41 protein-coding genes and 1 tRNA gene (2 of these 42 running past the window's edge) are annotated in these 57,671 nt (G+C 57.6%); 17 read left to right on the top strand and 25 right to left on the bottom strand.

Going from position 1 to position 57,671, the window contains the following annotated elements; all coding sequences use genetic code 11:
• From M8N44_RS06595 to M8N44_RS06585, 3 genes are all read left to right on the top strand, one after another.
• Nucleotides 1–485, top strand: the 3' portion of a protein-coding gene (locus tag M8N44_RS06595) for an NAD-dependent epimerase/dehydratase family protein (protein WP_102728028.1). It extends 442 nt beyond the left edge of the window; 485 of the gene's 927 nt are visible here — the last part of the coding sequence; its start codon lies beyond the left edge, outside the window; its stop codon occupies nucleotides 483–485.
• 367 nt (nucleotides 486–852) lie between these two features.
• Nucleotides 853–1,248, top strand: a complete 396-nt coding sequence (locus M8N44_RS06590; RefSeq protein ID WP_146020080.1) for a hypothetical protein — start codon at nucleotides 853–855, stop codon at nucleotides 1,246–1,248.
• Nucleotides 1,249–1,478: 230 nt separating this feature from the next.
• Entirely contained in the window at nucleotides 1,479–2,855 is a 1,377-nt protein-coding gene (locus tag M8N44_RS06585; RefSeq protein ID WP_102728237.1) for a replication-associated recombination protein A, read from the top strand.
• A 256-nt stretch (nucleotides 2,856–3,111) separates the two neighbouring features.
• On the opposite strand, the gene M8N44_RS06580 is transcribed toward M8N44_RS06585, so the two are convergent.
• The 5 genes from M8N44_RS06580 to M8N44_RS06560 form a co-directional block, all read right to left on the bottom strand.
• Nucleotides 3,112–3,372: a hypothetical protein gene (locus tag M8N44_RS06580; RefSeq protein WP_102728029.1), complete on the bottom strand. Its 261-nt coding sequence runs from the start codon at nucleotides 3,370–3,372 to the stop codon at nucleotides 3,112–3,114.
• A gap of 103 nt (nucleotides 3,373–3,475) precedes the next feature.
• Entirely contained in the window at nucleotides 3,476–4,690 is a 1,215-nt protein-coding gene (locus M8N44_RS06575) for a tetratricopeptide repeat protein (protein ID WP_102728030.1), read from the bottom strand.
• Between the two features lie 26 nt (nucleotides 4,691–4,716).
• Nucleotides 4,717–6,945 (bottom strand): discoidin domain-containing protein, encoded by a 2,229-nt coding sequence (locus M8N44_RS06570; RefSeq protein ID WP_102728031.1) that lies wholly within the window; start codon nucleotides 6,943–6,945, stop codon nucleotides 4,717–4,719.
• Nucleotides 6,946–7,054: 109 nt separating this feature from the next.
• Nucleotides 7,055–7,648 carry a manganese efflux pump MntP gene (locus tag M8N44_RS06565; protein WP_180971534.1) on the bottom strand — a complete coding sequence of 198 codons (594 nt, stop codon included), beginning with the start codon at nucleotides 7,646–7,648 and terminating at the stop codon, nucleotides 7,055–7,057.
• A gap of 798 nt (nucleotides 7,649–8,446) precedes the next feature.
• Nucleotides 8,447–9,166: a GDSL-type esterase/lipase family protein gene (locus M8N44_RS06560; protein ID WP_102728033.1), complete on the bottom strand. Its 720-nt coding sequence runs from the start codon at nucleotides 9,164–9,166 to the stop codon at nucleotides 8,447–8,449.
• A 143-nt stretch (nucleotides 9,167–9,309) separates the two neighbouring features.
• Here M8N44_RS06560 and rpoN point away from each other — a divergent pair, with 143 nt between their 5' ends.
• The gene (rpoN, locus tag M8N44_RS06555; protein ID WP_102728034.1) at nucleotides 9,310–10,707 is read left to right on the top strand and encodes an RNA polymerase factor sigma-54; all 1,398 of its coding nucleotides are present in this window, start codon (nucleotides 9,310–9,312) and stop codon (nucleotides 10,705–10,707) included.
• A 149-nt stretch (nucleotides 10,708–10,856) separates the two neighbouring features.
• A complete protein-coding gene (locus M8N44_RS06550) occupies nucleotides 10,857–12,011 on the top strand; it encodes an MFS transporter (protein WP_102726718.1) in 1,155 nt (384 codons plus the stop codon).
• 23 nt (nucleotides 12,012–12,034) lie between these two features.
• Here the strand turns inward: M8N44_RS06550 and M8N44_RS06545 are convergent, their stop codons facing one another.
• Both M8N44_RS06545 and eboE read right to left on the bottom strand, forming a co-directional pair.
• The gene (locus tag M8N44_RS06545; protein WP_102726717.1) at nucleotides 12,035–12,985 is read right to left on the bottom strand and encodes a M28 family peptidase; all 951 of its coding nucleotides are present in this window, start codon (nucleotides 12,983–12,985) and stop codon (nucleotides 12,035–12,037) included.
• Nucleotides 12,986–12,988: 3 nt separating this feature from the next.
• A complete protein-coding gene (gene eboE / locus M8N44_RS06540; RefSeq protein ID WP_102728035.1) occupies nucleotides 12,989–14,131 on the bottom strand; it encodes a metabolite traffic protein EboE in 1,143 nt (380 codons plus the stop codon).
• 217 nt (nucleotides 14,132–14,348) lie between these two features.
• On the opposite strand from eboE, the gene M8N44_RS06535 reads away from it, so the two are divergent.
• Together M8N44_RS06535 and M8N44_RS06530 are read left to right on the top strand one after the other, a co-directional pair.
• Nucleotides 14,349–16,721: a glycoside hydrolase family 95 protein gene (locus M8N44_RS06535; RefSeq protein WP_102728036.1), complete on the top strand. Its 2,373-nt coding sequence runs from the start codon at nucleotides 14,349–14,351 to the stop codon at nucleotides 16,719–16,721.
• A gap of 232 nt (nucleotides 16,722–16,953) precedes the next feature.
• The gene (locus tag M8N44_RS06530) at nucleotides 16,954–17,706 is read left to right on the top strand and encodes a GNAT family N-acetyltransferase (RefSeq protein ID WP_102728037.1); all 753 of its coding nucleotides are present in this window, start codon (nucleotides 16,954–16,956) and stop codon (nucleotides 17,704–17,706) included.
• Between the two features lie 342 nt (nucleotides 17,707–18,048).
• Here the strand turns inward: M8N44_RS06530 and M8N44_RS06525 are convergent, their stop codons facing one another.
• From M8N44_RS06525 to M8N44_RS06515, 3 genes are all read right to left on the bottom strand, one after another.
• A complete protein-coding gene (locus M8N44_RS06525; protein ID WP_022397076.1) occupies nucleotides 18,049–19,494 on the bottom strand; it encodes a Gfo/Idh/MocA family protein in 1,446 nt (481 codons plus the stop codon).
• 489 nt (nucleotides 19,495–19,983) lie between these two features.
• Nucleotides 19,984–20,592 carry a hypothetical protein gene (locus M8N44_RS06520; RefSeq protein ID WP_022397077.1) on the bottom strand — a complete coding sequence of 203 codons (609 nt, stop codon included), beginning with the start codon at nucleotides 20,590–20,592 and terminating at the stop codon, nucleotides 19,984–19,986.
• Between the two features lie 112 nt (nucleotides 20,593–20,704).
• The gene (locus tag M8N44_RS06515) at nucleotides 20,705–21,994 is read right to left on the bottom strand and encodes a DEAD/DEAH box helicase (RefSeq protein WP_102721414.1); all 1,290 of its coding nucleotides are present in this window, start codon (nucleotides 21,992–21,994) and stop codon (nucleotides 20,705–20,707) included.
• A gap of 723 nt (nucleotides 21,995–22,717) precedes the next feature.
• Between M8N44_RS06515 and M8N44_RS06510 the strand changes: the two genes are divergently transcribed.
• The gene (locus M8N44_RS06510; protein WP_102728038.1) at nucleotides 22,718–23,851 is read left to right on the top strand and encodes a Fic family protein; all 1,134 of its coding nucleotides are present in this window, start codon (nucleotides 22,718–22,720) and stop codon (nucleotides 23,849–23,851) included.
• Nucleotides 23,852–24,122: 271 nt separating this feature from the next.
• On the opposite strand, the gene pgsA is transcribed toward M8N44_RS06510, so the two are convergent.
• From pgsA to pheA, 4 genes are all read right to left on the bottom strand, one after another.
• Nucleotides 24,123–24,731 (bottom strand): CDP-diacylglycerol--glycerol-3-phosphate 3-phosphatidyltransferase, encoded by a 609-nt coding sequence (pgsA, locus tag M8N44_RS06505; protein WP_102728039.1) that lies wholly within the window; start codon nucleotides 24,729–24,731, stop codon nucleotides 24,123–24,125.
• A 253-nt stretch (nucleotides 24,732–24,984) separates the two neighbouring features.
• Nucleotides 24,985–27,369, bottom strand: coding sequence for an NAD-dependent DNA ligase LigA (ligA, locus tag M8N44_RS06500; RefSeq protein ID WP_102728040.1), 2,385 nt, complete (start codon nucleotides 27,367–27,369; stop codon nucleotides 24,985–24,987).
• 24 nt (nucleotides 27,370–27,393) lie between these two features.
• Nucleotides 27,394–29,010, bottom strand: coding sequence for an alpha-L-fucosidase (locus tag M8N44_RS06495; protein WP_102728041.1), 1,617 nt, complete (start codon nucleotides 29,008–29,010; stop codon nucleotides 27,394–27,396).
• A gap of 45 nt (nucleotides 29,011–29,055) precedes the next feature.
• Nucleotides 29,056–30,213 carry a prephenate dehydratase gene (gene pheA / locus M8N44_RS06490; protein WP_102721419.1) on the bottom strand — a complete coding sequence of 386 codons (1,158 nt, stop codon included), beginning with the start codon at nucleotides 30,211–30,213 and terminating at the stop codon, nucleotides 29,056–29,058.
• Nucleotides 30,214–30,354: 141 nt separating this feature from the next.
• Between pheA and M8N44_RS06485 the strand changes: the two genes are divergently transcribed.
• Both M8N44_RS06485 and M8N44_RS06480 read left to right on the top strand, forming a co-directional pair.
• Nucleotides 30,355–31,134, top strand: coding sequence for a hypothetical protein (locus M8N44_RS06485; RefSeq protein ID WP_102728042.1), 780 nt, complete (start codon nucleotides 30,355–30,357; stop codon nucleotides 31,132–31,134).
• A gap of 397 nt (nucleotides 31,135–31,531) precedes the next feature.
• The gene (locus M8N44_RS06480) at nucleotides 31,532–32,065 is read left to right on the top strand and encodes a TlpA family protein disulfide reductase (RefSeq protein WP_180971782.1); all 534 of its coding nucleotides are present in this window, start codon (nucleotides 31,532–31,534) and stop codon (nucleotides 32,063–32,065) included.
• 62 nt (nucleotides 32,066–32,127) lie between these two features.
• Here M8N44_RS06480 and M8N44_RS06475 read toward each other — a convergent pair whose 3' ends face one another.
• The 7 genes from M8N44_RS06475 to dnaA all read right to left on the bottom strand — a co-directional run bounded on the left by M8N44_RS06475 (nucleotide 32,128) and on the right by dnaA (nucleotide 40,937).
• On the bottom strand, nucleotides 32,128–33,099 hold the full coding sequence (locus tag M8N44_RS06475) for an RluA family pseudouridine synthase (RefSeq protein ID WP_022397085.1): 972 nt from the start codon (nucleotides 33,097–33,099) through the stop codon (nucleotides 32,128–32,130).
• Between the two features lie 16 nt (nucleotides 33,100–33,115).
• Complete coding sequence (locus M8N44_RS06470) at nucleotides 33,116–33,892, bottom strand: Nif3-like dinuclear metal center hexameric protein (RefSeq protein ID WP_102728043.1); 777 nt, start codon at nucleotides 33,890–33,892, stop codon at nucleotides 33,116–33,118.
• Between the two features lie 13 nt (nucleotides 33,893–33,905).
• Nucleotides 33,906–35,960, bottom strand: coding sequence for a DUF4340 domain-containing protein (locus tag M8N44_RS06465; protein ID WP_102721423.1), 2,055 nt, complete (start codon nucleotides 35,958–35,960; stop codon nucleotides 33,906–33,908).
• Nucleotides 35,961–35,987: 27 nt separating this feature from the next.
• The gene (locus tag M8N44_RS06460; RefSeq protein WP_249853053.1) at nucleotides 35,988–37,553 is read right to left on the bottom strand and encodes a DUF7088 domain-containing protein; all 1,566 of its coding nucleotides are present in this window, start codon (nucleotides 37,551–37,553) and stop codon (nucleotides 35,988–35,990) included.
• A gap of 42 nt (nucleotides 37,554–37,595) precedes the next feature.
• On the bottom strand, nucleotides 37,596–38,378 hold the full coding sequence (locus M8N44_RS06455; protein WP_022397089.1) for an ABC transporter permease subunit: 783 nt from the start codon (nucleotides 38,376–38,378) through the stop codon (nucleotides 37,596–37,598).
• Nucleotides 38,379–38,432: 54 nt separating this feature from the next.
• Nucleotides 38,433–39,368, bottom strand: coding sequence for an ABC transporter ATP-binding protein (locus M8N44_RS06450; protein ID WP_022397090.1), 936 nt, complete (start codon nucleotides 39,366–39,368; stop codon nucleotides 38,433–38,435).
• A gap of 162 nt (nucleotides 39,369–39,530) precedes the next feature.
• The gene (gene dnaA, locus M8N44_RS06445) at nucleotides 39,531–40,937 is read right to left on the bottom strand and encodes a chromosomal replication initiator protein DnaA (protein WP_102721424.1); all 1,407 of its coding nucleotides are present in this window, start codon (nucleotides 40,935–40,937) and stop codon (nucleotides 39,531–39,533) included.
• A gap of 593 nt (nucleotides 40,938–41,530) precedes the next feature.
• On the opposite strand from dnaA, the gene M8N44_RS06440 reads away from it, so the two are divergent.
• Together M8N44_RS06440 and M8N44_RS06435 are read left to right on the top strand one after the other, a co-directional pair.
• Complete coding sequence (locus M8N44_RS06440) at nucleotides 41,531–42,022, top strand: NUDIX hydrolase (RefSeq protein ID WP_243760002.1); 492 nt, start codon at nucleotides 41,531–41,533, stop codon at nucleotides 42,020–42,022.
• Nucleotides 42,023–42,237: 215 nt separating this feature from the next.
• A tRNA-Met gene (locus M8N44_RS06435) sits at nucleotides 42,238–42,312 on the top strand.
• 821 nt (nucleotides 42,313–43,133) lie between these two features.
• Here M8N44_RS06435 and M8N44_RS06430 read toward each other — a convergent pair.
• On the bottom strand, nucleotides 43,134–44,318 hold the full coding sequence (locus M8N44_RS06430; RefSeq protein ID WP_146021075.1) for a hypothetical protein: 1,185 nt from the start codon (nucleotides 44,316–44,318) through the stop codon (nucleotides 43,134–43,136).
• 252 nt (nucleotides 44,319–44,570) lie between these two features.
• Between M8N44_RS06430 and M8N44_RS06425 the strand changes: the two genes are divergently transcribed.
• Entirely contained in the window at nucleotides 44,571–44,921 is a 351-nt protein-coding gene (locus tag M8N44_RS06425; RefSeq protein ID WP_102728047.1) for a hypothetical protein, read from the top strand.
• A gap of 19 nt (nucleotides 44,922–44,940) precedes the next feature.
• On the top strand, nucleotides 44,941–45,417 hold the full coding sequence (locus M8N44_RS06420; protein WP_102728048.1) for a helix-turn-helix domain-containing protein: 477 nt from the start codon (nucleotides 44,941–44,943) through the stop codon (nucleotides 45,415–45,417).
• Between the two features lie 106 nt (nucleotides 45,418–45,523).
• Here the strand turns inward: M8N44_RS06420 and M8N44_RS06415 are convergent, their stop codons facing one another.
• From M8N44_RS06415 to secA, 3 genes are all read right to left on the bottom strand, one after another.
• Nucleotides 45,524–45,817 (bottom strand): hypothetical protein, encoded by a 294-nt coding sequence (locus tag M8N44_RS06415; protein ID WP_215442697.1) that lies wholly within the window; start codon nucleotides 45,815–45,817, stop codon nucleotides 45,524–45,526.
• 345 nt (nucleotides 45,818–46,162) lie between these two features.
• Nucleotides 46,163–47,263: a GNAT family N-acetyltransferase gene (locus tag M8N44_RS06410; protein WP_102721467.1), complete on the bottom strand. Its 1,101-nt coding sequence runs from the start codon at nucleotides 47,261–47,263 to the stop codon at nucleotides 46,163–46,165.
• A 75-nt stretch (nucleotides 47,264–47,338) separates the two neighbouring features.
• Nucleotides 47,339–50,692, bottom strand: coding sequence for a preprotein translocase subunit SecA (gene secA, locus M8N44_RS06405; RefSeq protein ID WP_022397096.1), 3,354 nt, complete (start codon nucleotides 50,690–50,692; stop codon nucleotides 47,339–47,341).
• 219 nt (nucleotides 50,693–50,911) lie between these two features.
• Here secA and M8N44_RS06400 point away from each other — a divergent pair, with 219 nt between their 5' ends.
• From M8N44_RS06400 to uvrA, 3 genes are all read left to right on the top strand, one after another.
• Nucleotides 50,912–51,283, top strand: coding sequence for a hypothetical protein (locus M8N44_RS06400; protein ID WP_146019206.1), 372 nt, complete (start codon nucleotides 50,912–50,914; stop codon nucleotides 51,281–51,283).
• A 94-nt stretch (nucleotides 51,284–51,377) separates the two neighbouring features.
• Nucleotides 51,378–52,376, top strand: coding sequence for a hypothetical protein (locus M8N44_RS06395; RefSeq protein ID WP_146021078.1), 999 nt, complete (start codon nucleotides 51,378–51,380; stop codon nucleotides 52,374–52,376).
• 210 nt (nucleotides 52,377–52,586) lie between these two features.
• Nucleotides 52,587–57,671: the 5' portion of an excinuclease ABC subunit UvrA gene (gene uvrA, locus M8N44_RS06390; protein ID WP_102728050.1), read on the top strand. Its footprint extends 441 nt past the window's final position; 5,085 of the gene's 5,526 nt are visible here — the first part of the coding sequence; its start codon is at nucleotides 52,587–52,589; its stop codon lies off the right edge, out of view.

Genomic DNA, 57,671 nt, shown 5'->3' with positions numbered 1-57,671 from the left:
AATACTACCTCAACATGTTCCGGGCGGAAGGCAAGGTCAACACGGCCGCCGTGCGCTTCTTCAACGTCTTCGGCCCCCGGCAGGACCCCAAGGGGGCCTATGCCGCCGCGGTGCCCATTTTCATTGAAAAAGCCGTCAAGGGAGAAGACATCACCGTGTACGGCGACGGCACCCAGACGCGCGACTTCATTTACGTGAAGGACATCGTGGGGGCCCTCACCTTCGTGGCGGAGCATCCGGAAGTCACCGGCGTGTTCAATGCCGGGTACGGCGGCCAGATCACCATTGAAGAACTGGCGCAGAACATCATCAAGGCCGCGGGTTCCTCCTCCAAGGTGCTCCATGCTCCGGAACGCGCCGGCGACGTGAAGCATTCCCGCGCCTGTGCGGACAAGCTCCGCAACGCCGGGTGGCAGCCCAAGCACACCCTGCCGGAAGGCCTGGCGACAACGCTGGAATACTTCAAGGGAATTCTGGGCAAGTAACTCTCCGGAATTTCCGGTTCATCATCATTCAGGGACTGTCTCCGCTCCTGCGGCGGAGACAGTCTTTTTTCATGCCGGAATGGCTCATGTATGACAAATTTCGCCGATGCTATCATCTGAATCATTCAAAAAGACATTTTGCCATAATGGGAATGGCAGAAGCATAGCATTCCGATAGGAATGAAAATTCATTCATCATCAAGCAGGTTTCCCGGAATGAGGCAATACTTTGCAGCTACAATAAGATGATTGGCGGAAGTTGATATTTCGTATTTGTTAGAGAAAAAGATTTCTTACAGGAAGGGCGGTCGCCGGGATTGAATATCATTGACAGGAGGAAGGGTTAATAATAGAGACCAAAAACGATATGCATCCCTTCAGAAGTACTTCTGCCAATCATCTAGCTGCGTTTAATGATCCCTATCTTGAACTGGTCATGGCCCGCCGGAAGGAGGAAGCCCGCTGGGGATGGATACCTTTTGCCGCATTCGTCTCCTTTTTATTCGTGTACCGTATCTTCGGCTTGTTCATGCCGAGCAATGATGCGGACGGCTCGGAACCCTGGCTTTTCGTGCTGGCGCTGGCAGGCTGGGGGCTTCTGGCGCTCATCCACATGATTGTGCTTCCCATCTGGATGCTGATCGCCTCCCTCCGTTACTGGGAGGTGAACCGCAGGATGCTGGCGGTGACGGGGCTTCTGTTCAGTATTCTTGCCCCTGTCTGCATGGTTCTGATGCTGTCCTGCTGGTCCGTGTCCGGTTAAAGCGGGGCTTGACCGTTCCACTGGACGCCGCGGGGAAGGGGCATTCTGCGGCGTGAGTCCGGTTGCCGCGGGCTCCCCTGGCTGATGGCCGTTTGGCGGGGCGGGTAATTTCTTCTCCTCTCTTTTTCCTCCTCTTTCTGCGGGGAGGGGACGGCGTTCCCTCCGTGAAACTTGCCGGATTCCGGGGATTGGCCTTTTCTCCGGTCTTCCCAGCGGGTAAAATACCTCCAATGGATCTGTTCAGTTTACAGGAAGCGGACGCGAGAGAAGGCTTCGAGCCTGGAGCGGATATGTCCGCCATGCCCCTGGCCGCGCGCATGCGTCCGCGCACTCTGGATGAAGTGGCGGGACAGAGGCACCTGCTGGCGCCGGGAAAGCTGCTCAGGCGCGCGATTGAAACGGACAGGTTCACCTCCCTGATTTTTTACGGTCCTCCCGGCTGCGGGAAGACCACCCTGGCCGCCGTCATCGCCCGGACGACGAACGCCCATTTCATGATGCTCAACGGGGTGGAATCCAACGTGGCGGACATCCGGGAGAAAATCGCCCAGGCGCAGATGAGGATGAGCATGCACGGGCGGAAAACCGTCCTCTTCGTGGATGAGCTGCACCGATTCAACAAGGCGCAGCAGGACGTCCTGCTCCCCCATCTGGAAAAGGGAACGGTCAGGTTCATCGGCGCGACGACGGAGAACCCCTACTTTGCGATCAACTCCCCCCTGCTGTCCCGCTCCCAGGTTTTCCCGCTGGAACCCGTGCCGGAGGAAGAGCTGGCCGCCCTGCTGAAGCGTGCCCTGGCGGACGCGGAGCGCGGGCTGGGAGCCTCCCGCGTGGACATGGAGGAGGAAGCCCTGAACCACCTGGCCGCCAAGGCGGACGGAGACGCCCGGAAGGCCATCACGGCTCTGGAAGTGGCCGTTCTGTCCACCCCTGCCGGGGAAGACGGCGTTATCCATGTGAACCTCTCCGTAGCGGAGGAATCCATCCAGCGCAAGGCCATCAAGTACGACCGCCTGGGAGATTCCCATTACGACACGATTTCCGCCTTCATCAAGTCCATGCGCGGCTCTGATCCTGACGCCGCCCTGTACTGGCTGGGGATGATGCTGGAAGCCGGGGAGGACATCCGCTTCATCGGGAGAAGGCTGGTCATCGCCGCGTCGGAAGACGTGGGGCTGGCAGACTCCAACGCCCTGCGCGTGGCGCTGGACGCGGCGCGCGCGGCGGAAATGATCGGCATGCCGGAGGCGCGCATCCCGCTGGCGCACGCCACCGTTTACCTGGCTACGGCCCCCAAGAGCAATTCCGCCTACATGGGCATCAATGCCGCCATGGATGACGTGCGCAACGGAAAAACGCTGGCCGTGCCGGAGCACCTCCGGACGCCCACGCGCAAGAAGCTGGCCGCCGCCGGCGGTGCGGACGCCGCCAGGCTGGAATACCTGTATTCCCATGATTACCCGGAACATTACGTCCCCCAGGCCTACCTGCCGGAAGGCCGCGTTTACTACACCCCCACCGGAAACGGGCTGGAACTGCGCATCAAGGAGCGCATGGAATACCGCCGCAAGCTGGCGGAAAAGATCCTCCACAAGACAAAAGACTAGAAAAACTACCCTTAAATATCTGTCTCGTAACAGTGTTTAGAATATATTTTATACCGCCGTATTTTCAATATATGGATGAAATTAAGTGTAAAATATAGTGATTTTGACGAAGAATTAAAAAAGAAGGTTAGTTTTACCTTCATACATGTAAGTGTCTGTTAGATGCAATAGATTCAAATTTTCTTTGAGTATCTAACAAAAGGTGCCTGCAAAAAAAGACTTTTTGGTTCTCTCCTGCGGATAACATTATTTTTTACTAGTCGTCACCAAAAATTTCATCGAAAGTAGCAACATTGCCATCTTCATCTGTTGCCCAACTAATATCTTTTTGGTTTTCTATTAGTTCGACGGCATATTCTACGTCATCAATCTCCTCTTCAATTATATACTCCATTATTTCTTCAAGGCTTACTTCACTCTTCACGAACCTCTTAGCCTCGCCAAGCACCTCTTCTGCTTGAGCTTTTGAAAAACCTCTTTTAGATATCAAGTTATCAATCCATAGGTTATTATCCATAACAACTATAGATTACTAGATAAATTATTAAAAAGCAAGCCATCATTTGGATGGCTTGCTGTGTTAAAATATTAGAAAATACTGCAAACGGTCCTTAAAGAGATCACTCCTTGGTCACGATGATGTCGCAGTCCGCGTCAAACCAGCCCTGGCCCTGGCAGTCGAAGACCAGGTCCGGCTTTTCGGAACCGGAGAGGCGCAGAGTGAATTCCCGGCCGTTTTTGTCCTGCTGGTCCTTGGGCAGTTCGCTGACCACACGGCTGCCCCTCATGAAGCGGGGATTGCGGATGTTGCAGCCGCCGCTGTTCATCTTGAAGGTGATCTTGTAGTTGCCGGGGCCGTTGAGCATGCTGCCGATGTTGACGCGGGTGGGCGTAAATTCCGGGCGCAGGTCATAGCCCGTGAAGCGCGGCTCCTTGAGGGTGACGGGTTCCGTCAGGAAGCGGTAGTAGTTCTGCGCGCCTGTTCCCATCAGAGTCTTGGGGGAGATTTTGGCGATGTCCGCCAGGGTTTTCAGCGCCTGGTCCTTTTTCCCCTCGCTGCGGTAGAGCCAGAATCTGGCCGCCATGACCTGCTGTTTTTGCAGGGGCGTCAGGCCGGGGATTTTGAGCTGCTTGTCCACATAGGCATGGGCGGCCTTGTAGTCCTTCTGGCCGCCGTTTTTGCCGGAGTCTTCCACCATCCGCTGCACCTTTTCAATATAGGGCAGGTGCTTGAAGGTGTATTTGAAGTGCATGCCCCTGGTGTCTTCCGGGTCCGCCTTCTTGATTTTTTCCAGAATGTCCTTCCTGGCGGAGGCCGCGTACGGGGGAAGCTGCTGGAGGCCTTCCCCGTAGAGAAGGGCCGCGTTCGCGCCGGAAGAGGCGTCCGCCTTTTCCCACAGGGCATTGGCCTTTTCCTGCTGCTTCACGGCTTCCAGCGCCTGCTTCATGACAGCGGGCAGCGTTTCCTTGGAAACGCCTTCGGACAGGAAGACCATGCCGCCGGCGGGGGAAACCACCTGGATGGCCGGGATGTTCCAGATTTCACCGGGAGGCTTGGGCAGCTTCTTTTCCTCTTCCGTCATTTCCTCCCGTTCATCCTGGATGCACCAGAGGACGGGTTCCGGGGAGTCCTTGGCCAGGTGCTCCACGGCGCGGGTGACTTCGCGCGATTTGGGGGACCAGTCCGTGCCGGCCCACACGACGATCATGTATTTGTTGACGGTTTTGGCCTCGTCCTTCACGGCGCTGTAGGCCGGGAGGGCCGCCTGGACGGGCGCGGACAGGAGGAGGGCTGCGGCCAGCAGGCCGGGAACGATGTTGAGATGATGAAACATGGCGTTAATGGAAAAGGGTGCAGGGGTTATTTTTCGTAAACGAGGATGTGGCGCAGGTGCATGAATTCCGGCTGGGCGTTCTTGGCTTCCACCTTGATCCACTTGGCCTTGGTGCCTTCCGGAGCGGTGATGACCCATTCCTTGGGCATGTTTTCCGTGGCGGCCAGGGGGAACCAGGTGGCTCCGTCCGTGGAGGTGGAGACTTCCATCTTCTTCATCCGGTCTTCATTGCCGTTGCGCTTGGTGACCACCAGCCCGGCCAGGTTCACGCCATTTTTCAGTTCCACAATGACGTTGGGGTTCGCTTCCTTGTCCGTATGCTGGGAGCCGCCGCAGGGGCGCAGCAGGTTGATGTGGTCCCACGGGCTGTCCCACTGGCAGGTGGTGGAGCACCTGACCATGCCGTCCGCGGGCACCAGCTTCCAACCCTGGGGGATGGCGGCATTGACCGTGTTGGCAGACGTATCGGCGTCAGAGAAGGAGGCGGCCGCCTTGCTCAGGGTCTGGAAGGCCGGAATGGAGCGGGCCATTTCCGTGGCATAGATGGCTTTGCCGTAGGCTTCCTTCAGCTTCTTGGGATCGGGAGCTTTTCCGGAGGCTCCGGCTTCCCCCGTCTGCTGGGCTACCTTGGCGAAGGCGTTGGAGAAGACGTCCGCCTGGCCGTTTTCCACAAAGGTTTTCACGGCCCATTCCAGCGCCTGGCCGAAGTTGGTGCCGTCCCCCGTTTTCAGGTGCGTGGAGAGGACCGTTTCCAGATAGGCCGCCTTTTCCTGCGGATTGGTCAGGAAGGCGGACTGGGAGTCCAGCACGGGCTGGAATTTGACCGCCCAGGAGGTGGGAGTGGTGGCGATGGTTTCATGCAGGTCCCGGAACCAGGCGATCCGGTCTTCGGACGGGATGTCCATCAGGAACTTGTTCTGCACGTCCTTCAGGATGTCGAACGCGGCAAAGCCGTTCCCCTTGTAGTGGGAGAGGGCGTCCTTGGCGTACACGTACCAGTCGATGGGCTGCATGCCTTCCTTTTCCATCAGCAGGCGCTGAAGCTCCGTGCGGAAGAACGGGTGCAGCGGGGTTTGCTTGAGCGCTTCCCCCCAGGCCTGGATGGCCTTGTCCTTGTTGCCGGCGGCTTCGTCCAGGCGGGCCTGCGCGGCCCACAGGTAGGCCTGGTCCGCCTTGGCGTTGTCCGCAAAGACGTTTTCCATCAGCAGGTAGGAGGTGGGGGCCTGGCTGCCGAAGATGTGGTTGTGCATGCCTCCGTCCGGTCCGCCGAAGCCGCCTTTCCATTCCCCGCGCTTCACGCGCACCGCATAGGCGCAGTGGCCGGGCTGCCCCACCGGGTAGGCCGGGATGCCGTGGGCCTGGGCCGCCATGGTGCCGAAGTAGGAGAGGCCGCCGCAGACGCCGCCGATGACTTGAGTGTTTTCCGCGGAGGTGTTGACGTCGCGCCACGGCACGTAGAAGAGGGGCCCCTGGATGGTGTCTCCGAAGAAGTTGTTGCCCGTGTAGGGGGCGGCCCAGCAGGCGTCCGTATAGCGCCGCCAGGGGAGGTTGACGTGCTCATTGCTCCATTCGTAGGATTTGTCGTCCCACGTATGGCCCACGACGAAGCGCATTTCCCACGGGCGCAGCTTGATGAAGCCGGGATGCAGCTTGTTTTCCTGATGCAGTTTCTTGAATATCTGGTAACGGCGCACCGGGTTGCTGTTGGCGGAGTTGGTTTTCAGCTTTCCCGCCATGGGGCCTGTGGAAAAGACGGAGGCAAGTCCGGTGGCGAGGGATTGGTAGTCCCGGAAGTCCGCGTTTTTACCGTCCGCCTTCCAGATGTCGGAAAGGATTTGAAGCCCTTCCGGGGAGTTTTCCGGAATCAGGCCCGCGCCCAGGTAGAGTTCCACCCACGCCGGGTCCTGTAAAAAGGCCTTGATGAAGGCCGCGTCCTGCGGGCTTTTGGAGAAAACGGCCTTCACGTTGTCCGGTCCCGTGACGCGCAGGAGTTCGTGAATGTTCAGCAGGTGGCGGTATTGCTTGTCCTGAAGCAGTTTTTGCCCGGATTTGGTTTGTTCCCCAGCCTTCAGGAGGGAGGAGCGGAGTTCCGTTTGCAGCCCGGCAAAGTCGCCCGCGGCTATTTTCTGCGCCAGGGGGGCAGGAAGCTGGCCGGCGGCGGACGGCGCTTCCGTTTCAGGTTCCGTCAGATCCTGCGCCATGCAGACGGGTGCGGCGAGCAGGGCGGTGCAGAGAAGAAGGTGTGAAATATTCATGTGGAAAAGCTTGTTTAAGGATAGCGGAAAAAAGGGGCCGGAGCCAGTTTGTTTTCCGACTTACTACGGCGCCGGAACAGTATTTTTATCATGCGCTGCGGAGCATTTTTCAGCACAAATGGTCGCAGAGCATTTTGACGCCCAGGCCGATGAGGATGAGCCCGGCCCCCGCTTCCAGGTGGAACGTGGGGAAGCGGTGCAGCCGCCGGGTCAGGAAGAAGCCTGCCGCCGTGCACAGGAAGGTGGTGAAGCCGATGGCGGCGGCGGGAAGAAGAACGGCGTGGAGGGTGGGGGTGGTGCCGCACTGGGCGGAGGAGAGATAGATGCTGACGCCCGCCACCAGCGCGTCTATGCTGGTGGCAATTCCCACGGCCAGAAGAGTGGGCAGCGTCAGGCTGGTGACGTGGGGCATCTGCTCTTCTTCGTTGCGGTGGTTCCAGCCCTCGCGGATGACGTTGACCCCCAGGAAGGTGAAGACGACAAAGCCCAGCCAGTGGTCCCAGGCCGCAATGTACTGGTGCACGGTTCCCGTGAGCAGGAAGCCAAGCACGGGCATCAGGAATTGTCCCGCCCCGGTGGAGAGGGAAAGCTTGATTCCGTTGCTCAAACGTTTTTGCTTAATGAGCAAGCCGTAGGAGAACGCCACGACGAAGGCGTCTACGGAGAGGGCAAAAGCCAGGAATAACAAGTCGGCAAGCGGCATGCTCATTGCGGAGAGGCACTCTAGGACATCCCCGGGAAAAAGCAATTTTTTTGTTCCACGCGGTTTTTTCCGGGTTCCGGGTGCATGGGAGAGAGAAGAATCGGCACATTCCCCATGAGGGACTGCCCAAATGCATGGAAGTCTGTTGTAGAGAGACTTTCCCGTTTTTCGTCAGGAGATTCGCCTATGCAATATTACTCTTTTCAAATGCAAAAACTGCTGAATAACAGCCTTTGCGTGATCGGGGGATCAGTTAATTTGGCGTTGGCGGTTTCTTTTACGCCCAGGTGCAGTAATTCAACGGAATAGCGATTGTCATGAAGAAGATAATGAGAATGGGAAAATTCGTGGTGTTCTCTGTTTTTAGAATTTCCCCTTGATAGATAAAAATTTTGTTTATTCATTAATTTACTCAAAGTCAATATTTTAGATTACTTGCATATTTTCTTGCTTAAGAAAATGAATGAGACGGTAAAAAGTAATGCGGCAATAGATGAAAATATAATAGAAAATGTGCTATGGAACCATTCATCAAAACACAGTTCTCTAAGTCCGGAACATACACATAATACGTTGAAGATAGCTACACTAACGAGAATAAATTTCATTTTCAAAGGGTATTAAGCGAAGTAATTTAATCCTGAGTAGTGAAATTCTCAAGCATAAAGGCCTGAAAATGTTTCTGCAGGAGCCGTAAATTTCCCCCAATGATATTCCCGGCGCTACGGCTCCATAAACTGAATGCTGGAAGAGGGACATTTCTTCCGTCCGTCATGCGGTGAAGAAGAAAGGAGAGGATTACTTGCAGTATTTTTTCATGTAGGGCAGCACGGCGTTTGCCCAGATGGCATAACCCTTTTCCGTAAAGTGCAGGTTGTCCCTGCTGATGCCGGGCAGGAGCTTGCCTGCGGGGTCCAGAAAGCGCTTGTTGATATTGGCGTAGGTGGTGCGGGGCAGTTTGCACTGGGCCAGGACGGCATTGATTTTGTCATTGTGCTGGCGCAGCTTGTCCTGCGGCCCCGTGCCGCGGGGGAAAATGCCCAGCAGGAGCACATGGGTGTCCGGGAACCTGACCAGCAGGTGCTCCACGGCGCCCAGAATGCCCATGGCCGTTTTTTCCGGAGCTTCCCCAGCCTTGAAATGGCCGGTGTTATTGGTGCCGATCATGACGATGCAGAGTTTGGGTTCCGTCTGGGCCGGTATGCCGGAATCCGTGATTCGGTAAATCAGGTTGGTGGTCTGGTCTCCGGAAATGCCGAAGTTGCAGGGATGGTAGGGTTTGAATTCCTTTTCCCATACTTGCTTTCCTTCTCTTTTCCAATAGTCCGTGATGGAGTCTCCCAGGAAAAGGACGCCGCAGGGATTGTTTTTCACCTGCTCTACCTGTTGTTCATACTGCTGCCTCCACCATTGGGGTTGTTCCCGCGGCAACGGGAGCAGGGGGGACGGCAGGTCGGCCGCCGTCGCCATGGAGAGGGAGGCCAGGAGGGAGAACGCAATTGCACGCAAGGTTTTCATTTACTTTCATAGTATACGCATGTTTTTTTTAAAACGTTACATAAAAGTTGTTGTTTTTTTCCGCTTCTGCTGTGCGCTGGCAGCTCTTGCGCCGGGGCGTTCCCCCTTGCCAGATTCCGGGGGGTGGTGTAGCTTGTGACGGTATGAGTGAGGTATCCCTGCAGCATGGAATGGCGCGCCAGATGGCCGCCTCCCAGTCCATGCAGGCCGGGATGCAGATTCTCCAGGCCTCCGCTCTGGAATTGAAGCAGCTTCTCCGCCACGCGCTGGAGACCAATCCCATGCTTGAGGAATTGCCGGACGCTTCTCCGGAAGCCCTGGAGGACGGTCCGGACGGAGACGCCTGGAATGAGCGGGAGGACGGCTGGAACGAGTTTACGCCGGAAGGCCGCCCATCCGCGGAGGCCGCCGCACGCCGCGATTTCATGTATGAGTCCGTGGTGGCTCCGGAATCCCTGAAAACCCATTTGACGGACCAGGCGCAGCATTCCGCGCTGACCGGGCGCGCCCGGGACGCCCTGTTCCTGCTGATTGACGCCCTGGACGACCGCGGCTTCCTGACGGAGTCCCCGCAGGAGCTGGAAGAACGGGAGTGCTTCAGCATGAGGGATATGGAGGAAGCCCTGGACGTGCTGAGGGGGATGGACCCTCCCGGCGTGGGAGCGGCGGATTTGAGGGATTCCCTGTTGATTCAGCTTGAACAGCGCGGCTTGAAGCGTTCGCTCGCCTTCCGCCTGGTCAAGCGCTGCTGGCGGGAGCTGGCGGCGCACAAGTATGAGGAGGCCGCGCGCCTGCTGGACGTGGAGCCGGAAGCCGTGGCGGAGGCTCTGGAAGTGATCCGCAGCCTGACGCCGGACCCCGGCTGCGCCTATGCTCCCGGCGGCAATCCCCATCTGCTGCCTGACGTCATCGTGGAGGAAGGGCCTTCCGGGGGTCTGGATGTAGTCCTCACTTCCGAGTACCTGCCGCGCCTGTCCATGAATGAACGGTACATGGAGCTGATGGCGGAGAGCTCCGGCAGCCGGGAGCTCCGGCAGTATCTCCGCAAGGCATTCCGGGAAGGGCAGGAACTGCTGCGCGCCCTGGACATGAGGCAGGAGACCGTGCTGCGCCTGGCCCGCGCCATCGTGCGGCGGCAGGAGGATTTTTTCAGGTTCGGGCCGTCCCGGCTGAAGGCCATGGGCATGGAGGAGGTGGCGGAGGAAATGGGGGTGCACGTGTCCACGGTTTCCCGTGCGTGCCGGGACAAGTACCTGCTGTGCAAGTGGGGGATGAAGGAGCTAAGGGCCTTTTTCAGCGCGGGCGTTCCGGCGGAGGGGGGCGCTTCCCTGGGCGGAGCGGGCGCGGAGGCCGTGGCGTCCGGCGCCGTTCAGGAGCTGATGCGGCGGTTGATTGCGGAGGAAGATTCTTCCAAGCCCCTCAGTGACGCCAGGCTGGCCGCCGCGCTTCAGGAGCAGGGGGTGAACATCGCCCGCCGCACGGTGGCGAAGTACCGGGAGCAGATGAAGATTCTGCCCGCCTCCCTGCGCCGGGGGATATGACAGTCCACTATATTTTTTAATGGTTTATTGATAGTTTATTATCAATAATTTATGTATTGTTCTGCGGGAATGCTTTCCCTGTTTTTATTTCCGGAGGAAGAGGCGGTTGACTGCTGCGGCTTTGGTGCTATAGTCCCCGCTTTATCGTGATGCGTACATTTACCTGGCCTATTGCCCTGCTGCTGGCGGGGCTTCTTTTTCAGACGGTGGCGTTTGCCGTTCTGAATACGGTGGTTCCGCTGTGGATGGAACAGTCTGACGCCGCCACCTGGGAGGCCGGGCTGGTGGGGGCTTTTTTCTTTCTGGGGAACCTGGCGGGCACGCTGATGGCCGGCGGGGTGATCCGCAAGGCCGGCTTCAAGGGGAGCTACCAGTACGCGTGCGTTTTATGCGCGGCGTCCACCCTGCTGCTGCTTGTGTTTCCAGGCGCGCTGGCCTGGAGCGGCCTCCGGCTGCTGACGGGGATAAGCTGCGCCCTGGTCTGGGTGGTGGTGGAGAGCGCCCTGCTGAGGGCCGGAACACTGAAAACCCGCGGCATTCTTCTGGCCTCCTACCTGGTGGTTTATTATCTGGGAACGGTGCTGGGCCAGCTCCTCCTGGGCTGGTTTCCCAGCGACATGTCCCTGGTGGTGACGGAGGTATGCGTTCTGTCCGCAGTGGGCATGATTCCCCTGCTGTTTGCCCGCCTGGAGTCTGATTCCGCGGGCGCCCTGTCTTCCACCCATGTGGAGGTTCGGACGCTGCTCAAACGCCGCAGCGTGTTTCTGGGCGTGGTGGGGTGCGTGATTTCCGGCGTAGTGCTGGGTACCATTTACTGCCTGATGCCCCTGTTCCTGAAACACCAGGGCATGAACCACTCCTCCGTGGGGTACTGGATGGCCCTGCTGATTGCCGCGGCTATTCTGGGCCAGTGGCCCATGGGACGGCTGGCGGACAAATACGGGCGCGCCTTCGTCATGAAATGCCAGTCCCTGCTGGTGGTGGCCGCATGCGCGGGGCTGGTGCTGAAAGGCGGCCTGATGGCCCCCTCCCTGATCGCGCTGGGGCTGGCGGGTTTCTCCCTGTACCCCGTCGCCATGGCCTGGGGGTGTGAAGAGGCCTCACGGGATGAGCTGGTGACCATGAACCAGCTTCTGCTGCTGAGCTACTCCATTGGCACGCTGGCCGGGCCTTCCCTGACCTCCTTCCTGATGCAGCGGTATTCCGACAACTGGATGCCGATGGTCATTGCGCTGGTGGCGCTCTCCTTCATGCCCGTGCTGATGCTGGGCGGCGGCCACGGAAGAAGAAAGCTGTCCCGGTAAAAGAAGAGGGGGAGAAAGAGGCGTCAGGGTTTTTTCTGGTCCGCCGCGGCGTTTTTCTCCGGTTTGGGCACGTCATTGTCCGCCACCTGGTGAATCATGTCCGTCAGGGCGTGCACATAGTCCTCCGTATGGGAATCCGTAATGGCGTACTTGCACAGGCATGAGACCGTGGGGATGCCCAGCGCCGCGTAATGGCGGTCATTGCCCGCAATGGCGGAGGGCTCCCGGTGGAAGGTGGGGGGAGCCTGCTCCCAGGATTTGGTGAAGGGAGTGGCGCACTGGCCCGCGAATTCCTTGCCGCGGAGCGTGGTCATGAACAGCACGGCTTCCTGCGGGGATTCCGGTTCCGGCTGTTTCTGCTCCGCAGCGGCGGCCAGTTCCTGCGGTTCCAGGTTGATCATGCCCAGGATGTTGGCCGCGCCGATGCTGCCGCTCAGGGTTTTGGCGTGGACGGAGGCTCCTGAGGAGGCGGATGCGGGTTCCGCTCCGTTCGCATACGCGACGAAGTAAATGTTGTGGTTGGTGGGAATGTCCTTGAGGCCCCTGGCCGTTTCCAGCAGCAGGGCCGCTCCGCTTCCGTTGTTGAGCCGTTCGCTGGAATCGTAATTGGCTCCCACTACGATGCTCTGGTTGTTGGAATACAGTCCGGGCTTGTAAACCAGGACGTTGTAGATGGCGGTCCCCTTTTTCGCATCCCCTCCGGAAACGGGCTGCAAGGTGACGGCATAACCCATGTCCGAGAAGCTTCCGGCGATGTATTTGGCGGCGGCTTCCATGGATTTGGGCTGCCGGGCGTTTCTGGGCCCGATGTCTTTTTGCAGGACTTCCGTATGCTTTTCCATGCGCGCGCCCAGGCTCCGCGGGGTATCCGGGCCGCCGGAGGAGGAAGCGGGAAGGAGGGTGCAGGAGGAGAGGCCGGAGGCCAGCAGCAGGAATCCGGCGGTCAGGGCGGCGTGTTTGTGAATGCGGGTCATCTCTTACAGGGTTTCAACGTAATGCAGTTCACGGGCAATCTGGGCGGCCAGGGGAATTTTCAGATGGTCCGGCAGGACGCTCCACGTATAGGTTTCCACCTCCAGGTGGGGGTTCAGGCCCGGATGGCTGCGGAGGAAGGCGTGCGTTTTCAGGATGAAATCCTCCGTGCCCCGCAGGGGCGGTTCCGGGGAGGCGTACAGGGGAATGTGGTAATGAATGCGCCATTGGGAATCCCGCGTTTCCTCCGCGTAATCCCGCCCGTAGGCCAGGGCGTTCGGCAGGTCCGGGAAAAGCATGGTTCTGCCCCGGTGGAGGATGCTGGTCTGGTGGAAATAAACGCCGTCGTCAAACTGGCGGAGGCGTTCCAGGTCTTCCTCCCCGCGTATGCGGCATTCCAGGGCGTTGGAGAACTGCACCTTGCAGAGGGAGATGTTGTTTTCCTCCCAGGCGGAGAGGGTGTCTGCCGGTTCCTCCCGCAGGATGGCGAAGTGGCAGGTGTCATACGTCAGCCCCAGGTGGCGTTCAATGAGTTCGGGGCGGCGGGAGTGGTTGCGCAGGCCGTTGAAAAAGCGGATGGCGCCCTCCGTATCGTGGAAATGGCCGAATGGCTCCGGCTCCAGCCCAAGCTGCATCAGGCGTCCGGTCTGCCTGCTCAGCACGTCCAGGAATCCGCTCATGGCGTCCAGACGGGAGAACATGCGCTCCTCCTCCGCATGGAACCAGCTGTGGGAGGCGGGGAGCGTGCTGACGGTCAGCCTGTCTGCGTTTTCATCCCCGATGCGGGCCAGGATGCGGAACAGGTTGCAGGTGTATTCAAAACGTTCCGGCGTGGTCCAGTCCGGCTGGAAAACGTGTTCCTTCACCCGCTGGCCGTGAAAGTTCCCGTAGGGAAAGCCGTTGAGGGTTTCCACGCGCGCGTTGTGTTCGTCCAGCCATGCTTTCAGGGCTTCCACGGCGTGCGGCGTTTCCAGCAGTTCCGCTGCCGCCCTGGCGGACAGGCGCAGGCCGATGCCCAGGGGGCGGTCCTTCAGGGGGGAATTCAGTGCGGCCAGTTCCTGCCGGATGCGGGGAACGTGGGTCTGGAGGGCTTCCCGGGTTTCCGCCCAGGATTCGGCGGGATGGATGTTGGTGCAGTAGGAAAGCATGGCGGGGCAGTATGTGCTGTTTTGGGGAACGGCGTTCCACTCCGGGGGAAAATGGTGGAAAATGCGTGCGCATGGGACGTTCCTCAAGCCTACATACGGTTCCGCAGTGAGGAAAAATTTCATGGAATTGCGGCTTTTGGCGTCATCCGGAAGCGTCCTTTCCGGCGGAAAGAATGGCTTTGAAAAGGCTCCGGATATATGGTAGTATCTTTCCGTTATGCGTCCGTTCTTCTTTCTCCTTCTTGGTGTTCTGTTCCACGGGGACGTCCTGCGCGCGGCGGAGGAATCAACGGCATGGAAATCCTCCCTGGTCCGGTTCAGCCGTCCGGCGGAATGGAAGGAGACGCGGCCCCAGAAGGGAACCGGGGACAACTCCTGGGCGAAGGACGCCACGCCGATCGGCAACGGAAGAATAGGAGCGCTCATTTACGGAGGCGTGGAAAAGGACCGCCTGGAGCTGACGGAAATCAGCATGTGGTCCGGAGGTTTTTGCAGTGCGGAAGCCAAGGACAAGGGGCCGGATTCCGTCAAATTCGGATCCTACCAGCCGTTCGGCACGCTGGAAATCACGTATCCGGCAGCAGAGAACGTGCAGGATTATAAAAGGACGCTGGATGTGGCGGAGGCGCTGGCTTCCGTGTCCTACAACTCCGGGGGAGTCCGTTACCGGAGGGAGTATTTCGCCAGCGTTCCGCACCAGGTGGTTTCCATGACGGTGCAGGGGGACAGGCCCCGTTCCGTGGAAGCCTCCTTCCGCCTGGCGACCTTGCATCCTCAGGACAGGATTACGGCCACGGCCGGAGGGGGCAGGGGAATGATTCTGATGCAGGGTTCCCTGAAGAACGGATTGACCTATGAGGCGCGCATTGCCGTTCTTCCCAGGGGTGGAAGTGTCACGGCTAACGGCGGCTCCATCACCGTCCGGCGGGCGGATTCCTGCCGCGTGCTGGTTTCCCTGGCTACGGATTACGTGCTGGACGCTTCCCGGAACTGGAAGGGGGAGCCGCCCCGCAAGAGGAATGACGCCGTTCTGGCCCGTGCGCTCAAGGCGGCTCCGGAGCAGTTGAAAGCCGCCCACCGGGGCGCCTACGGCAAGCTTTACCACCGCGTTTCCCTGGACCTGGGAGAGACGGAGGACGCCACGGCGGAACTCCCCGTCAACGAGAGGCTGAAGAGGTACAGGCAGGCGGTGGACGCCGGAAGGGACGCCCGTGATCCCGATCTGGAGGAACTGGTGTTCAACTTCGGCCGCTACGTCATCCTTTCCTCCTCCCAGCCGGGGAATCTGCCCGCCAACCTCCAGGGCCTGTGGAATTACAGCCTGATTCCGCCGTGGGATTCCGACTACCACAATAATATCAACATCCAGATGTGCTACTGGGGAGTGCTCCCCTCCAACCTGGCGGAATGTTATGACCCGCTGGTGGATTACATCCGGGAAATGGCGCCCGCCGCGCGTAAAATCACCCGGGAGGAGAAAGAGTTCAGGACGGCTGGCGGCAAGCCCGCTCCGGGCTGGACGTCCAGGACGGCCCAGAACATTTACGGGGGCCAGGGATTTAAATGGAACAAGCCCGCTTCCGCGTGGTATGCCCTGCATCTGTGGGAACGCTACCTGTTCACGATGGACAGGGAGTATCTGAAAACGACGGCTTACCCGATGATGAAGGAAATCTGCCGTTTCTGGGAAAGCCAGCTCAAGCCCCTGCACGCGGGAGGAAGCAACTTCCGGACGGAGGACAGGAAGGTGACGCCGGAAATAATCTCCCGGGAGTTGAAGGACGTGAAGGAAGGAACGCTGGTGGCTCCGATGGGCTGGTCCCCGGAACACGGCCCCAGGGAGGACGGCTGCGCGCATGACCAGCAGATCGTGTGGGAATTGTTCCATGATACCGTACAGGCCGCGGAAACCCTGGGCGTGGACATTGCCTGGAGGAAAGAACTGGCCGCCAAGAGGGATCTTCTGGCCGGTCCCAGGGTGGGGGAGGACGGCCTGCTGCTGGAATGGATGATCGCCCGCAAGCCGGGCGGCTCCTGGGACCCGCGCCACCGGCACACCTCCCACTTGTTTGCCGTTTATCCCGGCAGCCGGATCAGCCCGGAAAAGACGCCGGAATGGGCGGAAGCCGCCCGCAAATCCCTGCTGGCGCGCGGAACCACGGGGGATTCCCGCCGTTCCTGGACCTGGGCGTGGCGCGCCAGCCTCTGGGCGCGTTTTCTGGACGGGGAAAAGGCTTATGAGATGATTCGGGGCATGATGCGCCACAGCATGATGGACAGCCTGTTCACCACGCATCCGCCCATGCAGGTGGACGGAACCATGGGCATCGTGGCCGGCTTTGCGGAGATGCTGCTCCAGTCCCGCACCGGCCGCCTGCATCTCCTGCCGGCGCTGCCGGAAGCCTGGAAAAACGGGAGCGTGCGTGGGCTGAAAGCCCGCGGCAACATTACCGTGGACATGGACTGGAAGGACGGCAGGGTAACGCAGTTCCGCCTTTCCTCCCCGGTGGCCCAATCCGTCAAGGTGGCCGCCAATGGCACGGAAAAGACGTATGAACTGACGCCGGAGACGCCCGTCAAAGGCAGTTGAGGAATCTTCAGAACGGTTCAGGACCGATGTCTCTCACGCCGTTACAGCTGTTTTTCAGCAGGTACAGCCTTGTTTCTGTTGTAAGGTGCCCCATTTGCCAAGGGAGTAATGCGCCCGCTGATGCCTGGATGAACAAAAGGGCTTGTGCCTGTAACGGGAAGTCGGGGCATGGAATGAGTTTTTGACATTTCCACAGGCGGATATTAAAATTAGTAGAATGGAAGATGCGCCTTTGAATACGGATTTTATCAATTTAACGGCGGACAATCTGGCCAGTGAACATTTATGCTGCATTATCCGCAGCCGGGCCCCCCATCCGGGCGTTGAAGCAAAGCGGCAATGGCTTTCCGGCCGGATCAGGGAAGGCCACGTCTTTAGAAAGTTAAATGCCAAGGGAGTGGTTTTCATTGAGTATGCCCCTCTGGAGACGGCCTGGGTTCCCATCCTTGGGGACAACTACTATTATATATATTGCTTGTGGGTTTCCGGCAGCTACAAGGGGAAAGGGTATGGAAAATTGCTGATGGAATATTGTCTGGCTGATGCCAGGGAAAAGGGCAAATCCGGCGTTTGCATGCTCGGAGCTGAAAAACAGAAAGCGTGGCTTGCCGATCAATCCTTTGCGAAGAAGTTCGGCTTTGAGGCGGTGGATGCTGCCAGTCATGGCTATGAACTGCTTGCTCTTTCCTTTGACGGAACAACGCCGAGGTTTGCGCCGAATGCCAAAAAGGGGAGAATTGAGAGCCGGGAGCTGACAATTTATTATGATATGCAATGCCCCTTTGTGTATCAAAACATTGAGATCATAAAACGGTACTGTGGAGAGAACGATGTTCCGGTATCTCTCATCAGGGTGGATACGCTGCAAAAGGCAAAGGAATTGCCCTGCGTCTTCAATAACTGGGGCGTGTTTTACAAGGGGAATTTTGAAACGGTGAATTTGTTGTTGGACGTCGCCAATCTAAAGAGAATCCTCAAGAAATGAGTTGAGCCGGTGCTTTCATAAATTATTCAGGCTGTGCGGTTGCACCTTCCGGGTGCAAGGCATTCTTCCTTTCCTGCCTTTTTCACTAACAGCAGGCAGGGAACCAATGCTTATTGCGGGTTTTCATGCTCCGTCTTTATGAACGTGAGCGCCCGTTCCATCAAGGAACAGGGGGGCTGCCAATGGAACAGCCTGCCTCCTTTTACCCCTGCAACCGCTGTTCACGCCAATAAAAAACAGGCACGCCTTGCAGCGGCCTGTTTTCTGAACGGGGAATCCGCTCCGGCCTGGAAGCCCGCTGTAAAGGCGGAAAAGCTCCAGGCCGGATGGGGAATGAGTTTTTTACTGAACGATGCCCAGCGGGGCGGTCGTCTTCCAGTCTCCGCGGGTGAAGTCCGGGAACACCTGGGGCATGCCGCCCTGGGCCACGGAGTATTCGGAAAGCTCGGAGACGGAGGACCAGAAGGCGCCTTCGTATACGTTCTGGTCCATCGGTTCGCCCTTGCGGAGGCATTCGATGATGCGGTAAAGCATCACGAAGTCCATGCCGCCGTGGCCGCCCATCTTCAGGGCCAGCGGGCCGACTTTCTTCCAGAGCGGGTGATCGTACTTTTCAAAAATGGGGGCCAGTTTTTCGTTGCCTTCAATCCATTCGTGATAGTTGCCGTTGCCCAGCTTTTCACCGGCCACGCGGGTCGGGAAGCCGGCCAGCGTGCCCAGGGTGCCCTGAATGAGGTTCAGGCGGGAGTAGGGGCGCGGGCTGGTTTCATCCCATTCCACCAGGATGGTGCGGCCCATGGTGGTCTTGATGATGGAGGTGTTCATGTCGCCGCAGGCGAAGTCCAGCTTGTTCCACTTGTGGTCCGCCGGGAAATTCTTCTTGGCATAGGCGGCGCGGCCCAGGGCCGGGCTGGAGAAGGAAACGAGCCTGCCGAAGCAGTCGTCCTTGCGGGCCAGGTTCATGTACTGGGCGATGGGGCCGAGGCCGTGCGTGGGGTAGACGTTGCCATTGCGCTTGGCGTAGTGGTAGGTTCTCCAGGAGCCGGTGCCGCGGTCCACCTGCTTCATCTGGCCGCGCAGTTCGTGGATGTAGGCGGCTTCCCCGTACAGCAGGTCGCCGATGACGCCCTGGCGCACCATGTTCAGGTACATGAGTTCTTCACGTCCGTAGTTGACGTTTTCCATCATCATGCAGTGCTTCCGGGTTTCCTCGGAGGTATTGACGATTTCCCAGAGTTCCTTGATGGAGACGGCCATGGGGACTTCCACAAAGGCGTGGGCGCCCATTTTCATCACGTCGCAGGTGACGCGGCAGTGCCATTCCCAGCTGGGGCAGACGATGACGGCGTCCGGCTTGACTTCCTTCATCATGCGCTTGTAGTCTTCCGGGCCGTTCGTGAAAATGGGAGGGCGCTTGCCCGTCTTCTTTTCCACCAGCGCCGCGTTGCGTTCCGCCCAGTCCTTGTACAGGTCGCAGATGCCGACGACTTCCGCGCCTTCAATGACGGCCATCTGGCCCACGTGCATGGAGCCGCGTTCACCTACGCCGACGAAGGCCACGCGCACCTTGTCCAGCTTGGGGGCCCTGAAGCCGCCCATGTAGATGGCGCCGGGCTTGCGCGGGGGCCACGTGGTCATGGGACCGATGTTGTTCGGGTCCGGAACGATGATCTTTTTGGGAGCCAGGGGAGCTACTTCCTGGGCGTTGGCGAAGGAACCGGCAGCCAGGGCGCCAGTAGCCAGACCCAGGGTCTGAAGGAAACGACGGCGTGATGATGAATTATCCATGGATGGTAATTATATGGAAGGATTTGAGTCCTTAGTTTGCCATACATACCCGGACTTGAGAATCTTTCTTTCACGGATGGTGCAAAAAATGCATTCTCCTGCGGGAGAGAGGTGCTCCGCGCCGGAGGCGTCAAAAGAGGGGAAGGCAGGCTCCTTCCGGGAGGCGGGCATGAAAAAGGCCCCATTCCTGCCGCAGTGCGGGAAGGACGGGGCCTGTCAGGTGCATCACCCGGTTGTGCCGATGTTGCATGCCGTTGCTTGGGAGTGAAGGGGGGTGAGCGTATCGCTGCACCGCGGTCCGAAGGATCGGCCCTGCATCGGAGGACATCCGGAGAGTGTTGCGTGGTGTCGCCGGCGCTGGCTGTTGTTTCCTTTCCTGGCGACGGGGAAGATCATTCCGTTTCCTGCGGCTTCTGTTCAGGGAACCTTGACGGGGTCCGCATGCCGTGGAATCGGGATCATCTTCCCGGTCGTTTTGAAGTGGTCCGGTTACTGAGCCGTGCCGGCGGCGGGAAGTTTTGACGCGGCAAGCCTGGCATAAGCTTCATTCAGCGCCTTGCCCAGCCTGGGGCGGAAAACGGTGGTGGTCGGCAGCTGCGTGCCTTCCATGTCACAGGAGCGGAGGATGTCGGGAATGGACGGGGCCAATGCACGTTTCATGATATTCATGCAGTCTTCCAGGTCCACTCCGTATTTTTCCTCCATCAGGTTTTCAATACGGTCCGCCATCTGCTCCATCCTCTCAATCTGTTTTTTAGTCAGAATCGGCTGAATGGTCGCGTTCGGGTCGGGGACGTAGCTGGTCAGCATTTCAATGGCCCGTTTCAGGTCGTCCGGCAATTCCGTTGCATTGCCGCTGTTGAGAACCTGAGCCAGAACCTGGTAGCTGCTGGTAGCGTTTTCGTCATAATCATGAATGCCTGAGGCCAGCGCCACGCCTGCGATGCTCTGCACGTAGCGGGCTACTTCCGGGGAATAGTTGCCTTCCACAAACGTGGAGGGAACGTCATCCGCGTAAGCCTGCATGGCGGCCTGGCAGGCGAGGGAACCGACGGTACCCACGCACAGTGTCTTGATGATGGACGAGATGATTTTCATGATTGAAACTCCGGTTGAAGCTTCCCGACTGGAACGGTCCGGTGAACCGTTTGTAGCAAGTGAGACTGTGCAGCCCCTGATTTCGTTCAAAAGTTTTTTTGAATGATTAAAATCATGCGCCCGCACGGCTTCCCTGCCTTCCGGCGGAATTCCGCCTTCCGTAACTTTTCCGCGGCCCCCTGCGGGAGGCGGAACGGTTTTCCTGCATGGAGTTTTTCCTTTCCCTGTGCGTGCCGGGAACCGTCTGCAATTCAGACGGTATGGTGGCGCTGGAGGAATGGACGGGAAGGAGGCGCCCCAGCAGCTTGTGCACGTCCCTGGCTTTTTTGATTTCATCCGGGGAACAGAGGGCGATGGCTTGCCCGGCGGCTCCGGCGCGTGCCGTGCGGCCGATGCGGTGCACATAGACTTCCGGTTCTTCCGGCAGATCGTAGTTGATGACGAGCTGCACGTCTTTCACGTCAATGCCGCGGGCGGCGATGTCCGTGGCGACGAGAATGGGCGTTTCCCCGGAACGGAATTCCCGGAGCATGCGTTCACGCGTGCCCTGGCTCTTGTCGCCGTGGATGGCGGAGGCCGGGTGGTCCTTTCCGGTCAGGAAGGAGGCCAGGCGGTTCGCGCCGTGCTTGGTCCGGGTGAAGATGAGCGTGCGGCCCGGCTGTTCCTGCTGTTCCAGCAGATCCAGGGTAAGGGGCCTTTTTTCCGCCTGGGAGCCAACCATGCAGAGGGACTGTTCCACCCTGTCCGCCGTGGCGGCCGGGGGGGTGACCATCACCGTTTCCGGTTCCTGAAGCAGGGACTGGGCCAGTTGCAGAATGTTGTCCGGCATGGTGGCGGAGAACATCTGGGTATGGCGTTTCTTCGGGATTTTGGCGACGATCTTTTTCAGGGCCGGAGCGAAGCCCATGTCCAGCATGTGGTCCGCTTCGTCCAGAATCAGGGTTTCCACACCGCCCAGGTTGACGGTCTGGCGTTCCAGATGGTCAATCAGCCTGCCGGGCGTGGCTACCAGAATATCCAGGCCGCCGGCCAGCTTCTTGAACTGGGGGGCGTACCCCACGCCGCCGAAGATGACGGCGGTGGACAGGTTCAGCCCTTTGGCATAGGCGCAGATGTTGTCATGAATCTGCGCGGCCAGTTCCCGGGTGGGGCTCAGGATGAGCGCCCTTACCTGGCGGGCAAGCGGCTTTCTGGGATGTTCTGAAAATTGTTGAATGAGGGGCAGGGCGAACGCGGCCGTTTTGCCGGTTCCGGTCTGCGCCAGTCCCATCAGGTCCTTGTTCTGCAGCAGCAGGGGGATGCAGGCTGCCTGGATGGGGGTGGGGGTCTTGTACTCCAGTTTCTCCAGCTGGCGGAGAATGGGAGCCGACAAGCCAAGCTCCCTGAATGTGGTTGATACCATGTTTATTGATGTGTCTGTGAATGCGCCTCGGCTGCAATGAACTGACGGAATCACGACAATAGCGGAACAAAAAGAAGCCCGCAGGAGCGATACTGAAAGGATCAATACGGAGACGCCCGTATTCCGCCAACCGCAAATGACTATCAAAAATCAACAACCAAGCACCATTTGGCGGGAACAGCACGATATAAGCACGGCGCAGAATATCCGTCAAGAGAAATAAAAACGTCTATTGCGTCAGGATTCCGTTTTCCGGTGTTTTCCTGAGAAGTCTGGCGGGACGCCTCCTGAGGAGAGTCAGATTCGCGTTGCGGAACCTCGGCAGTGTGCGGCCCCTGTGCCCATTTTCCTTTGAAAGTGTGTTGCATAGTTATGGAAACTATAGCAGAGGAGAACTGGCGAAATAGCCTGGGCAATGGAGCCTATGCAAGATGTTTGCTCTCCTGGTTTCGACCCTCTCTGCACCTTCTCGGAAGGCTGGGAAACTGACGGAGCCTCCAAGCAAATTCTCACAAGAGCCTGGCAAAAGGAATGGACTGCCCTCCGGTAAGAACCGTGCGTAAAACGGAATTACTATTCGTTGATGAAAACAAAATACCATCAAAATACTTTGTTGACTGTGAAATACCTTTTTGATGTAAATAAACAGTTTTGATGATAATATAAAGTCAACGAAATCATTTGTTGACTTTGAATCCTACTTTCATTATCAACAAAGTTGTGATGAAGACACCTTATCTTCCGGAATATCTGCCTGTTCTAAAAAGAATTGATGCAAACGCATTTGCCGATATCCTGGGAAAAGCCAACGGAGCTGTAGCTCGTTATGATGGAATAGTAAGGACGTTGGTCAATCCTGACATTCTCCTGTCACCCTTCATGACTCAAGAAGCAGTTCTGTCTTCCAAAATCGAAGGCACGCAGGCAACCATTGACGAAGTGTACGAACAAGACGCTGGCATATCATTCAGCGAAAGCAAAAGGGAGGACATTGACGAAATTAAAAATTATCGGTCAGCCTTGAAATTTGCATCCCGCAGTCTCGGAGAAAGGCCGTTGAGCCTTGGCTTGGTCAAGGAAATCCATAGAATTCTGCTGGAAGGCGTGCGCGGCAACACAAAGTCCCCCGGCCTTTTCCGAGAGGTACAAAACTGGATAGGTTCCCACGGCTGCCCGATCGAACAGGCCTCCTACATTCCTCCCGATCCGGTGCACGTGGAAGCCTTGATGGAAAACTGGTTGGACTACATGGTGAATGATTGGAGCATTGAGGAGAAAGCTCAGCTGGACCCTCTTGTTCGGGCAGCCGTGATGCACGTTCAGTTTGAGATGATTCATCCATTTCTGGACGGCAACGGCCGAATCGGACGGCTCATGATTCCTCTTTTTCTTTATGCCAAGAACATTTTGCACCGTCCCATGTTTTACATGTCCGCCTATCTGGAAGCTCACCGGGACGAATATTACAGATGCTTGAATGCCGTCCATGAAGAAAATAAATGGAACGAATGGCTTTCCTTTTTCCTGCGGGCGATGGTGGAGCAGGCCACGGCAAACATCAACCGCGCCGTAGAGATCAACAAACTTCATAACGAACTAGAAGATGCTTTCAGGAACATCACCCATTCCGAATACTCTCATCTGCTTCTGGATTGCATTTTCGAGACCCCCATCTTTACGAGGCCTCAAATTATTAAAAAAATGAAGGAGAAGGAAAACACCTGCCAAGACATGACTGTTCGCAATCTCCTGAATCAGATCATCGAAGCCGGGTTGGTGCGGAAGGTGAGAGAAGGAAGCGGCAGAAAGCCTGCCGTATTTGAGCTGGGAAAACTTCTGCAAATCGCCTCTGGCTAGCTCGTGAGATAAAACAAGCAAGTTACGGCACTAACCCTTATCATGAAATAATCTGCCTGAATGGAGTTCAGAAAATAATGAAAAGGCTGCCTTTCATGGGCTGCCTTTTTTATCGCTGTTTTCCATTTTTCTGTCGGCATATGGGATGGTGATGAAAGGGCGCCGGGGTACCCGGGGGAGAAGATTCCCCTGTTCGGTTTCAAGCTGTGGATGTACATTCCTCTTTCCGGCATGCGGAGGGAAGAACAGCCGGGAACCTGGCGGGGAACCCTTAGTGCTGGAAGAATTTGCGCGCGCCCACGCAGTAAACGGCCCCGGAATACACGGTCAGGATGATGGAGCCCCACAGAGTGAACTGGTACAGGAAATTGGAAGCTCCGGATCCGTGCCACAGGCAGAGCGCCGCAAGCTGGTCCAGGAAGGAGGGCAGGTATTCCGGCGTGTGCGTCCAGGTCAGGGCCAGCAGGGAGGCGATGCAGAAAGCCAGCTGGAAGGCGGTTTTCCATTTGCCGGACGTGCCCGCGGGAATGATGACGCCGTGGTCCTGGGCAATCTGGCGCAGGCCCGTGACCAGGAATTCCCGGCTGATGATGAGAATGGTGACCCAGACGGGGCATAGCCCCACGCCCGTCAGGTAAATGAAGGCGGCGGAAACGGCAATCTTGTCCGCCAGGGGGTCAATGAGCTTGCCGAAGGTGGTGACCTGGTTCAGGCGGCGGGCCAGGTAGCCGTCCAGCCAGTCCGTGCAGGCCGCCAGGATGAAGGTGACCAGTGCGGCCAGGTATCCCCAGGAATACTGGTCCGCGATGCTGACTGCTGCCGTGAAGACGACTACCAGGGCAATCCGTGTCAGGGTAATAGCGTTAGGCAGGTTCAGCATACGCGGTTTATTAGGGAGCAGATGACGGTCCGTAGCAAGCTTTTTTGCAGGATTCAGGAATTAAATTCCCGGAATGCGGCACACGGAAAAAATCAGACGGACCATGGAAGGGAGAAGGGGTGGACGGAGGGGGCACATTGGGCGTTTTTGCCTTGAGCTCCGGCGGGATGGAACAGGCGGAAGCCTGCGGCATGATGCAGGGAACGGGTTTCTGTAGCGTCGATGGGAAACAGAGTAGGGTAGGGATGGCGGCCTATTCCCCGACCAGCTTGTTGAAGTCTTCCTCGGAGATGACGGGAACGCCCAGCTTGAGGGCCTTGTCCCGTTTGGAGCCGCCGCCGCTGCCTGCCAGGAGGTAGGAGGTGGATTTGGAAATGGCTCCGGTGGCTTTCCCCCCGTGGGCGGCAATGAGCTGTTCAAAGTAGTCCCGCGGTTGGCTGAGCGTTCCGGTGATGACGAAGGTCTTGCCGGACAGGGCCCCCGCCGGGATTTCCAGAAGGTTGGCCCGGTAGGACTGGGACTGGGGATTGATGCCCAGGCCGCGCAGAACGTCCATCGTATGGTTCCCCGCTGCGGAGGTGAAAAAGCTCTGGAGGGATTTGGCCGCCGCCACGCCGATTTCGGAGCCATAGCTGAACTTGGCCGTGTTCTTGCGCAGGTAGCCCGTTTCCAGATAGGGGGCGGTCAGGCGGTCGATTTCATCCGTCAGTTCCTGATGGCGCTCCTGCACCGCCTCTGCGGAAAGCGCGCCTTCCTTCACCGCCTTTCTGTTTTCACGGGTGTTGGGGTTGGTTTTGGCGGCTTGTTCCATCAGCTCGTCCAGGCGCACGATGTCCCGGAGGTAGGAGGAGTCCGCCACATGCTCCAGGTCCGGGTGCGTGTCCGCCAGCGCCTTGGCGACTACTTCCCCTACCAGGGGAATGCCGAAGGCGATGAGCCAGCGTTCCAGCGGAAGCTCGCGCGCGTTTTGCAGGGCGTCCAGCGCTTTCTGGGCGTTCTTTTCCCCATAGCGGCGCGGTTCCTCCGGCGTGCCCAGGTTCAGGTTGGCGAGCTGTTCCAGCTTCAGGGAGAAGAGGTCCAGCGCGGAGGCAGCCAGGCCGGAGCTTCTCAAAGCTTCCGCCACGGAAGAGCCGATGCTTTCCACGTCCAGCGCGGAGCGGGAGCAGAAGTGGGTGATGCCCGACACGGCCTGCGCAGGACAGGTGAAGTTGGTGCAGCGCCAGGCCACTTTTCCCTCCTCCTTCATGATGGGGTTGCCGCACGCGGGGCACAGGCCCCCCGTGGCTTCCAGAATGCTGTAGGGCCTGGCATCCGCCGGACGTTTGGAAAGGTTCACTTTCAGAACGGCGGGGATGATTTCCCCCGCCTTTTCCACCAGCACGGTATCTCCGATGCGGACGTCCTTCCGGTCGATTTCATCCTGGTTGTGAAGGGTGGCTCGCGCCACCGTGGAGCCGGACAGCAGCACGGGCTTGAGTTCCGCCACGGGCGTCAGCACCCCGGTGCGGCCCACCTGCACGATGATGTTCAGCAGGGCGGTTTCCTTCTGTTCCGGGGGGAATTTGTACGCCGCCGCCCAGCGGGGGGCGCGCGCCGTGGCTCCCAGGGCCTCCCGGGTGGCCATGGAGCTGATTTTAATGACGGCGCCGTCCGTGCCGTAGGGGAGCGTGTGGCGGAGCCTGTCAATGTCCCGCACGGCCTGACGGGTGGATTCCAGGCTGTCCGTATAATACACCGGATCATTGCAGGGAATGCCGCAGTGGCGGAGCATGTCCCAGAAATCCTTTACATTCGTGAGTTCCGGCCCTTCATACGCGCCAAGCCCGTGGGCCAGGAAGGCCAGGGGACGGGCGGCCACCTGCCGGGGGTCCAGCTGCTTGAGGGTTCCGGCGGTGGCGTTGCGCGGGTTGGCGAAGGCGGGGAGACCTTCCGCGTCCCGTTCCTCATTTAGTTTGGCAAAGGCTTCATTGGGCATGAAGACCTCTCCGCGCACCTCCAGCACGGGAGGGGCCCCAGCGGGAAGGGTGAGGGGGACGCTGCGGATGGTGCGGACGTTGGCCGTCACGTCATCCCCCACGTCTCCGTCCCCGCGCGTGGCCGCATAAGCGAGCCGCCCGTCGCGGTACATGATGGAGAGGGCTACCCCGTCAATCTTGGGTTCCACGGAGACGGGCACCGTTTCCGTTTTCAGCGCCTTGACCAGCTTGTTGTAGAATTCCACCAGTTCCTCGTCCGGAACAGGGGCGTCGCGCTGCTCGAAAATGTCGTCAATGGACAGCATGGGCACTGCGTGCCTGATCTGGTTGAAGCCCTGGAGCGGCGCCCCCCCCACACGGCGCGTGGGTGAATCCGGCTCCGCCAGTTCGGGATGGGCCTTTTCCAGTTTTTCAAGCTTCAGGAACAGGGCGTCATATTCCGCATCGGAGATCTCCGGTTCCGCCTGTTCGTAATACAGCCGGTTGTGGCGGCGCAGTTCGGAACGCAGGTAGTCCACGCGGTTGCGCACGTCTTCCTTCGTCTTGCCGGGCTGGACGGGGGCGGCGCTTTCCTGCGGTTCTCCGGCTTGGGATCCCGCTTCATCCTTTGCCTGCTGTGACGGCTGCTTGCCGGCCGCCAGGGAAAAAAGGTCTTCCTCCATAAGGAAAATGAGTGGAAAAGAGGGCTATTTGCTCAGTTTGATGACGGAACAGGGCGTTTTGGAGTGTTCGTGCGCCTTGAACAGAACCGTTCCGTTGACGACGGGCAGGGCGGTGTTGTCTCCCAGCAGCACCGCTTTGGAGTAGCCTGCGGGGAGGGAGACGGAGGTTCCTTCCTCGTCCTCGTATCCGGTGGAATCCAGCGGCTGCATGCGGGCGTATTCCGCGCCTTCCGTCAGTTCCTTCATGGTCCCTTCGCTGGGAGGCTGGGCCGGTCCCTTGTCCGGCGGCGGAACCAGGAAGACGAAGATGTCCCCCTGCCGGTTGATGGAGGCGGGCTGGTCCAGTTCCGTGAAGGCCCGCGTGCCGTACACGGCCTCCCCGTTGATCTTGAGCCACTGGCCCACGCCGCGCATGGTGGCGGCCACTTTTTCCGGAACGGTTCCGTCCGCCATCGGGTTCACGTTCAGCAGGAGGTTGCCTCCCTTGGTGACGCATTCCACCAGTTTTTCAATGACGGTTTCCGGAGACTTGATGTTGGTGTCATACCGGTTGTAGCCCCATTTGTCGCTCACCGTCATGCAGGATTCCCAGTCCACGCCGGGATAGCCGCGCCGGGGGATGAAGCGTTCCGGGGTGATGTAGTCCCCGCAGCGCAGGTCCAGCGTGCCGGCCTGGTCCCGGTTCAGGCCGGAATAGGCGTACAGGCGGTTGTTCATGATGACGCCGGGATTGATGGAGCGCACCATGTCCATCAGTTCCGGCGCTTTCCAGCCCCTGGCCCCTTCCATGGCTCCCTGGGAATAATCCCACCACATGATGTCAATGGGAGCGTAACGGGTCATCAGCTCCCGGACCTGGGCGTGCAGGTACTTCTGGTAGGCGGCGTGGTCCCGCGGGATGTTTTTCCTTTTAAGCATTTCCGCCTGTCCCGCGGGATAGCAGAGGTCCGGGCAGATGGTGTTGTCATAGGACGGGTGGTGCCAGTCGATGACGGAGTGGTAAAGGCCTACCTTCAAGCCGCGCTTGCGGCAGGAGTCCACGTATTCGCGGATAATGTCCCGGTTCACGGCGCTTTTGGAGTCGTAATCCGTCTGGGCGCTGTCAAACAGGCCGAAGCCTTCATGATGCTTGCTGGTGAGCACCACGTATTGGCACCCTGCGTCCCGGGCAAGCCGGGCCCATTCTTCCGTCAGCCCTTCCTTGGGCTTGAACAGGGGCAGGGCTTCCGCAGCGTAGGAATCCGTGTCCACTTCCACGTTTTTCTGAATCCATTCGGAACCGCCGGGCTTGCCTTTCCATTCCCCGGCCAGCCCGGAATACAGGCCGTAGTGGATGAACATGCCGAATTTGGCGTCCCTCCACCATTCCATGCGACGGTTGCGCTCTTCCGCCGTTTCCTTCACAGCGGCGTGGTTGGCGTCCGCGGGGAGGGGAAGTCCGGGGGCGGCTGCCGAGAATTCCGAGGGAACCGTGGCGGGGGCGTTTTGTTCCGTCCTGCCGCTGCGCAGCCGGGCCGCGAACTGTTCATCCAGGGCCAGCGTGGGCTGCCCGTTCTCCGTAACGATTTTAGTGGCGGACTGCTGGGCCAGAGAGGGAAGTGCCAGGGTGAGGGCCAGGGCGGCAATCGTAGCGATTTTCATGGTTTTTCAGGGTGGTATGAAGCGGGGGGAGAAAGATTAAGCCGGTCAAATGACGTCCGTATCCGCGTAACTGCCCAGGATTTTCAGCATGGAGCAGTGCTGTTCCAGCTCCGGGAGGGTTTCCCGTAGGGGGGATTCCTGAATGTGGCCTACGGCGTCTATGTAAAAGACGTACTCCCAGTTGATGACCTTGGAGGGGCGGGATTCAATGCGGATCAGGTTGTTGTTGTGCCGCTGGAAGCAGTTGATGACTTCCGCCAGGGTGCCGGGCTTGTGCTGGATGCGGATGAGCAGGGATGTGCGGTCCCTGCCGCTGGGCTGCGTTTCCTGGCGGCCGATGACGGCAAAACGGGTGGTGTTGCAGGCCTGGTCCTGCGCGTCTTCTTCCAGAATGTTCAGGCCGAACAGTTCCGCGGCCAGCGGGCAGCCCAGGGACGCCGCGCCCATGGAGGCGTTCTCCTTGGCAAGGATGCTGGCCTTCGTGGTGGAGGAGGTTTCCACGAGCTCCGCGTTCGGGAAGTGCCGCAGAATCCAGTTCCGCGTCTGGCCGAGAACCTGCGGATGGGAATACAGGATGCGGATGTGTTCCCGCGGGATGTCCGCCATCAGGCTGTTGCGGATGTTCAGATTGATCTGGGCGCAGATTTTGAGGGGAGAGGTGACGAAGAGGTCCATCACGGCGGTCACGGAGCCTTCCGAGGAGTTTTCCACGGGCACCACGCCGTACTGGGCCTTCCCGCGGTCCACCATGTCAAACACGTCCTTGAAGCTCTGGCACGGGATAAGTTCGCAGCTTTTACCGAACTGCTTGAGGGCCGCCTGGTGGCTCCATGTGCCCTTGGGGCCCAGGTAGGCAATGGTAAGCCCCCCTTCCAGGAAGAAGGAGCAGGAGATGATTTCACGGTAAATGGCCTGGAGGGAGGCCTCCGGCAGCACGCCCGCGTTCAGGCGGTTCAGCTTGCTGAGCAGGGCCGTTTCGCGTTCGGGAACGAAGATGGGGGAATTCCCCTCCTTTTTAATGCGGCCGACTTCATGCACCCATTCGGCGCGGTTCTTAAGCAGCTCCACAATCCGGGCGTCCACCTCGTCAATGGCCAGACGCGCCTTCGTCAGGGCGATGGTCTGTTCATCCGTGTTTCCGCTTTTCTGCTGCCGGGGGGGATTGGCCGGGGAGGCGGAATCCCCGTGTTGAGTGTTCTCCATGTCTCTGTGAAAGCTGTGTGTTTAAAGCCGCGTCAGGGTAGCGGTTCCGCGGGGGCAAATCAAGATTAAAGGGGGGGCTTCTCCATGGCGGATTTTTCTTGCATGCACGGAAGATGCAGGGTAGGTTTGCCTCTCTTTAATATGATGAAAAAAACATTGTTGCCGACTGCCGTGGCATGTTTCCTGGGCGCCGTTTCCCAGATAGCCTGCGCCAGCGGACAGGCCGTGAACGTTTATGTCTCCCAGGTCTCCCTGTCCTTCCCTGATCCTGCCGGCGTGGATGACATGTTTAACAGAAATAAGGATGCCGTGGAGGTGGTGCTGGGTTTCGTTGCTCCCAAGGGCTGTAAATTCGTTAAGGGCGGTGAGGACTCACAGCTTGAAGTTACGGATGGCCGCGGCGCCAGGACAAAAGCCAAATTCGACAATTTTTTTACCCGTATTGCGGATTCCGGAGCCTTTGCCAAACATTCCCTGAGGCTGAAACAGAAACCTGTGTTTCCCCTGAAGCTGGACGGAGTGGTCAACATGAAGGTTTCCAAAGGAAGCAGGACTTTTCCGGGCCAGGAGTTTGACGCGCGGAAGGGCGCCAAATTCAAGGTGGAGGGCATGGAAATCACCGTGAAGGATGCAAAGGACCACGGCAAGGCTTCCGGTGAGGTGGAACTGGAATTCAGTGATACGCTCCATGTGGAGGAAATAACGCTGACTGACGCGGAGGGCGGCAAACTGGAGATACCCGGCGTGTCCAAAAGTTCGTTCAGCTTCGGTTCCGTTCCTTCCCGCACTTATACGTACCAGGTAAAGAACATGCCCGCTAAAATGAAAGCTACGGTGGTGGCCAGCAAGGGCGTCAAGGCCATGGATGTTCCCGTGAAGGTGACCGTGGATTTGAATGCTCCGCCCAAAAAGGGGGCATAAGGGAATATTTTTATGTTGGACTGTTTTTTACAAGGGCCGGGAGGCCCTTGTTCCCGGTTGGCTGTTTGTTGATGGGACGCGGGGGCGGTTGTTGAGCCTTTGCCGGGAGAATGGGGGCCGCCAAAAAATCGGCGGTTTAGCTCTTGTGCGTTTTCTGTCCAGCCGCCAAGTTAGGTTCCGGCCTTCTTCCTGAAGAACCGTGGTGCGGCGCGCCGCTGAATTCTTTCTTTTCCCGCTCCCGGCAGGTGAAAAACAAATGCAAATTCCTGTTCCTTCGTTCAGCTTTTTTCCCGGCCTTCTGAAGCCGGCATTACCTGCCTGTTTTCCTCCTCTTCAGAATACGCTCCGGCGAATAATCTTGCTTGACCGTTATTTTTTTATTGATAATGATGGGTCTATGAAAAAATCCATCAAACTGTGCTCTGTTGCTCTCATGCTCGCCGGATGCGGTGTGGCCGGAATGTTTTCCGCCAGCGCGGATACTCCGGCTCCCAAGGCCGGGGAGGCTGCCGTTTCCGCCGTGGGGAAGGCTCTGGAAAAAGCCGATTTTTTAACCAAGGACAGGCCGAACCCAAAAGCCAAATATTATCTTTTCCTGTATTCCGCCAGTTGGTGCGGCCCCTGCTGCCGGGAAATGCCCCACGTGGTGCGGACCTACCGGAAGATCCGCCAGACCGATGATGTGGAACTGGTGCTGTTTTCCTGTGACAAGACGGAGGAGGCCGCCAAGGCATGGGCCAAGGAGGAACGGATGAAATTCCCCATCGTCAAGCCGAAGAAAGGGAACGGTATTCCCGGTTACAAGCCGGGAGGCTCCATTCCACGGCTGGGAATTGTGGATGGCACGGGCAAGATCATCATCACAGGGCATCCCGCCACGCTTCTGAAAGACTGGCGCAAGTTCTGCAAGCCGGAGGAAGGCAAAAAATAGGGGCTTCCTTTGCCTTTTGGCGCTCCCTCCGCCGTTTCCGAAATACGGAAAACAGGGCCGCTTCAGCTCTGCTCCCCGTTTTTCCTCACCGGGCGCGGCTCCGGAACGGCTCCGTAAAGCCCGTTGGGAAAGAGCTGGAGCCACGGCGTATATTCCGGCGGGATGGGCGCTTCAAACTCCATGCGCTTTCCCGTGCGCGGGTGGTCGAAGCCCAGCCGCCACGCGTGGAGCATGAGCCTGCCGGGTTTCGCCTTCTGCCGGGCGGGTTTGGCGTAAATGGGGTCCCCGATGAGCGGATGGCCCAGATGGAGCATGTGCACGCGTATCTGGTGGGTTCTGCCCGTGTGGAGCGTGCACAGGACCAGGGAGGAATCCGTGGCCGGGTCTGCGCACAGCAGGTCGTAGTCCGTAATGGCGGCTTTCCCGGTGCCCGGATTGACCACCGCCATTTTCAGGCGGTTCACGGGATGGCGCCCAATGTGGGTGAAAACCGTGCCGGAGCTTTGGGAGGGAATGCCCTGGACAACGGCCAGGTACCGTTTTTCCGTGCTGCGGGCCGCGAACTGCGCCGTCAGGGACTGGTGTGCTCCGTCGTTCTTGGCAATGACCAGGCAGCCTGACGTATCCTTGTCCAGGCGGTGGACGATGCCGGGGCGTTCCACGCCGCCGATGCCGGAGAGGTCCCCGCAATGGTGGAGCAGGGCGTTCACGATGGTGCCGTCCGGGTTGCCGGCGGCAGGATGCACGACCATGCCGCTTTCCTTGTTGATGACCACCACGTCTTCATCCTCATACAGGATGTCCAGGGGAATGTCCTGCGGCCGTGCTTCCGCCGGTTCCGGCTCCGGAATGCGGACGGTGATGGAATCACCGCGGGAAACTGGGTTTTTAGGCTTGGCGGGAGTGCCGTTGACCAATACGTCCCCGCTTTTGATCAGGCTCTGGATTCTGGAACGGGAAAGCTCCGGAAGGTGGGCGGCAAGGTATTGGTCCAGGCGGATTTTCCCGTCGGCATCGTCCGTGGTCAGATTCATGATCCGTGGCGTTTGGTCAATGGCTGTAGGCGGAGGGCGGCAGGTCGATGAAGGCATAGTCCAGACCGTAAACGTCCTTGAGCAGATGCCCCAGGGCTTTTACGCCGAACGTCTCCGTGAAGTAGTGGCCGCCGAAGACCAGATTGACGCCCAGTTCATGGGCCATGGGGATGTTCCAGTGGGAACCCTCCCCGGTCACGTAGGTACGGCAGCCGAGGGCTGCGGCCTGGACAAGGTCGTCCCCGGCTCCTCCGGAGCAGACGAAGACGTCGCCAGCCGGGGCAGCCGGGGAGTCCGCCCAGAAAGTTTGAATGGACGCTCCGAGGACGGTTTCCAGCCGCTGCGCCAGCTCCCGGCACGTGCCGGGGAATTCCCCGTGCGTACCCAGGGAAACGCCGTGGTAGTCCAGTCCTTCATTGGAACATGGCCGGATTCCGCAGGCCTTCGCCAGCAGGGCGTTATTTCCGTACACGGGGTGGACGTCCAGAGGAAGGTGGGCGGCGTAAATCGCCAGGTTCCCGTCCATGGCGGCTTTCAGCTTCCGGTATGCAATGCCGGTAATGGGCTGCATGGTCTGCCAGAAAATGCCGTGATGAAGGAGGAGCAGGTCCGCCCCCGTCTCCAATGCCGCATGGATAGCCTTCTCCGAGCCGTCCACGGCGGCGGCTACCCTGGAAACGGCTCCTCCGTTTTCCAGTTGAAGGCCGTTCAGGGCGCGGGATGCGTCCGGAATGGAATCCACGGAAAGGATTCCGTCCAGAAAAGCGGTAACGGTTTGCAGATCAATACTCATGCGGGAGGAATGGTCAGTTGTCTTCCGAGAGGCTGGCGCCGAGCAGGCGCACGGCGTCCATGTTCAGGATAAAGTAGTTGGGGGATGTATTCACCCTGCCGTAATAAAACCTGCTGTATCCGGCCTCTCCTGCCGGAGCGATTTCCAGCGTGATGACTTTTTCCTCCGTCTCCGGTTCCGGGGCGAAGGTGATGTCGCTGGGGCCGGCCTGGGACTGCACGGGGGCCGCCTCCTTGTAAACCTGGAGGATGAGTTTCAGGCGGAAAACGGGGTTCTTCAGGGCCTCGTGCGCCGTGGCGTCCGTATAGGGCAGCCAGGTGCTCACCTCCATCTTTTCCAGCTCGTCCAGATAGCGGTTGGCGCGGTTCGGATTGATGTTCAGGGTTTCATCCTTCCCATCCTTGGCAGCGGTCCAGGAATCGTCCAGACGGTCGAATTTCAGGATCAGGGGACCGCCGGAGCCGATGCGTTCCAGATGCATTTCCTTGAGGTCGAACCTGCTGAAAGAGAAAAGCATCTTTTTCTTCCAGGCCAGGGCGTCCGTCAGCAGGTCCTTCATGTAGGCGCTGTCCAGCATGACGACGGTGGGCTTGCCGGCCTGGCGGGCGTACCAGGAACCGTCCGTTCCCTTGGAGAAAAACACCGTCACGGGGGGGCGCGGTTCTTCACCGGGCTTGGGCAGCAGGGACATGGTGAGCGTCATCCTGGGATTGTCCAGCCCGTACACGGAAAGGTCCGTAGCCTTGTCAGAGGCGAAGCCGGCCACCTTCCCCAGCTTGACGGTTTTCAGCAGGGAAACGAGATGCTCCGGATTGGCCTCCTGGTAGCGGGAGCCTTCCGCCGTGTACAGCCAGGTGGGCTTGATGCCCTTTTTCTCATCACCCTGAATAAAGCGGGCGATGGTGGGGTAATCCTGAAAACTCTTGCGGATGGAAAGCCCGGTGATCTTGTAATCCCCGATGTCCGTCAACTGCTTGGAGCGCAGAAGGCCCAGGTCCAGCGGAATGTTGCGCACGCCGGGCACCTCCTTGTTGGTCTCCGTCGTCTGCGCCAGTTCAAAGACGGCCTTGCGGTCAGAAACGGTGGCCTTCACCAGTTCGGACAGGCTTCCGTTGTCGGAAGGGGGGTAAATGCGGAGCGTAACGGGCTGTTCCTCCGTTTGCAGGGATTTGCCGTCCTCCGTGGGGCGGCCTGTGAAATTCCTGATGGAGACGGAGGTGATCTGGTCGTCCGTCATGTCCGGCACGCTGGTTTCCTCCGGATTATACACGCGCACGGCGGTCAGCTTCTGGAGCGTGCCCAGCAGCACGTCCATCATGGCCGGGTCCGTATCCAGGGAAAGGGGGTACGTGATTTTCCAGGGGCTGCCGGGAGTCTTGCGCTCCAGGGCGATGCGCTGGCCTCGGTTGTTGATTTCAATGGAGGCGGGCATGGCCGGATGCAGGAGCAGGGGGCGGTGGTCCCGGAGCTGGCGGATGCCGGACTTGAACAGGGGCAGGATATTGCCGGTGCCCACCAGGATGCGGGTGTCCCGCCCGTAGAAATCCGTCTGCATGTAGGTGGTATCGTCCGTGGTCTTGTTCTCCGGATCGTCCACCAGCCAGGGAGCGAGGGACCCCAGCGTGTAGCGGGCCACGGTGGAGGAGCGCTTGCCGTCGTCGCTCATCTCCTTCAGGGTGATGGTGACGGGCGTCGTCTTCACGCCGAACTCCTTCAGGGAGGCGGAATCAATCTTGTGCAGGGGCAGCGCGTCCACGATGCTGGTGGAATATGTGTACTGGAGGATGGCCGCCGCCGCGCGCGGGTCCATGCGGTCGTCCCACGGCTTCTCGCACCACCAGACGCCGTTGGGCTTGCGGCGGAACTCCGCAACGTCCCCCATGCAATTGATGCGCATCCAGGAAACCTCGTTCATCTCCTCCCGGGTATAGGGGAAAAGCCGTTCTCCGGAACTGAAGGCGGTGCGCCCGATGATGCGGGACAGGTTGCCGTCAATGGTCAGGAGCACCGCCGCGCCGATGGCGGCGAGGGTGACGAGGATAAGAAGGATGAAGCGGAATGTGCGCATGTGCTTCCGGTGATGGGCGTGGTGGAGTTAATGGCGGCGCGTGTTCCAGATAATCAGGGCAATCAGAAGCGCCAGCAGGGGAAGGCCGATGTTTGTCAGGAGTTCCAGAATGCCCAGGGCGTTGCGGTCCAGGTTCAGCTTCACGGTCAGGTCATGGCGGGAGCCGAGGCCGCGCAGTTCTTCACGGTCCGTCATCCAGCCAACCAGCGTGCGCATGAAGTCCCGCTGTTCCGGCTTGATTTGCCTGGGCTGGAGCAGGTCCGTATTCCCCAGCAGCACCAGGCGTCCGGTGGTCTTGTTCTGGTTTACGTCCCCGGCGTTCCCGCGGATGAGGGCCGCGCCGATCATCAGGGGCCCCGGGTTGTCTTCCCGCGCGTCAAACTGGGCCGGGAACTGGTTGTACTTGGTTTCCCCGTAATAATCCTCCGTAGTCACCAGCAGGGGGTATGGCGTGATGCGCTTCTGCTCCATGGCCGCGTTGTCGGAATCCAGGATGAGGGAAATGCTCTCCCCTTCCAGCCCGGTGCTGGAATTCCAGAATTCGCGCGTGCAGTTCAGGGAGGGCGCGAAAATGGCGTTAATCTCGAAAACGGAGCGGTTGCCCCTGTTGCGGAGCATCACGCGGTCATTCTGTGGGCGCAGGCCCTGTTCACGGAGGAACCGATAAAGCTGTTTGGGCGTATCCTGCTGGGGTTCTAGCATGACCAGGATGGCGGCGTTCGGGCGCGCCCAGTACCGCTGGAGCACTTCCGCCTCCTGCGGGGACAGGTCGTACTTGGAGCCGATGATCATGAACCCCGCAGCGTCTTCCGGAATCTCCTTCAAGCCGCTCATGCGGATGGGAACGAGCTGAAGGTTGACGGAACGGCAGATTTTCCCCAGCGTGGTGAAAATGCTTTCCTCCTGGCTGTTGCTCAGCGCCTCGTTGAAATTGCTCTTGTCCGCCGCAATATACATCTTGCGGGGTTCTCCATTGGCCGCCCCGTAAATGCCGGCGGTCATCATGTCTTCAATCTGGAGGGCCACCGCCTTCATGCTCTTGCCGTCCGGGCTGGGGGCGTACACCACGAAGGCGTCTCCGGGCAGGATGCGCACGTGGGCGGCGTCCACCTGGGTGCCTTCAAACGTCTTGAGCGCTTTTTCCGTGTCTTCCCGGGCATCGATGATGACCAGGTTCTTCTTGAATTCAATCCCGTAAATGTTCGCAATCTCCCGGGCCTTGTTCGGCTGGCGGAGGGGGTCCACGTACTCCACCTTCACCTTCCCGTTGGAATAACGTTCGTACTCCTCAAGCAGGGAGCGCATGCGGGTGTAATTCTGCGTGGTGCGCAGGAAGGCGAACGTGATCTTGACGGGCGTCTTGCGGTTCTGGATTTCCGGAGATTTCAGCATGTTGATGCTCTGCTGGGAAATCTCATAACGCTGGTCTTCCGTCAGGTCCCGGCGGTAATATTCGTGGCAGCCCACGTAATTCAGGCATACGACGATGAGGAACAGCAGGAAAAGCTTGATCCAGGTCATCCAGGGGCTGACCTTGCGGGCGGGAGGGGGGGATTCCGTGGCCGCGGCGGGGTTGTCTGGTGCTTCGCTCATAGATAAAAATGAAAAGGGGTGAAAGGGAAAAGGCGGGGTAGATCAGTGCTTCCAGCGGCGGTGGTCAATGATGCGGATGGTGACGGCCAGCGTCAAGACCGTCATGGTCAGGTAAAAGACGACAGGGCGCGTATCAACCAGCCCGGCGGAAAAGCGGTCCAGATGTTCCGAGCAGGACATGTAGTGGAAAATCCCCGCTGCGGGGAATTCTCCCCATACCACGGGAATAAGCCCCATGAAGAAAATCAGCACCAGCAGGCCGATGGTGATGATGCCGGAAATGATCTGGCTGCCCGTCAGGGACGAGGCGAAAATGCCGATGGCCGTGAACCAGGCGCCGACCAGCAGCAGGATGGCGTACGCCCCGGCCCAGTCCGCCAGGCGGTAGGGGAGGACCATGCCCGCATCATACCCGTAAATCCACTGCACGATCAGGTTGGACCAGTCCGCCAGAAGGGGGTACAGCAGCATGGGCAGCCACAGGATGATGTAAAAGGCGTATGCGGAGAAATATTTGCCCAGGACTACCTGCCATGTCTTGATGGGCGTGGTCAGCAGGGATTCCAGCGTTCCTGTCTTCTCTTCCTCCGCCAGGGAACGCATGGTAAGCAGCGGGAAAATGAACAGGAAATAAAACCAGAACATGGGGGAATGCAGGATGAAGAACAAAATGCCTTCCTTCTGCGGGGCCAGCTGGAACGCCTTCAGCGTGCCGGACAGGGAAACGCTCTGCAGGGCCATGACGAAGGCCAGGATGACCCATCCGTACGGGGTCATCACGTAGCTTCTGAGTTCTTTTCTGAAAATGGTAAGTACCGGAGACATGGGGAGAAAAGGAAAATGCGGGGTGGTGGATAGAGAGGGAGAAGAAACGGGCGGTTAATCTTTACGGGTCATTTCCACGAACACCTCTTCCAGGGTGGGGGTGTGGCGGTAAATATGGCGCAGGGGGCAGCCCTGTTCCGCAAGGAGGCGCGCGGCCTTCTCACGGGTATCCGTTCCGGCCTCCGCGCGTACGGTCAGCGTATGCCAGCCATCGGCGTCCGTGCCTTCATGGATGACCTTCTTCACGTGTTCCAGGCTTTCCAGCTTCTGCGTAATCAGCTCCAGATCCCCGCGGAACTCCAGCGTAATCTTGCCGGCGGCGCGGAGGTTGGCCGTCAGGTTAGAGGGGGTATCCGCTGCCTTGATGGTCCCCTGGTCAATGATGATGACCTTGTTGCAGATCATCTCCACCTCACTCAGAATATGGGTGGAAAGAATAATGGTGTGGTTGGCCGCCAGCCCCTTGATCAGCTCGCGTATCTGGCGTATCTGGTTAGGGTCCAGGCCGTTGGTGGGTTCGTCCAGAATCAGCAGGTCCGGTTCACCCAGCAGGGCGTCCGCCAGGCCCACGCGCTGTCGGTAGCCTTTGGAAAGGGTGCGGATCATCTTGCGGCGCACGGGGTCCAGGCCGCATTGCTCCACGACCTTGGAGACGGCGGGCCATATCTGCTTGGAAGAAATGCCTTTAAGCCTGGCGCGGAACTTCAGGTACTCCGTCACGCGCTGGTCGTCGTAAAGAGGCACGTGCTCCGGCAGGTAGCCCAGGTGCTTGCGCGCCTCCAGAGGATTTTTAACGATGTCGAATCCCGCAATCGTGGCGGTCCCGGAAGTGGGGGGCAGGTAGCCGGTCAGCATGCGTAAAGTCGTGGTCTTGCCTGCGCCGTTCGGCCCCAGGAACCCTACGATTTCCCCCTTTTCAATCTGGAAGGAGGCATTCTTTACCGCTTGAAAGCGGCCAAACTCTTTGGAAAGCTGGTCGGCGTGGATCATGGAATCAATGGGAACAGGGTGATTCTAATCCAAACCGCTCCCGTCTCAAGCTTATTCTCCCCTGTGCCGCGGAGACGCCGCCGCCGCTTGAAAAGCACCACATGCTGAAAAGGAACAGCGGCTGTTCCAACATTACTGGGGAAGGGCTGCCGGGAAGGAAAATCAATCCTTCAAATCCTCCTCCAGCCGCAGGACGATATCCCGCACGCGCACGTCCTCCTCCATGCGGGAGGCAACCAGCTTGTTGGCATGGATCACGGTGCCGTGGTCCCGGCCTCCGAAGGCCTGGCCGATATCCTTCAGGGAGCATTCCGTCAGGCGGCGGCTCAGGTACATGGCAATCTGCCGGGGAAAGGCGATGCTGTTGGGGCGGCGCTTGCCGGTCAGGTCGCTCACCTTGAGCTCGTAAAAATCCGCCACGCGCTTCTGGATGGAATCCACGGTCAGGATGCGGCTGGTTTCTTCCCGCAGGATATCGCGCAAAAGCTGCTCGATCTTGGCGATGTCCGGCATGTCCCCGGACAGGGAGGTAAAGGTGGCTACGCGGAGCAGGGCCCCTTCCAGGCGGCGCACGCTCTTCTGGATGCGGCTGGCGAGGAACTCCAGAATCTCGTCAGACACGTTCATGCCGGCCCGGTCGCGCTTGCTGCGCAGGATTTCCAGCCGGGCGTCATCATCCGGAAGATTCAACTCCACCGTAAGGCCGGACTCCAGGCGTGCCGCCAGACGGGAATCCAGGTTGGAAATATCGCATGCGGCGGCATCGGCGCAAATCACGATCGTTTTGTGGGCGTGGAATAGCTCGTCAAACGTATGCAGGAACTCTTCCACCGTCTTCTCCTTGCCGGAAATAAACTGCACGTCGTCCACCAGCAGGACGTCCGCCTTGCGGTACTTGCGGCGCAGCTTGGCGAAGCTCTGCCCGTTCTGGGTGCGGGACGCGTCAATAAACTCATTGGCGAACTGTTCGCCCGTGACGTACACCACATTCGCGGAGGAATCCTGGTGAAGCACCTCATGGCCGATGGCCTGGAGCAGGTGCGTTTTCCCCACGCCGGACTTCCCGTACAGGAAAAGGGGATTGAACAGGGCCCGTTCCGACTGGGCGATGGACAGCCCTGCCTGATAGGCAAAGCGGCTGTCTTCATAAACCACGAACGAATCGAACGTGTACAAATCATTCAGGCATGCCCGGGTTCCCTGGCTGCGCTGTTTTTTGGCCGGAGCGGCAGGGGAATCCTGCACCTGGGGCGTTTTGGAGCGGGAGGAAGCCTTTTGTGGTTGGCCTTCGGCGGCCGGCAGGGATGCCACCTCGTCCGCGCAGATGAACTTCACCTGGCGCTCCGTGCCCAGGGCCAGCATGGCGGCCTGCTTCAGCTCCGGCGTATAGCTGTTCTCCACCCAGAGGGCGGCCATGGGATCGTCACACACCAGCGTCAGCGTCTTTCCGGAATCCTCCAGGAGGGAAAACTTGGGAAACCACAATCCATACACCTCCGGAGACATGATTGTTTGCAGGGCTCCCGTGATCCTGGACCAGGTGGCTGACAATTCTGATGGTGGCGTCATTGTTGTGAAAATAAAAGATGTTGCTGGTTATAAATGGCTGTGAGGCCTTCCGTCTCGCTACGAGGCCGCCCGCGGATGGAACCGGAATGGGTTCATCCGCAGCCGTGACAGCTCGTGGCGTCCATCGGGATGGAGAAGGCGAACTCATCCGCTTTCAGCTCGACACCCCGGTCGACGGAAGCGCCAAAGTACTGATTTGCGCCTGAGGAAAAAATATCTTTTTGAAGCAGCGTGAGTCATCGTTCCGCGGCTCTACGTTCCACGGGGGTTCCACACCAAAAAATATTTTAGTCTTGCTTCCTTCAATAATTTAGTCCTCCTGAGTATATTCTTTGAATGACACTATAATTATTTTATTATCAGTGAATTACTACTTTGTTATTGGGGTGTGTGACGAAAAGGAAACAATTACGCCGCCGTAAATCAAGCACTTACAGGCACCGGACCAGAAGGTCCCGGAGAGGTTCCGAAAGGGGGCAGCCGGGATGGTTGACAAGAGGCGCCGGGAAACCTAACGTGGCTGCATCATGGAACAGATGGAACAAACCGGGGAAACATATTATTCCCTCTGCCGGGGAAAATTTTTGGAGCTCTTGAAAGAAGGAAGGTGGGAATACGTGCGCCGGGTCAATGCCAATGGAGCCGTCATGATCGTGGCCGTGACGGAGGACGGCGAACTGCTGCTGGTGGAGGAATACCGGGTTCCCCTGCATGCCCTCACCATCGGACTGCCTGCGGGCATCTCCGGAGATGAAGGGGAGGAAAGCACATTGCAATCCGCCCGGCGTGAACTGGAAGAAGAAACGGGATACCGGGCGGATGCCTGGACGTACCTGTTCACGGGGCCTTCCTCCCCCGGATTGACCACGGAAATGGTATCCTTCTACCTGGCGGAAGGGCTACACCAAATATCGGAAGGCGGCGGGGTGGCTCATGAAAACATCACCGTGCACCGCATTCCTCTTCCGCTGGTGCATGGCTGGCTGATGGACCAGACAGGGCAGGGAAAAGTGGTAGACCCGAAAATCTTCATGGGCCTCTATTTCCTGTCCCGCTCTGTAAATGGCGTGGGACTGGAGGAATAAGGACGCTCTGCGCCGCAAGTGTCCGGACGCAGGAAACGGCCTGGGCGGCAGGCTGTGTGAAACGGTTGGAGGAAAAGAACGATTCATCGTCAATGATTTTTCTGGATGGAGAAGCGGGCTGTCGTGATAAAATGCTCCTGACCCATAAAAAAATCTGGACATTCTTTCCAATCCGGGCTAAATATCTCCCCGCTTTCCAGCACCAACCACTTAACGGCAGGGTAGCTCAGTGGTAGAGCAGAGGACTCATAAGCCTTTGGTCGGGTGTTCAAATCACCTCCCTGCTACCATTTTTTATAACCGCAAGTGCTTGATTATCAGCACTTGCGGTTTTTTTTGGTGAAAATGCAAGACAGAATGCAAGACACTGAAATCATTTTTGGAAGCAATGGACAGGTGAAATTACTTAATTCGAGCAGGCTGATGAGGCGGTTGTATTGGCGGGATCAATACCAGAGTCCGAGAGAGCCATTCTTGAAAATGCGTATCCCAATCATCGCTCTCCTGGAAAAGCATATTTTACCTTGAAGTGGGTGGATGAGTATGTGCAGCCTATTTTGTCCGAATACGTTTCATTCACTGCGGGCAATAGCCACCACGGTTCTGCATGCGGCAGGGGCGGATCATGCTCTTGCCCGCGAGATTGTGGGGCATGATTCCGGGATGTCTCACCAGCTGCATATCCGACCTTCGGACGATCAACGCAAGGAGGCGATGGAGAAGTTTTCCGAGATGATTGTTCCTTGGCATGCAGTGAAGACCCCATTGAGATGGAGAAGCGTGATCTTGTCGCTCTTTGTCCCAAGTGTATCCGTGCCTTGATGAAGATCAGTTAAATGTACTGAAAGAAACTCTAAATAAGATAGACATTTTAACTTACAATGCGTGATGATACAATACACACAATAGGCGAAGGGGCGCGGGTGGAAGGAGGAGTTGTGGTAAGAAGTACGGCGAGAAATCAAGCCTGACATACAAATTTATGAAAATGCATACCTGTGTTTGTTGTTCTCAATTCGGAATGGTGCATATCTTTGACTCCCCCATGTCTTCCCCTCATAGAGAATACTAAAAACGATCGAATTGAACTAACACTAATTAAACTTGAAATCTATTCGAAATAATCAATTATATTTTTTTCCAAATCGGAAATTATAATCTGCAATAAATCACCAGTTTCAGTATACGGCTTATATAGTATTTTGTTTTGTATATCTTTTTTGAATTTCTGCAAATTATCCCAGTCATTTTTTATTATTTCAAGATCATCTAAATCAACAGAAACGGAAGGAGCTTTTGAATAGAAATAAGCCATACCCAGAGGCTTGTCGGCCATCGAATTATTCAAACTTGTTAATAACTCCTCCGCTGTACCTGAAACGGAACGTTCTTGGTTTGTCGCAATATCAATTGTTGGAGTTCCCAGTTTATATTTGAATATTGCGACAACAAAATCAACGTTGCAAATTATTTGACGATTTATAATATCTTGAGAATACCCTGATTGAGATGCTAAATCTTCCCAACCATGTACGATTAAACGTTTACAACAATATGATTCATGATGTCCACGTCTAAATTGAATTTCTAATTTTTCCAATAAATTCTTCCGTTCTAACCAAGCATCACTAGGTGAAGCTATCACAACATTTATCTCTCCAGATTTTTTAGATTTCCTTTTCTTTATACTTTGATGTTGTGGAATTACGAGGTCCAATATATCTTGATTCCACTTTGAAGAATCAGAAAGAAAATTCATTAGAATTTTTAAATCCTCCAAAATATTAATTTGTTCAGGCGAAGATAAATTATTAGAAATTCGTTCTAGACAAGTTGGGCAAATCCTGGCTTGCCTCATTCCATCATCAATTCCTGTCTTATTTTGCAAAAAATCATATATGCAACCTGTTGTGATTTTATGTCTAAAAGCTGTATCATCAATATATAATGCCAAATAATCAACAATAAAATATAATAAGCCATTGTTCTTCGATAAGTCCGTTAAATAAATCCATCCCCAAAAAGAAAAAATGGACAATTTTTTATGTTCATGGAAAAAATAATTATCTATATATTGTTTTTCTGTAAAACAAAAAATTTTATCAAATTCATGAATTTTTTTATTAATTTTATTTAAAATGGATATAAAGGAATCCGGTTTTGATATTATATCAGAATCTATGTTTATATCGCCGCCATTAACAAATTTAAGATGCGTAGTTTTATTATTAAGAAAGTCGCAAATTCTGTTTTTATTGATTTCAAAATCAACATCAAAAAGAAGTAGTATTTTCATAGTTTTCCTTAGTTAAAAATACAATAATAGACAAGTCAATGATAATCATCACTTACTAGCACTTTGTTATTATCGACTGAATGAATGCGGTGGTAGAGGAACCGATTTTCGAGAGACAGGTTAATATGCTGCGGGGGCTGGTAGGGGAGAGGAGGAGCTTTTTTGAGGGACGAGGGATGATTTGCGAGGAACGATGTTGAAATTTTGTGAGGATTGCCTGATAAAACATCATCTGCAGATTATGTTGACGACATGAGCGAGTGGAAGGTTATTCCGAGTGATCAATTTGTACGCGATATGAAGTGGATGGGTAAACGTTATCCTCGGGAGACCGCGCAAATGATTCGCAACCTGGACGAATACCGGGCTCATCTGGAAGATTACGGCAATCCCATGCGAATGGTGGAGTATTCCTACGTTCACCGGGAATACGTCGGGTTGCCACGCCATCGCACAGCAACCGCTCGCATCCGCTGCTCAAACTTGCCTACATGTTTTTACTGTTATGTTCAAGCTTACGAGTTGCATCTGATTTGTGCCGGAGACAAACAAAGACAGTCCAAGGATAATAAATACTGCAAGGATTATGTCTCACAATTTTAATTCAACCTCTTCTGTAACCATGGAAAATAAAGAATACGTTCCGATCGATCTGTCAAAGAACAAGCGTTATGCAACGGTCGAAGATGACCTGAGAGACTGTGTATCGCCCGAGATCATGGAGGAAGCCAAACGGATCGCTGCCGCTTCCACCGTTTCCTCGGCTCTTGCCCATATGCGCGTCAAGGCAGGAATTTCGCAGAATATGATGGCTGCGGCACTCGATTGTTCCCAGCCGCGCATTTCCGCGATTGAAAGCGCGACCAATGACAAGATGAGCATGGCCGCCGTTCTGAAGTATGTGGAGGTGACGGGCTTCCCCTTCAAGGTTCAGTTGGAAGACGGTAGGGTTATTGCCGTGTCTTCCGTACCGAAGGGAAGGAAATCTCGCAAGAGCGTGTTGCGAAAACCTGTAAAGCCTAGGACAAAAGTCCATCCCAGTGCCATCCCTCTCCTGCGCTACCAGCCCTCCTCACTGTCCTCGGCAAATATTATATAACCCACCCCACAAAGACAAATCCACTGTGTTCGCAATTGGAAAAATAGCATTCGCCTTTCCACGAAAAAACGTTCCGTTTTTGGGCTATTGCAAGAAAACCTGTTCCTCAAACTGTCATTTTTTTCTGGAAGTTCCTGGTTTCCTCTTCTTCGGAACGGTTGACACCTTGAAAGGCAATCCCGTCACCTCCACGTATTTCAGGAGGGCAGGCATATGGATCTTTTCGTTGTTTGCCATTTCGATGGACGAAAATACACCGAGAAGAATATCCAAGAGCCGCAGCCATCATCTTCCGAGAAATACCCGCCTTGGTCCGCATGGCCATCAGGGCATAGGCACAAGACATGCGAGCATTGCGCCACTTGATCTCCCCGATTTCCCCCCGGTATATGTGTCGCATATATTTGATAATTGTTATTTAAGTTAAAACTAACTAGTTGTCTGCGCTAATTATTCAATGAAAATCTATAAGAGAGGCGTAAGATTTTTTATATGAGACTAGTTATAAAAACTTTCATAAAAATCTCAATGAATAATGACTCGTGAGTTGCAATGAACGTCAACCTGGAAAGTTGAAGGAATACCTAGATGGCCTGCCCTGTATTCGCTCCTATTTGGGGAATGGTCTTCATGGGGGCAAACGGTAAAGAAGAACCGTCAGAAAATAAGAGATTTCCTCAATTCCAGTCAATAGACGCGAGAATGGCGAAGCTACTGAAGTTGAATAAACAGGTAAAGCGCGTTTTTATTTAAGTCTCAGTCCAAAAACCCCGGATTTGCGGCCGCTGAGTTCCAGGGCGCGCAGGCGTTCCGGAGGGAGGCAGTCACGGGAGAATTCCGCGTAGTGCATGCGGTCCCGGAAGTAGTGGACGGCGCTTTGAGAGAGGGCGAAGATAAATTCCATGCCCATTTCCTCCGCTTTTCTTTTGGCGAATTCACACAGGGCGCGGCCATAGCCGCGGCCTTCATGGCGGTGCTTGATGTACAGGCAGCCCAGTTCCGCGCTGCGGTGCTTCGGGTAGGGATAGACGGCAACGCAGCCCACGATGCTGTCGTCCAGAGTCAGCACGTAGTAGTCATCCATTCTGGCGGCGATGTCCTCATAGTTCCGGTTGACCAGCTTGGAGTCCACTACGGAGCGGGCGATCATGGAGAGGAGCTCCGGAATGTCCTCCTCCTTCAAGGGGCGTATTTCCCGGTAGGAGTCCGTGTGGACCATGGTGCCTACGCCTTCTTCCGAGAAGAGTTCCTCCACCAGTACGCCTCGCATTTTGCCGTCCAGCAGGTGTACCCGGGGGATTCCCGTCCGGCAGGCCTCAGCCGCCTGGTCCAGTAGTTCCCGGTGGGTTACTTCTCCTTCCAGGCCCGCCACTTCCGATTCCAGAATGGCGGCAATGGGGCGTCCGTCACGGGAGGGAACCTTATGGTCGTTGAGCAGGGCGATGTATTTGGAGGCTCCCAGGCTGAATGCCATACGGACGGATTCCGGGTCAAAGGAGCCGGAACGGCCGGAGGCCACCACGGGGATCTGATGCCTCCCCAGGATTTCCCGGACTCTTTCCCGGACAAGCTGACCGCCTTTCAACGGCGCTTCCACCAGGGCGGAGCGCATTTCACAAACGCGCGTGTGTTCGTACAGCGCGGAGGCGTCCGTTCCTTCCACTATCAGCACGGGCCTGACGCCTATTTCCTGAAGAGCGTCCAGGTCCAGCAATGCGTCCACCAGCTCTTCGGAATCCACCAGGGGGCGTTCCACATGCACGGCAAAGATTTTGTCCCTGAAGTACGGGACGTACTCCAGCACGGAACGGACGTTGGTGGATTTGTTGGGAGGGAGCGTGGTCAAGGGCGGCCCGGAAGCTTGAAGACGGAGGGAACGGCTGTACCCGTTTCCTCCGTCCTGTAAGTGATGCGTAATGTTTTAGAACGTGCGGGTATCGGCGGAATCCCGGTTGTCCATGGTTTCCGCGAAGTCCTGGGAGTCAAGAGTGACGGCGATTTCTTCTTCCTCACCGGCGGCAGGCGTTTCCGCCGGCGCCTGGGCGGCTCCCTCCTTGCGGAGCACGACGCTGACCTTGCGCCTGGGCATGACCAGCTTGGGTTCCGCCACAGCGGGCTGGTAACCTTCACCGATGGTGGTGGCGTCGGAAATGACGGCTGGAGCTTCTTCCTGTTCCGGCTGTTGTGCGGACTGGTGTTCCCGTGCACGGGAGACTTGTTCCCGCAGGGCGGAGAGCAGGTCGCTGGGCATGCCGTCAAAACCTATTTCCGGCAGGTTGGCGCCGTCTTCCTGATTTTCATCGGAAGAATCAAACTGGGGCAGACTGGCCAGGAAGTCTTCAAACGCATCCAGGTTGGTGGTGCTCTTGAAGAGGTTGCCGATAGCTTCACCCTTGATGCTTTCCATCAGGGTAACGAACAGGTCGTAGGCTTCAGACTTGTATTCCACCAGGGGATCCTTCTGGCCCTGGGCGCGGAGGCGAACGCCTTCCCGCAGAGAGTCCATGTTGTACAGGTGCTCCTGCCACATTTTGTCAATAGCCCCCAGGATGATCTGGCGTTCCATGTGGTCCAGGTATTCCGGACGTTCGCGGGAAGCCTTGTCTTCATAAGTGGCCTTGACCTTGTCAATGAGGAAGGCGATGGTGTCATCCATCTGGCGTTCTTCCAGCTTGGCGGCGTCCGCCGTCAGTCCCAGCGGGAAGGAGGAGTTCATCCAGGCGAGCAGTTCGTCCGGATGGGTCAGGCCTTCCGAGTCCGGATCCAGGAATTCATGGGCGCGGGTGGCGATTACTTCTTCCAGGATGTCGTAAATCATTTCCCGCGGGTTTTCCGTAGAAAGCACTTCATTCCGGTAGCCGTAAACGATTTCACGCTGCTTGTTCATGACGTCGTCATAGTCCAGCACGTGCTTGCGCCACATGTAGTTGCGCTGTTCCACGCGTTTTTGGGCGGATTCCACGGATTTGTTCAGGAAGCTGTGTTCCAGGGCTTCGCCGTCAGCCACACCCAGGCGTTCCATCATCTTCGTCATGCGTTCCGCCGCGCCGAAGTTGCGCATCAGGTCGTCTTCAAAGGAGATGAAGAACTGGGAGGCGCCGGGGTCTCCCTGGCGGGAGCAGCGGCCGCGCAGCTGGCGGTCAATGCGGCGGGATTCATGGCGTTCCGTGCCCAGGACGAAGAGGCCGCCGAGGTCGGCCACGCCTTCGCCAAGCTTGATGTCCGTACCGCGGCCCGCCATGTTGGTGGAGACGGTGACGGCTCCGCGCTTGCCGGCCAGCGCCACGATTTCCGCTTCGCGCTGGTGGTTTTTGGCATTCAGCACTTCATGGGGGATTTTGGCCCTTTTGAGCATGCGGGAGAGCGTTTCAGAGGCGTCCACGCTGGCCGTGCCGATCAGGATGGGCTGGCCTTTGTCATGGAGTTCCTGAATTTTGTTAATCACCGCGTTGAATTTTTCACGGCGGGATTTGAAGATGAGGTCGTTCTGGTCCTTGCGGATGCAGGGGCGGTTGGTCGGGATGGGGAGGACGTCCAGCTTGTAAATGTCATGGAATTCCGCGGCTTCCGTTTCCGCCGTGCCGGTCATGCCCGCCAGTTTTTTGTACAGGCGGAAGTAGTTCTGGATAGTGATGGTCGCGTAGGTCTGGTTTTCACGCTCCACTTCCACGCCTTCCTTGGCTTCCACGGCCTGGTGCAGTCCGTCGCTCCAGCGGCGCCCCGGCATTTCGCGGCCCGTGTTCTGGTCAATGATGATGACCTTGCCTTCCTTGACGACGTATTCCACGTCTTTTTCGTAAATGCAGTAGGCTTTCAGCAACTGGGAGGTGGTGTGCAGGCGTGCTCCCGTTTCATCAAGCTGCTTGGTCAGTTCATTCTTGCGGCGCAGCTTGTCCTTTTCCGTCATGCGGGGGTCTTCATCCATTTCCGCAAAGGCGGTTCCCAGGTCCGGCAGCACGAAGTCCTCCGGGTGGCCGGGGGAGATGACTTCACGGCCTTTTTCCATCAGGTCGGCGTCGTGGGTCTTTTCATCCACGGTGAAGAACATTTCCTCCTTCAGCTTGTAGAGTTCCTTTTTGCGCGTATCCTGGTAAAGGGTCAGTTCATATTTTTCCACGATGCGGCGCAGCTCGGGATCCTGCATGGCGCGCAGGAAGGCGCGGTGGCGGGGCTGGCCTGTCTTCACCTTGAACAGGCAGCGGCCCACTTCTTCCGTGCGGCCTTCTTCCTGGGCTTTCAGGGCCTGCGACATGAGCTCGTTGCAAAGGTCCGTCTGCGCTTTCACCACGCGTTCAATGGCGGGGCGCAGGGTATCGTACTGCTGTTCCCGGGTGACGACCGCGGGACCGGAAATGATGAGAGGCGTACGGGCTTCGTCGATAAGGATGGAGTCCACTTCGTCCACAATGGAGAAGTAGTGCCCGCGCTGCACCTGCTCGGATTTGGAGGTCGCCATGCCGTTGTCGCGCAGGTAGTCGAAGCCGAATTCGGCGTTGGTGCCGTAAGTGATGTCGCAGGCGTATTGCTCCCGGCGAAGCTGGGAGGGCATCATGCTCTGGATGCAGCCGACCGTCAGCCCCAGGAACTGGAAGAGCATCCCCATCCATTCGGAGTCGCGGCGCGCCAGGTAGTCGTTCACGGTCACCACGTGCACGCCCATGCCGGTCAGCGCGTTCAGGTATACGGGAAGGGTGGCGACAAGCGTTTTGCCTTCCCCCGTGGCCATTTCCGCAATGTAGCCGCGGTGCAGGGCGATGCCGCCCAGCAGCTGCACGTCAAAGTGGACCATGTCCCACAGTTGTCTTTGTCCGCAGATATCGCGTTCTTCCCCGCAGAGCAGCCGGGCGCCGTGTTTGACGGCGGCAAAGGCTTCCGGCAGGATCTGGTTCAGGTAGCGTTCGCGCAGCTTGTCAAACTGGGGGGTGATGTTATTCCAGGCGGCCTTCCCCTCTTCAATGGAGGCGGGAGTGGCTTCCACCGTGGGGAGGGCGGCAAATTCGTCTTTCAGGGATTCAAAGCGTGCGTTCAGCTTGGCGGCTATTTCCTCCAGCTCTTCCCTGGGAGCGGCTTCCACAATGCGCACGGGGGGAAGCTCCATGGGGAGGAAGCGGTGAAGATAGCCCTGCCATTCCTTCGTTTTTTCAAGCAGGAAATCCTGACCCTTGCCGTTCCATGATTCTTCAATGGAGACGATTTGTTCCACAATGGGGCGCAGACGGCGCACTTCACGCTGGTTTTTGGTACCGACAATCTTGGTTAGAATCCACTTAATCATCTTTGTCTTGTTGAAAATTGACGAGGTAGAGTCGCTTTCAGCGGTCTAAGAATCGAAAAATACTAGCGGCTGCCGGAAGAATTGCAAGCACGGCCCTCCATTTGCTTTGATGATGACGTAATAGGTTGGATTTGGGCGGCATCATTCTGTCTTCCTTCCGTTTTTCCTTGCCTCTCCCTTTTCCCTGTAGGAGTGTATAGGGGAAAGGAGAGAATGAGCATGTACGGAGTATTCCATTCCGCCGGGCTGGCCCTTTTTCTGCCGGCTGTTTGCATGATGGCCGGCTGCCAGGAAAACGGCGCCGTAAAACAGCAGGAAGTGAATTTGCTGTCCGAGGGGATTGATGAGGACGGCAACCTTTTCATGCATTTTGAACTTGATTCCCATTACCACGGGGATTTGTATGCGGAAGTTTCCATGAAGGGGAATGAAATGCGCATTGCTCTGTATACTCATTCCACTCCCGGAGCTTCCCGGAAGGTGCCTTATGCGGACGGTTACAGGCTTGTTGTCCCATGGCCCGAGGGAACGGATTCCGTGGATATTACCCTGTGCGGAATAAATTTGGGAGGGTGGGAGAAACATAAATAGTAATGGAGGGAGGTTCCGTTCAGAGACGTTTTTGTTATCTGAATGTTAACGGAAATTCCTGTGTGGAGGCGCTTGTTTGTGGTATGAAGGCGGAATGAAGCCTCTTTTGGGGATGGGATGTGCGGTGCTGGCCGTTTGCGCCGTCGGCTTTTCAGCGTACCGCATCCTGATGGAGAGGATGCCCGATGAAATTCGGGGAACGCGCCTGGTGATGGAACATGACGCTTCTTACCTGCCGAAGGCGGGCATGGTGCGGCTGGAAAATGCCGGATTTTCCAGCATGGTTCACGGGTTGGAGAACGGGGGGAAGTTTTTCTCACTGGCGGAGTGCATCGTGGAGGCGCGGCAAAAGGATATTCTGGATGATATGCTGGATAGGGTAGATCCGCAGCGTTCTTTGCGTTTCCATGTGATTTGCAACGCTTCCGGCGCGATGAAGGAAACATGGCTGGACGATGGAGGGAACGGGGAAAACGCCGTCCTCATCAACCGATGCATGGCCGTTCTGGGAGCCTATTGGCTCTTGCGCCGTTATTGTGATGATGAACAGCTGTTTTTCAAATGGATGAGGCTTTCGTTGAGGAACAGGAAAACTGCGTTTCTGGATGATTCCGTGGAATACCTGTTTCCCTGGCTCAGGCCGGACCGGGAACAATATGTTCATGGAAAGTGGATTTCGGATATCGAATCCGTCACCTATTATTGTTATCCTTTGGAAGAAAGGGGAAAGAGTTCTCTTCCTTCCCCATTCATGTACGCGGTTACGAGCCGGAAAAGGTTTTCTTCCGTCTCCTTGGAGATTCGATGCTCCGCGTTGAAAGGAGCATTGATAGACGTGGAGATCAAACAGGACAGCCAGATGATTCGTGCCGGAAGGGCCGTGCTCATCCGGATTGATGGGAACGATCATGGCCGGTCTTATTCATGGAACAGGCGCCCCGGAAAAATGTTGCCCGTGCGGCTGCCTTCCATGGAGATTCCGGAAGGCGGTCCTCCGGCCATGATACTTCCGGTTCCGGAAGACTTCCGTTCCTGTCCGGAGGAGGAAATTTTGCCTGCATTAATTGAAGAATGCCCGTGCATGAGCATGTAAGCCGGCGCTTGAGCACTAGGCATGAAACGGGAGGCGCATGCCATTGCATTCCGGCTGCGTCATACATGGAAAGAGGCAGACGATCAGTTGGGAAAGAGGATAAACGTAAACTTTTTTTTGGCCGGTTTTGTTGTGGAACCGTGTGATGGCCCATGGTTCATGACAGGTACTTCTCTTGGAATGATTCCAAATTGATGATATAATTACCCTATGAGTCATTGTGAGGATGGGCGCATCCGCATCCGCGGCGCCCGTGAGCATAATTTGCAGAATGTGGATGTGGACATTCCCCTGGGGCGGCTGACAGTGGTGACGGGACCTTCCGGATCGGGGAAAACGAGTCTGGCCATGCACACGCTGTATGCGGAAGGGCAGAGGCGTTATATGGAAACCTTTTCCCCGTACGTGCGCCAGTTCATGGACCGTATGGACAAGCCGGACGTGGATGCCGTGGAGAACATTCTTCCGGCCATCGCCCTGCATCAGCGCAACTCCGTCAGGACGTCCCGCTCCACGGTGGGAACCATGACAGGGCTGAACGATTACTGGAAATTCGTTTTCGCCCGTCTGGCCGTGGGGATATATCCGGAAACCGGACGGGAAATCAAGCCGGAAACACCCGGCTCCATTGATGAAAAGCTGCATGAGGAATTTCCTTCCGGAACGGAGGTGATGGTTTGCCTGGAAGTGGCGCGGCCCGAATCCGTGGACCTGCCCACGCTGAAAAGGAACCTGGTGGCGCAGGGGTATTTGCGCGCCTTTGCGCATGGAGAGGCCCTCCGGCTGGAGGACGAGGAATGGACCCTGGAAGACGGGGCTCCTTTGCTGGTGATTCAAGACCGCGTGAGGCTGGCGGAAGACCAGCGGGAGCGCAGGCTGGAAGCGCTGGAAACGGCCATGCGCCTGGGTGGCGGCGTGGCCCATGTGATTCCCCGCGTGGACGGCATCTGGCTGCCCGCCATGAAATTCCGCGGGGACTGGCATCCGCTGATGGAGCCGCGGCCCGGATTGTTTTCCTTCAATTCCCCCCTGGGGGCATGCCCGGAGTGCCGCGGCTATGGCCGCGTGATCACCATTGACTACAACCGGTGCATCAAGCCGGAGCTCAGCGTCAATGACGGGGCCATCCATATTTTTGAAGGGGAAAGCAAGGTGTTTTCCGAATGCAAGAAGGACCTGATGCGCGGCTGGCGCAAAAATGCCCGCAAAGTTCGTCTGGATGTACCGTGGAAGGATTTGAAACAGTGGGAACGGGACTGGCTGCTGTACGGGGACGGAGAGGATCCGGATGAAATGTATGAACAAGGCCTGTGGTACGGCATTGCGGGCTTTTTCAGGTACCTGGAAAGCCGCACGCATAAAATGCATGTGCGGGTGTACCTGAGCCGTTTCCGCACCTATCAGGAATGCCCCTCCTGCCATGGCTTGCGCCTGAGGCCGGAAGCCCTGCAATTCAAGGTGGGCGGCAGAAGCATGCCGGAACTCTCCGGGATGCCCATGGACGAACTCCTGGCCTGGGTGGATCAATACGTCACGCCGCGCGCGGATGAAGACCCCGGCTTGAAGCATGCCGTGGCGGAACTCAGAAGCCGCCTGGAATATCTGAATGAAGTGGGTCTCGGCTACTTGACGTCCGACCGTCCCACGCGCTCCCTTTCCGGCGGGGAGATTGAACGCGTGAGCTTGACGACCTGCCTGGGCGCTTCCCTGACGGATACTCTGTTTGTGCTGGATGAACCCACCGTAGGGCTCCACCCCCGCGACACTTCCCGTTTGATTTCCGCCATGAACCGGCTTAAAAAGCGCGGGAATACGCTGGTGGTAGTGGAGCATGAGGAAACGGTGATGCGTGCCGCGGACAGCCTGGTGGACATGGGGCCCGGCTCTGGCCGGGAGGGGGGAAAACTGGTTTATTCCGGAGAACCTGCCCGGATTGGGGAAGTTGCGGACTCCCTGACGGGGGCGTTCCTTTCCGGCAGGCGGCGCATCGCGGTGCCTAAAAAGAGGCGCAAGCCGCGTCAATTTCTGACCGTATCCGGCGCCACGCGCCACAACCTGCACAAGCTGGACGTGAAAGTGCCTCTGGGCGTCTTCACCTGCCTGACCGGCGTCAGCGGGTCTGGAAAAAGCACCCTGGCGCACGACGTGCTGTACCTGAACGCTCTGGTGGAAAAAGGGGCCGTATGCGAGGATGAACCCGCCCATGTCAAATCCATCAAGGGCTGGGAACAACTGGATGAAGTGGTGATGGTGGACCAGAGCCCCATCGTCCGGACCCCGCGCTCCACTCCTGCCGTTTATGCCGGGGTCTTTGAAGAAATACGTTCCCTCTTCTCGGAGACGGAAACGGCCCGTGCGCGCGGCATGAAGCCCGGTTTCTTCTCCTTCAACAGCGGCGACGGCCGCTGTCCGCGCTGCATGGGCATGGGGAGTGAAAAGGTGGAAATGCAATTTCTTTCAGATATCTTCGTGCAGTGCCCGCTGTGCCACGGCTCCCGGTACGGAAGTGAAGTGCTGAGCGTGTACCGCGACGGCAGGAACATTGCGGACGTGCTCGGCATGACGGTGGCGGCCGCGCTGGAATACTTCAGAGCGGAAAAAGGGGCCAAGGCCTCCCGCATTGCTTCCAAGCTGGGCGTGCTTCAGCGCGTAGGGCTGGGGCACCTGACCCTGGGGCAGCCGCTGAACACTCTCTCCGGCGGGGAAAACCAGCGGTTGAAGCTGGCTAAAATCCTGCTGGACCAGATTGGATCCGGCGCGAACAGCCCCAAGATGCTGATTCTGGACGAGCCGGGAACGGGACTTCACTTTGCCGATATTGAAATTCTGCTGGCCGTGTTCCGGGAACTGGTGGAGCAGGGGCACACCCTGCTGGTCATCGAGCACAACCCGGAATTCATCAAATCCGCGGACTACGTGATCGACCTGGGGCCGGAAGGCGGCGCAGGCGGCGGCCATGTGGTAGCCACGGGAACGCCGGAGGAAATTGTAGCCTCCGGGAAGGGATATACGGGCAAATACCTCCGGGATGTGCTGGAAGGGCGCCCTTCCGTTTACGATCCGGCGGACGCCGCTATGCCGGAATCCGCTGACGTGGACATACCGGAAGGCGTGATGGCCCTGCGGGGAGCGCGCCACCATAACCTGAAAAACGTGGACCTGGACGTGCCGCGCGGAGAAATGACCGTGCTGACCGGGCTCTCCGGCTCCGGGAAAAGCTCCCTGGCCTTCGACATCTTTTTTGCGGAAGGGCAGCGGCGTTTCATGGACGTCATGTCCCCGTACGCCCGGCAATTCACGGAACAACTGGAAAGCCCTGACATTGACCGCTTGACCGGATTGCCCCCCACGGTGGCCATTGAACAGAACATGTCCCGCGGCGGCACCAAATCCACTGTGGGCACCGTGACGGAAATCTGGCAATTCATGCGTCTGCTATATGCCAAGCTGGGGCAGGCCTACTGCCCGCAGTGCGGCGTGCCGGTGGGCAAAAGATCGGAATCCGAAGTGGTGGAGCTGGTGGTGCGGCAGCTGAAAAAACACGGCAGTCTGGCCTTGCTGGCTCCCCTCGTCAGGGGACGCAAGGGGCATTACGCGGACCTGGCCCGCTGGGCGGAAGGAAAGGGATATGAGGAAATGTGGGTGGATGGCAAATTGGTTCCGTTGAGCGGATTCCAGCCGCTGGACCGTTATTCCAGCCATGACCTGGACCTGGTCGTTTCACGTCCGGAGGCCTCCTGGACCCCGGAAAAACTTGCCGGAGCGGTGCATGCCGCGCTGGAAATGGGGGAAGGTTTCCTGCAAGTGCTTCCGCCCGGTTCCAGCCGGCCGGAGTTGATGGGGACCAAGCTTGCGTGCGCCTCCTGCGGGCAATCTTTCCCGGAACTGGAACCGTACACGTTCTCCTTCAACTCTCCACGCGGGTGGTGCCCTGTGTGCCGCGGGCATGGCATCGTGGGCAAGGGAAAGATGAAGGAAGACCAGGCGCAATCTCTGCTGGAAGCCGAACTGAAATATGACAAGGAACTGGCGCGGCAGGCGGACGATGACAAAGGGGTGAAAATCTGCCCCGCCTGCCAGGGAGTGCGTTTGAATGAATTTGCGCGCGCCGTGCGGCTTCAGGGAGTGACTCCCGGTGAAATCGCCTCCCTGCCTGCCGTAGCCGCCGCGGAACTGGTCAAAGGATGGAAATTTGAACGGGAGGAAGCTCTCATTGCCCGTGACGTGGTGGCGGAAATCACGCAGCGCCTCAACTTCCTCCAGCGGGTGGGGCTGGGCTACCTCTCCCTGGACCGCAGCGCCACGACGCTTTCCGGCGGGGAAACCCAGCGCATCCGCCTGGCATCCCAGCTGGGCTCCCACCTGCGCGGCGTGCTTTACGTGCTGGATGAACCCACCATCGGCCTGCATCCGCGGGACAACGAACTGCTGCTGGGTACACTGGATGAACTCAAGCGCCGGGGCAATACCCTGCTGGTCGTGGAACATGATGAAGACACCATGAAGCGTGCGGACCACATTGTGGACATGGGGCCGGGAGCCGGCATCCATGGCGGCAGGATTATGGCTCAGGGCACCTTTGAGGAACTGGCAGCCATGCCGGACTCCGTCACGGGCGCGGCCCTGCATCATAAGCCGCGCCATCCCTACCGCGGGAAAAGGCGCAGGGTTCCGGCCAGAAAAGATGAAACCGCGTGGCTGCGGGTGGAGGGCTGCCGCCTGCACAACCTGAAGGACGTGAATGCGGCCATTCCCAAGGGGCGGCTGACGGTGCTCACCGGCGTATCCGGCGCGGGGAAAACCTCCCTGATGACGGGAACCATCCGGCTGGCGGCGCGCCAGGCCATCGGCGACAAGCTCACTCGGGACCAGAAAAAGCTGTGGAAAACCTCCTCCGGGTTTGACACGCTGCGCATGGTGTACGGCGTGGACCAAAGCCCCATCGGCAAGACGCCCCGTTCTACGCCCGCCACCTATGTGGGCTTTTTGGACGACATCCGGACCCTGTTCGCGCAAACGGCGGACGCCCGCAGACTGGGCTTCGACCGCGGCCGCTTTTCCTTCAACACGGGGCAGGGTAACTGTGAATCCTGCAAGGGCACGGGCATGCAAAAGCTGGAAATGGACTTTCTGCCCCCCTGCTACGTGCCGTGTGAAACCTGCCGGGGCAAGCGCTACAACGCCGCCACCCTGACCGTGAGGTACAAGGGGAAAACCATTGCGGACGTGCTCCAGATGGACTTTGCGGAAGCGGCGGAATTCTTTGAAAGCCAGCCCCGCATCTCAGACCCGCTC

The organism is Akkermansia massiliensis, assembly GCF_023516715.1.
Taxonomy (GTDB): domain Bacteria; phylum Verrucomicrobiota; class Verrucomicrobiia; order Verrucomicrobiales; family Akkermansiaceae; genus Akkermansia; species Akkermansia massiliensis.
This window is presented reverse-complemented; position numbering and strand designations above follow the sequence as displayed.

Excerpts from the sequence above, each read along its gene's own strand:
- M8N44_RS06415 (WP_215442697.1), bottom strand. The coding sequence starts at position 45,817 with ATGCGACACATATACCGGGGGGAAATCGGGGAGATCAAGTGGCGCAAT.
- M8N44_RS06460 (WP_249853053.1), bottom strand. The coding sequence starts at position 37,553 with ATGAGCGAAGCACCAGACAACCCCGCCGCGGCCACGGAATCCCCCCCT.
- pheA (WP_102721419.1), bottom strand. The coding sequence starts at position 30,213 with ATGGAGAACACTCAACACGGGGATTCCGCCTCCCCGGCCAATCCCCCC.
- M8N44_RS06450 (WP_022397090.1), bottom strand. The coding sequence starts at position 39,368 with ATGATCCACGCCGACCAGCTTTCCAAAGAGTTTGGCCGCTTTCAAGCG.
- M8N44_RS06485 (WP_102728042.1), top strand. The coding sequence starts at position 30,355 with ATGATGAAAAAAACATTGTTGCCGACTGCCGTGGCATGTTTCCTGGGC.
- M8N44_RS06560 (WP_102728033.1), bottom strand. The coding sequence starts at position 9,166 with ATGAAAACCTTGCGTGCAATTGCGTTCTCCCTCCTGGCCTCCCTCTCC.
- M8N44_RS06585 (WP_102728237.1), top strand. The coding sequence starts at position 1,479 with ATGGATCTGTTCAGTTTACAGGAAGCGGACGCGAGAGAAGGCTTCGAG.
- M8N44_RS06550 (WP_102726718.1), top strand. The coding sequence starts at position 10,857 with ATGCGTACATTTACCTGGCCTATTGCCCTGCTGCTGGCGGGGCTTCTT.
- M8N44_RS06455 (WP_022397089.1), bottom strand. The coding sequence starts at position 38,378 with ATGTCTCCGGTACTTACCATTTTCAGAAAAGAACTCAGAAGCTACGTG.
- M8N44_RS06580 (WP_102728029.1), bottom strand. The coding sequence starts at position 3,372 with ATGGATAATAACCTATGGATTGATAACTTGATATCTAAAAGAGGTTTT.
- M8N44_RS06515 (WP_102721414.1), bottom strand. The coding sequence starts at position 21,994 with ATGGTATCAACCACATTCAGGGAGCTTGGCTTGTCGGCTCCCATTCTC.
- M8N44_RS06400 (WP_146019206.1), top strand. The coding sequence starts at position 50,912 with ATGTACGGAGTATTCCATTCCGCCGGGCTGGCCCTTTTTCTGCCGGCT.
- M8N44_RS06570 (WP_102728031.1), bottom strand. The coding sequence starts at position 6,945 with ATGAATATTTCACACCTTCTTCTCTGCACCGCCCTGCTCGCCGCACCC.
- M8N44_RS06545 (WP_102726717.1), bottom strand. The coding sequence starts at position 12,985 with ATGACCCGCATTCACAAACACGCCGCCCTGACCGCCGGATTCCTGCTG.
- dnaA (WP_102721424.1), bottom strand. The coding sequence starts at position 40,937 with ATGACGCCACCATCAGAATTGTCAGCCACCTGGTCCAGGATCACGGGA.
- secA (WP_022397096.1), bottom strand. The coding sequence starts at position 50,692 with ATGATTAAGTGGATTCTAACCAAGATTGTCGGTACCAAAAACCAGCGT.
- M8N44_RS06430 (WP_146021075.1), bottom strand. The coding sequence starts at position 44,318 with ATGAAAATACTACTTCTTTTTGATGTTGATTTTGAAATCAATAAAAAC.
- rpoN (WP_102728034.1), top strand. The coding sequence starts at position 9,310 with ATGAGTGAGGTATCCCTGCAGCATGGAATGGCGCGCCAGATGGCCGCC.
- M8N44_RS06565 (WP_180971534.1), bottom strand. The coding sequence starts at position 7,648 with ATGCCGCTTGCCGACTTGTTATTCCTGGCTTTTGCCCTCTCCGTAGAC.
- M8N44_RS06425 (WP_102728047.1), top strand. The coding sequence starts at position 44,571 with ATGAGCGAGTGGAAGGTTATTCCGAGTGATCAATTTGTACGCGATATG.
- M8N44_RS06535 (WP_102728036.1), top strand. The coding sequence starts at position 14,349 with ATGCGTCCGTTCTTCTTTCTCCTTCTTGGTGTTCTGTTCCACGGGGAC.
- M8N44_RS06590 (WP_146020080.1), top strand. The coding sequence starts at position 853 with ATGCATCCCTTCAGAAGTACTTCTGCCAATCATCTAGCTGCGTTTAAT.
- M8N44_RS06395 (WP_146021078.1), top strand. The coding sequence starts at position 51,378 with ATGAAGCCTCTTTTGGGGATGGGATGTGCGGTGCTGGCCGTTTGCGCC.
- ligA (WP_102728040.1), bottom strand. The coding sequence starts at position 27,369 with ATGGAGGAAGACCTTTTTTCCCTGGCGGCCGGCAAGCAGCCGTCACAG.
- M8N44_RS06575 (WP_102728030.1), bottom strand. The coding sequence starts at position 4,690 with ATGTTTCATCATCTCAACATCGTTCCCGGCCTGCTGGCCGCAGCCCTC.
- M8N44_RS06520 (WP_022397077.1), bottom strand. The coding sequence starts at position 20,592 with ATGAAAATCATCTCGTCCATCATCAAGACACTGTGCGTGGGTACCGTC.
- M8N44_RS06475 (WP_022397085.1), bottom strand. The coding sequence starts at position 33,099 with ATGAATCTGACCACGGACGATGCCGACGGGAAAATCCGCCTGGACCAA.
- pgsA (WP_102728039.1), bottom strand. The coding sequence starts at position 24,731 with ATGCTGAACCTGCCTAACGCTATTACCCTGACACGGATTGCCCTGGTA.
- M8N44_RS06510 (WP_102728038.1), top strand. The coding sequence starts at position 22,718 with ATGAAGACACCTTATCTTCCGGAATATCTGCCTGTTCTAAAAAGAATT.
- eboE (WP_102728035.1), bottom strand. The coding sequence starts at position 14,131 with ATGCTTTCCTACTGCACCAACATCCATCCCGCCGAATCCTGGGCGGAA.
- M8N44_RS06420 (WP_102728048.1), top strand. The coding sequence starts at position 44,941 with ATGGAAAATAAAGAATACGTTCCGATCGATCTGTCAAAGAACAAGCGT.
- M8N44_RS06465 (WP_102721423.1), bottom strand. The coding sequence starts at position 35,960 with ATGCGCACATTCCGCTTCATCCTTCTTATCCTCGTCACCCTCGCCGCC.
- M8N44_RS06470 (WP_102728043.1), bottom strand. The coding sequence starts at position 33,892 with ATGAGTATTGATCTGCAAACCGTTACCGCTTTTCTGGACGGAATCCTT.
- M8N44_RS06480 (WP_180971782.1), top strand. The coding sequence starts at position 31,532 with ATGAAAAAATCCATCAAACTGTGCTCTGTTGCTCTCATGCTCGCCGGA.
- M8N44_RS06495 (WP_102728041.1), bottom strand. The coding sequence starts at position 29,010 with ATGAAAATCGCTACGATTGCCGCCCTGGCCCTCACCCTGGCACTTCCC.
- M8N44_RS06525 (WP_022397076.1), bottom strand. The coding sequence starts at position 19,494 with ATGGATAATTCATCATCACGCCGTCGTTTCCTTCAGACCCTGGGTCTG.